The following is a 55,867-nucleotide window of genomic DNA, read 5'->3' on the forward strand; positions in this document are numbered from 1 at the left end:
CGGACCGCAAACACCGCACCGAGAGCGAAGAGCTCGTCGAGTCCCTGACCCCGCGCGAGTGTGAGGTGCTGCGCTGCATGGTGGCGGGACTCGGCCGCAAGGCGGTGGCGGAGCGGCTCTTCCTCTCCCCGCACACCGTGCGTACGCACATGCAGAACGTGCTGGGGAAGCTGGGTGTGCACTCGACGCTGGCGGCCGTCGCGCTGGCCCGGCGGGCGGGCGTCGGCCCGGCCGACCTGGAAGCACCGGCCCCGGTGCCGGTCCTAGCCGGGGACGTTGTCGAACGGGGCGGTCAACTGGCGTAGCAGTCCCGCCAGTTCGCCCCGCTGCCGACGGGACAGTTCGCCCAGGATGGCGCGCTCCTGGGCGAGCAGGCCGGCCAGTGACTGGTCGGCCTTGTCGCGGCCCTCGGCGGTGAGCCGGACCAGCACGCCACGGCGGTCGCTGGGGTCGGGGAGCCGCTCGACGAGATTCTTCTTGGTCAGCCGGTCGATGCGGTTGGTCATCGTGCCCGAGGTGACCAGGGTCTGGGTGAGGAGCTGGCCGGGGGAGAGCTGGTACGGGTCGCCGGCGCGGCGCAGCGACGTGAGGACGTCGAACTCCCACGGTTCCAGGTGGTGCTCGGCGAAGGCGATTCTGCGGGCCCGGTCGAGATGGCGGGCCAGGCGGGAGACGCGGCTGAGGACCTCGAGTGGTTCCACGTCGAGGTCGGGGCGCTCTCGGCGCCATGCAGCGACCAGTCGGTCGACCTCGTCCTCCATGTGGATCAGTGTAGAGGGTCTGTCGACATGAAGTCTCTTGAATTCAAGTGTCTTGACATCAAGATACTTTCGGGTTGATCCTGGAGTACATGACCGCACCCACCTGGGACCCGCAGCAGTACCTGCGCCACGCGGACCACCGCACCCGCCCCTTCCGCGACCTGCTGGCCCGTGTCCCCGAGCTGCCGGGCGCCCCCGCCCCCCGGATCGCCGACCTCGGCTGCGGTGCGGGCAACGTCACCGCCCTGCTTGCCGCGCGCTGGCCGACGGCCCGCATCACCGGCTACGACAACTCCCCGCAGATGCTGGACCGGGCCCGCGCCCACGCCACCGCCCTGCTGGACTTCGCCGAGGCCGACGCCGCGACCTGGACCCCCGGGCAGCCGCACGACCTGATCATCTCCAACGCCCTGCTCCAATGGGTCCCCGGCCACGCGGACCGCTTCCCGGACTGGCTGGACGCCCTCACCCCCGGCGGCACCCTCGCCCTCCAGGTCCCGGGCAACTTCGGCCGGCCCTCGCACGCCCTGATGCGCGAACTCGCCGAGTCCCCGCGCTGGCGCTCCCGCCTGGGCGGCCGCCTGCGCCACACGGACGCGGTCCTGAGCCCCGCCGGCTACCTGGACCGCCTCACCGCTCCCGGCCGCACCGCCGACGTCTGGGAGACCACCTACCTCCACCTCCTGCACGGCGAGGACGCCGTCCTCGACTGGGTGAAGGGCACCGGGCTCCGCCCGCTCCTCACCGCCCTCGCCGACGACGAGGAGGCCAGGGACGCCTTCCTCGCCGAATACCGCGACCTGCTGCGTGCCGCCTATCCCGCGGGCCCGCACGGCACGGTCTTCCCGTTCCGTCGCATCTTCGCCGTCGCACACCGGGAGAAGTGATGATCGCCGCCGTCGACCATGTCCAGCTGGCCGCCCCCGCAGGATCGGAGGAGGCGCTGCGCACGTACTACGTGCACATCCTCGGCATGACGGAGATCCCCAAGCCGCCGGTCCTGGCGGCCCGCGGCGGTTGCTGGTTCCAGGCCGGCCCGGTCCAGCTCCACCTGGGCGTCGAGGCGGATTTCCGCCCGGCCCGCAAGGCCCACCCGGGCCTGCGGGTGCGGGACATCGAGGCGTACGCGGCCCGGCTGACGGAGCGCGGCGCCGAGGTGCGATGGGACGGGGACCTGCCGGGCCACCGACGCTTCTTCAGCCACGACCCGGTGGGCAACCGGCTGGAGTTCCTGGAACCCTGAGAGGGTCCGGCAATTGGGGGGCGGCGTCGCGGGGCTGCTGAGGGCCCCGGCACCGGAGATCCGGTGACGGGGCCCCGTCACGCACGTGTGCCGTCGCCGCTCAGCTCCTGCGGTGCCCGATCAGCCGGGGCTTCGACTCCAGGTTCTCCAGACCGTGCCACGCCAGATTCACCAGATGGGCGGCGACCTCCGCCTTCTTGGGCTTGCGCGCGTTCACCCACCACTGACCGGTCAGCGCCACCATGCCGACCAGCGCCTGTGCGTACAGGGGGGCCAGCTTCGGATCGAAGCCCCGGGCCTTGAACTCCAGACCCAGGATGTCCTCCACCTGAGTGGCGATATCGCTGATGAGGGAGGCGAACGTGCCCGTCGACTGGGCCACCGGCGAGTCACGGACCAGGATGCGGAAACCGTCCGTGTACGTCTCGATGTAGTCCAGCAGCGCGAACGCCGCCTGCTCCAGCAGCTCACGCGGATGGCCGGCGGTCAGCGCGCTGGTGACCATGTCCAGGAGCTGACGCATCTCCCGGTCCACCACCACGGCGTACAGCCCCTCCTTGCCGCCGAAGTGCTCGTACACCACCGGCTTGGAGACCCCGGCACGCGCCGCGATCTCCTCCACCGACGTGCCTTCGAAACCCTTGTCGGCGAAGAGGGTGCGACCGATGTCCAGCAGCTGCTCGCGGCGTTCCTTCCCGGTCATCCGCACCCGGCGGGCTCGCCGGGCGGAGGGTGCACGGGTGTTCTCGCTGCTTGCGCTTGAGTCGGTCGCCACGTCGTCAATCATGCCGCGTCGGCCTGCGCGGGGTGGCGCCGGGACTCGATACGGGCGGAGTCGGGCCAGCGCACGTCGGTCGCCCAGCCCAGCTTCTCGAACCACCGGATCAGCCGCGCGCTCGAATCGATCTGACCCCGCATCACGCCGTGCCGTGCACTCGTCGGGTCGGCGTGGTGCAGGTTGTGCCAGGACTCACCGCACGACAGGACCGCCAGCCACCACACGTTGCCGGACTTGTCACGGGACTTGAAGGGGCGCTTGCCGACCGCGTGACAGATCGAGTTGATCGACCAGGTCACATGGTGCAGCAGTGCCACCCGGACCAGCGAGCCCCAGAAGAACGCGGTGGCCGCACCCCACCACGACATCGTGACCAGGCCACCCACCAGCGGCGGAATGGCCAGCGAGACGATCGTGAAGGTGAGGAAGTGACGGGAGATCCCGCGGATCGCCGGGTCCCTGATCAGATCGGGGGCGTACTTCTGCTGAGGCGTCCGCTCCTCGTCGAACATCCAGGCGATGTGCGCCCACCAGAGGCCCTTCATCAGGGCCGGCAGCGTCTCGCCGAAACGCCACGGCGAGTGCGGGTCACCCTCCGCGTCCGAGAAACGGTGGTGCTTGCGGTGATCGGCCACCCAGCGGACCACCGGGCCCTCCACCGCCAGTGAACCGGCCACGGCCAAGGCGATACGGAGCGGACGTTTCGCCTTGAACGAACCATGGGTGAAATACCGGTGGAAACCGATGGTGATGCCGTGGCAGCCGATGTAGTACATCGCCACCAGCAGGCCCAGATCGAGCCAGCTCACACCGCGGCCCCAGGCCAGCGGCACCGCCGCGACCAGAGCCACGAACGGCACGACGATGAACAGCAGGAGCGCGATCTGCTCGATCGACCGCTTGTTGTCCCCGCCGAGCGTGGCGGGGGGAAGAGCCTGACCGTCGGCCGTCTGAGCGGCCTCGATCACTTCGGGGCTGGACTTCATGGGGAGTCCCCTGTGGGGTGAGAAAGCGGCGGAAAGGCAGGGCCCCCGAAGGGGAGACCCTCGGGCTACGCGCCCGTAACCTACGGCGTCGTAAGTATGGCAGCGAGGAGGCCCGCCACACGAGAGGAGGAGGGAGACGGCACGTACGGGTGCCGTACGGGGTAGGGGACATCACGCGTACCCCGCAGGTACCCGTCATGAACAGGCGGGCACCTCTCGGGGCGCGAACAGCACCGACAGCACGGACACCTATCCTGGAGAGGTCGGACAGCGCGGTCCGCACCCTGCCACCCGGGGGGTTGCGTCAGCACCGCTGCCAGCCGCGGGCCCCGGATCCCGTGCTCAACCACTGCAAGGAGCCGCACACTGTGAGCAGTGCCGACCAGACCCCTGCCGCCAGCCCCGAGCTGCGCGCCGACATCCGCCGCCTCGGCGACCTGCTGGGCGAGACCCTCGTACGCCAGGAGGGCCAGGAGCTCCTCGACCTCGTCGAGCGTGTCCGCGCCCTGACCCGTACCGACGGCGAGGCCGCGGCCGAGCTCCTCGGTGACACGGACCTGGAGACCGCCGCACAGCTCGTGCGGGCCTTCTCCACCTACTTCCACCTCGCCAACGTCACCGAGCAGGTCCACCGCGCCCACGAAATGCGCGACCGGCGCGCCGCCGAAGGCGGACTCCTCGCCCGGACCGCCGACCGGCTCAAGGACGCGGACCCCGAGCACCTGCGCGAGACCGTCAAGAACCTCAACGTCCGGCCGGTCTTCACCGCGCACCCCACCGAGGCCGCCCGGCGCTCCGTACTGAACAAGCTCCGCCGCATCGCCGCACTCCTGGAGACCCCGGTCATCGAGGCCGACCGGCGCCGCCAGGACATCCGGCTCGCCGAGAACATCGACCTCATCTGGCAGACCGACGAGCTGCGCGTGGTCCGCCCGGAGCCCGCCGACGAGGCCCGCAACGCCATCTACTACCTCGACGAGCTCCACGCCAACGCCGTGGGCGACGTCCTGGAGGACCTGGCCGCCGAGCTGGAGCGCGTCGGCGTCGAACTGCCCGCCGGCACCCGCCCGCTCACCTTCGGCACCTGGATCGGCGGCGACCGCGACGGCAACCCCAACGTGACGCCCGCCGTCACCTGGGAGGTGCTGATCCTCCAGCACGAGCACGGCATCACCGACGCCCTCGAACTCGTCGACCAGCTGCGCGGACTGCTCTCCAACTCCATCCGCTACACCGGAGCCACCGACGAGCTCCTCGGCTCCCTCCAGGCCGACCTGGAGGCACTCCCGGAGATCAGCCCCCGCTACAAGCGGCTGAACGCGGAGGAGCCCTACCGGCTCAAGGCGACCTGCATCCGGCAGAAGCTCGTCAACACCCGCGAGCGCCTCGCCTCCGGCACCCCGCACCGCCCCGGCTGCGACTACCTCGGCACCGCCGAGCTCATCGCCGACCTGGCCCTCATCCAGACCTCGCTGCGCGAGCACAAGGGCGGCATCGTCGCCGACGGCCGGATGGACCGCACCATCCGCACGCTCTCCGCGTTCGGTCTCCAGCTCGCCACCATGGACGTACGCGAACACGCCGACGCCCACCACCACGCGCTCGGCCAGCTCTTCGACCGCCTCGGCGAGGAGTCCTGGCGCTACGCCGACATGCCGCGCGACTACCGGCAGAAGCTCCTCGCCAAGGAGCTCCGCTCCCGCCGCCCGCTCGCCCCGACCCCGGCCCCGCTGGACGCTGCGGGCGAGAAGACCCTCGGCGTCTTCCACACCATCAGCCAGGCCTTCGAGCGCTTCGGTCCCGAGGTCATCGAGTCCTACATCATCTCGATGTGCCAGGGCGCCGACGACGTCTTCGCCGCGGCCGTCCTCGCCCGCGAGGCCGGACTCCTCGACCTGCACGGCGGCTGGGCCAAGATCGGCATCGTGCCGCTCCTGGAGACCACCGACGAGCTCAAGGCCGCCGACGTCATCCTCGACGAGATGCTCGCCGACCCGTCCTACCGCCGTCTCGTCTCGCTCCGCGGCGACGTCCAGGAGGTCATGCTCGGGTACTCCGACTCCTCCAAGTTCGGCGGCATCACCACCTCCCAGTGGGAGATCCACCGCGCCCAGCGCCGGCTCCGCGACGTCGCCCACCGCTACGGCGTGCGCCTGCGCCTCTTCCACGGCCGCGGCGGCACCGTCGGCCGCGGCGGCGGCCCCTCGCACGACGCGATCCTCGCGCAGCCCTGGGGCACGCTGGAGGGCGAGATCAAGGTGACCGAGCAGGGCGAGGTCATCTCCGACAAGTACCTCATCCCGGCGCTCGCCCGCGAGAACCTGGAGCTGACCGTCGCGGCCACGCTCCAGGCCTCCGCGCTGCACACCGCACCCCGCCAGTCCGACGAGGCCCTGGCCCGCTGGGACGCGGCCATGGACACCGTCTCGGACGCCGCCCATGCCGCGTACCGCAAGCTGGTCGAGGACCCCGACCTGCCGACGTACTTCCTCGCCTCCACCCCGGTGGACCAGCTCGCCGATCTGCACCTGGGCTCGCGGCCCTCCCGCCGCCCCGGCTCGGGCGTCTCGCTCGACGGCCTGCGCGCCATCCCGTGGGTCTTCGGCTGGACCCAGTCACGGCAGATCGTGCCCGGCTGGTACGGCGTCGGCTCCGGCCTCAAGGCGCTGCGCGAGGCCGGTCTGGACACCGTCCTGGACGAGATGCACGAGCAGTGGCACTTCTTCCAGAACTTCCTCTCGAACGTCGAGATGACCCTGGCCAAGACCGACCTGCGCATTGCCCGGCACTACGTCGACACGCTCGTCCCCGACGAGCTGAAGCACGTCTTCGACGCCATCGAGGCCGAGCACGCGCTGACCGTGCGGGAAGTCCTCAAGGTCACCGGCAACACCGAACTGCTCGGCACCAGCCCGGTGCTCCAGCAGACCTTCGCCATCCGCGACGCCTACCTGGACCCGATCTCCTACCTCCAGGTGTCCCTGCTGGCCCGCCAGCGCCAGGCGGCCGAGCGCGGCGAGGAAGCCGACCCGCTGCTCGCCCGCGCCCTGCTGCTCACCGTCAACGGTGTCGCCGCGGGTCTGCGCAACACCGGCTGATCAGCAACACCGGCTGACCGGCTGAATCAACGCGGTCGCGGGTGCGGGTCCTGTCACAGGGCGATGAACGTCGCCACGAGCAGGACCCCGCCCGCGATCCCGGTGCCCCAGGCGGTCCGGGGCAGCCGCAGACCGCCGCCGATCACCAGCGCGGCCAGGATCAGCGCCCCGCCCAGCGGCACCCACGCATGCAGAAAGCCCGGCGTCCCGGTGCGTACCACGTCATCGGTGCCGGGCTTCACGACGACCGGGAACCGGTCGCCCTTACGGGCCGCGACGGACTGGTCCACCGTCACCCGGGAACGCGCCACGGCCCCGTCCGAGGGCGTGAACGGGCCCGTACAGACATCGGCCCCGCAGCCCGTGACCGTCATCGTCCCGTGCTCGCGCCCCTTCGCCAGCACGATGTGATGCGCCGAGTCCCACGAGGACAGCACACCCGCGACGAGCAGCAGCAGGACGACGCAGCCGAGCGCCGCGCTTCGGCCGTACTGCAGGGCGGGGTGGGAGGAGCTGCGCTTCATGGGGGCCGATCCTTGGCCAGGGCCATGCGGTCGGTCAAGCCATGGCTGAAAACAGCATGGTTACCAGCGGGTATGTCGGGATTCGCGCACGCCCGCGCGGCTCAGGAGTTGTACGCGCCCTGCGCGCGCTCCAGCCCCTCGGCCAGCAGACACTCCACCGAGTCCGCCGCCCGGTCCACCAGGAAACCGAGCTCCTTGCGCTCCGTGGACGAGAAGTCCTTCAGTACGAAGTCCGCCACCTGCATCCGCCCCGGCGGACGCCCGATCCCGAACCGGATCCGGTGATACTCGGGTCCCATCGACTTCGTCATCGACTTCAGCCCGTTGTGGCCGTTGTCGCCGCCGCCCAGCTTCAGCCGCAGCGTCCCGTAGTCGATGTCCAGCTCGTCATGGACCGCCACGACGTGGTCGAGCGGCACCTTGTAGAAGTCGCGCAGCGCGGAGACCGGACCGCCGGACAGATTCATGTACGACATCGGCTTGGCCACCACCACCCGGCGGCTCGACGGGCCGGGCGGGCCGATCCGTCCCTCCAGCACCTGCGCCTGGGCCTTGGGAGCCCGCTTGAACTTCCCGCCGATCCGCTCCGCGAGCAGGTCGGCGACCATGAACCCGACGTTGTGCCGGTTCGCCGCATACTCGGGACCGGGATTCCCCAGGCCCACGATCAGCCAGGGGTCGTTGGCGTCGGACATCGCGCTGGGTCTCCTCGCGTACGGGCGGGTGGCGGCAGGAACAGGGAAACGGGGCGGCAGACCCCTCGGAAGGAGACCGCCGCCCCGTCAGTCAAGCAGGTGGGGCGAGGCTCAGGCCTCGGTGCCCGCGGCCTCGGTGCCCTCGGCGGCCGGCTCCTCGGCCTGCGCGGCGACGACCTGGAGCACGACGGCGTCCTCGTCACCGGCCAGCACGGAACCCGCGGGCAGCGGGATGTCCTTGGCGAGGATCGAGTCGCCGGCGTCCAGGCCCGCGACGGAGACCGTGACGGACTCGGGGATGTGGGTGGCCTCGGCCTCGACGAGCAGGGTGTTCTGCACGTACTCGAGGAGGTTGCCGCCCGGGGCCAGCTCGCCCTCGACGTGCACCGCGATCTCGACCTCGACCTTTTCGCCGCGCTTCACGGTCAGCAGGTCGACGTGCTCGATGTTGCCCTTGAGGGCGTTGCGCTGCACGGCCTTCGGGATGACCAGGGCGTCCTTGCCGTCGATCTCGAGACCGATCAGGACGTTGGCGGTGCGGAGCGCGAGGTGCAGCTCGTGAGCCGGCAGCGTGATGTGGACCGCTTCGGCGCCGTGGCCGTAGATGACCGCGGGGACCAGGTTGGCGCGACGGGTACGGCGGGCAGCGCCCTTGCCGAACTCGGAACGGACCGCGGCGTTGAGCTTGATCTCGGCCATGACTGCACTCCTCGTAAGGTGACAAAACTGCGGATGGTCACCCGGCCCACGACAGGCCTGCTACGAAGAGCGCGTCGATAACGGACCGCCGTACCTATGGGTACGGCCTCCCTCGCCGAGCAACTCGCTGAGTCTACCCGGCGGGGAGGCCGCACCCAAAGTGGATCTTCTGTGACGCTTTCCGCCAGGGGCGGAAGTGCCTACTGCTCCTCGAAGAGGCTCGTGACCGAACCGTCCTCGAACACCTCGCGCACCGCGCGCGCGATCGTCGGCGCGATCGAGAGCACCGTGATCTTGTCGAGCTCCAGCTCGCCCGGGGTCGGCAGGCTGTCCGTGAAGACGAACTCGCTGACCTTCGAGTTCTTCAGCCGGTCGGCGGCCGGACCCGAGAGCACGCCGTGCGTCGCCGTCACTATGACGTCCTCGGCACCGTGTGCGAACAGGGCGTCGGCGGCGGCGCAGATGGTGCCACCCGTGTCGATCATGTCGTCGACCAGGACACAGACCCGGCCCTTCACGTTGCCGACGACCTCGTGGACGCTGACCTGGTTGGGTACGTCCTTGTCGCGGCGCTTGTGCACGATCGCCAGCGGAGCGTCCAGACGGTCGCACCAGCGGTCGGCGACACGGACCCGGCCGGCGTCCGGCGACACGATCGTCAGCTTCGAACGGTCGACCTTCGCACCGACGTAGTCGGCCAGGATCGGCAGCGCGAAGAGGTGGTCGACCGGGCCGTCGAAGAAGCCCTGGATCTGGTCGGTGTGCAGGTCGACGGTGAGGATGCGGTCCGCACCCGCCGTCTTCATCAGGTCCGCGATCAGACGCGCCGAGATCGGCTCACGGCCACGGTGCTTCTTGTCCTGACGGGCGTAGCCGTAGAACGGCACGATCACCGTGATGGAGCGGGCCGACGCGCGCTTCAGCGCGTCCAGCATGATCAGCTGCTCCATGATCCACTTGTTGATCGGAGCCGTGTGGCTCTGGATCAGGAAGCAGTCGGCGCCGCGAGCGGACTCCTGGAAGCGGACGTAGATCTCACCGTTGGCGAAATCGAAGGCCTTCGTCGGCACGAGGCCCACACCCAGTTGGTGCGCAACCTCCTCGGCCAGCTCGGGGTGGGCGCGGCCGGAGAAGAACATCAGTTTCTTCTCGCCGGTCGTCTTGATCCCGGTCACAGCACAGTCTCCTCAGACGTGTATCTGGCGCTGCACGCAGATGTCCCGATGTGCAACGAGCCAGCCGAAATGGGGTGAGCATCTATCACGGTACGCCGTGCGAGGCGCACCTGTTTCCGGTCAGCTTTCGCTGCCGGTGTCCTCTGTTGCGGCCTGGGCGGCCTGCGCGGCCGCGCTGCCCGGACGCTTACGGGCCACCCAACCCTCGATATTCCTTTGCTGGCCACGGGCCACGGCCAGCGAACCGGCAGGCACGTCCTTCGTGATGACCGAGCCCGCCGCGGTGTAGACGCCGTCCCCGACCGTGACAGGCGCCACAAACATATTGTCCGAACCGGTACGGCAGTGAGAACCGATCGTCGTGTGGTGCTTGTTCACGCCGTCGTAGTTCACGAAGACGCTCGCGGCACCGATGTTGGTGTGGTCGCCGATGGTCGCGTCCCCGACATAGGACAGGTGGGGGACCTTCGTCCCCTCCCCGATCGTGGCGTTCTTCATCTCCACGTAGGTACCGGCCTTGGCCTTCGCGCCGAGCTTCGTGCCCGGCCGCAGGTACGCGAACGGGCCGACCGTCGCGCCCGGACCGACCTCGGCCCCGTCCGCGACCGTGTTGTCCACCCGCGCACCCGCCCCGACGACGGTGTCCTTCAGCCGCGAGTTCGGGCCGACCTCGGCGTCCTCCGCGAGATGCGTGGTCCCCAGGAGCTGGGTGCCCGGGTGCACGAGCGCGTCCGGCTCGTACGTCACGGTGGCGTCGATCAGTGTGGACGCCGGGTCCACCACGGTCACGCCCGCCGTCATCGCCCGCTCCAGCAGCCGCTGGTTCAGCAGCCGGCGGGCCTCGGCGAGCTGCACCCGGTTGTTGATCCCGAGGATCTCCCGATGGTCGGCGGCTACCGACGCGCCCACCCGGTGCCCGGCCGCACGCAGGATGGAGAGCACGTCGGTGAGGTACTCCTCGCCCTGGCTGTTGTCCGTACGCACCTTGCCGAGCGCTTCCGTGAGGAGCTGCCCGTCGAACGCGAACACCCCGGAGTTGATCTCTCGGATGGCGCGCTGCGCGTCGGTGGCGTCCTTGTGTTCGACGATCTCGGTGACCGCGCCGGTCGCAGCATCGCGGACGATCCGGCCGTAGCCGGTCGCGTCGGGGACCTCCGCGCTGAGCACGGTGACGGCGTTGGCGTCGGCGGCGTGGGTGGCGGCGAGCGCGGCGAGCGTCCCGCCGGACAGCAGCGGGGTGTCGCCGCAGACGACGATCACGGTGCCCTCGACGGTCCCGCCCAGCTCGTCGAGCCCGACACGTACCGCGTTCCCGGTGCCCTTCTGCTCAGCCTGGTAGGCGGTGCGCACCTGGGCGTCCGCTGCGGTGAGGTGGGCGGTGACCTGCTCGCTCGCGTGGCCGACGACCACGACGAGGTGCTGCGGGTCCAGCTCGCGGGAGGCTGCGACGACGTGTCCGACGAGCGAGCGCCCGGAGATCTCGTGCAGGACCTTGGGGGTCTTCGACTTCATGCGGGTGCCCTCACCCGCTGCGAGGACGACGACGGCTGCCGGGCGTACGGAGCTCACGGATATGCCCTTCGGCTTCGGGTGGTGGACATCCGCAGGATACCGGGGGGTGCTGTGCCGGACATGGGTGCGGGCCCCGACCGGTGAGGTCGGGGCCCGCGACGAGAGGCTCCCCCACCAGGACTCGAACCCGGACAAATAGCACCAAAAGCTACTGTGCTGCCAATTACACCATGGGGGAACAAAGGCGAACTAACCGGACATTGCGTCAGGTCGCCGGATCGGCACCCAACACTATGCCGTACCACCGGCCTTCGACGCGACGGTATAGGTCTGTCCTTTCGCCGGGACGAACCACCGCTCATTCGAATCCGTTCGACGGCGCGACGTGCTGTGCAGGTCACCCGAAAATGAGGTGCACCCGCCCGTACGCTGGATGCCATGACCGCAACGGGGGCAGACCGGGAAGCGGCGGGACCGACCACCCGCGGCTACTGGTGGTGGGAACGGCGACGGAGTGTCGCACTGGATGTGGGACTGGCGCTGGTATCGGCGCTGGAGTGTGCGCTGGAAGGGGTGGATTTCGCAGGGGACACCGGGCTGCCGGTGCCGCTGGGGGTGATGTTCGGGCTGTTCGCCGGGGCCGTGCTGCTGGTACGGCGGAAGTGGCCCATCGCCGTGGTGCTCGTGTCGATCGCGACGACGCCGGCCGAGATGGGCTTCCTGATGGGCCTGGTCGGCCTCTACACGCTGGCCGCGTCCGATGTGCCGCGCCGGATCACCGCCGTACTCATGAGCATGTCGCTCGTGGGGACGTTCATCGTCACGTACGTGCGTCTGCGGCAGGGCGTGAACGCCAACGCGGACTTCGGTCCCGGCGACTGGTACGTCCCGATGCTGTCCCTCTTCATGGCGGTGGGCCTGACCGCGCCGCCGGTGCTGTTCGGCCTCTACATAGGGGCGCGGCGCCGGCTGATGGAGAGCCTGCGGGAGCGGGCGGACTCGCTGGAGCGGGAGCTGTCGCTGCTCGCCGACCGGGCGGAGGAGCGGGCGGAGTGGGCGCGTACGGAGGAGCGGAACCGGATCGCCCGTGAGATGCACGACGTGGTCGCGCACCGGGTGAGCCTGATGGTGGTCCACGCGGCGGCTCTGCAGGCGGTGGCGCCGAAGGATCCGGCGAAGGCGGTGCGCAACGCGGCGCTGGTGGGTGACATGGGGCGACAGGCGTTGACGGAGCTGCGCGAGATGCTCGGTGTGCTGCGTACCGGGGATCCGATGATGGCGCGGGTGACGAAGGTGCCGCTCGCTTCCGTGGGCCGTGCGGTGCCGGCGGCGACGGAGGACGGACCGCGGCTGGACGAGATGGAGACCCTGGTGGGGGAGTCGCGGGCGGCGGGGATGACGGTGGAACTGTCGGTGGAGGGGGATGCGCGTGCGTACGCGCCCGAGGTCGAGCAGACGGCGTACCGGGTGGTGCAGGAGGCCCTGACGAACGTGCACAAGCACGCGGCGGGCGCGAAGACGTGGGTGCGGCTGGCGCACCGGGCCTCCGAGGTCGCCATGCAGGTGGAGAACGGCCCGTCGGACGCGGCCACGGCGGATGCGGGGCTGCCCAGCGGGGGCAACGGGCTGCTCGGCATGCGGGAACGTGTGCTGGGGCTGGGGGGCGTCTTCGTGTCAGGCCCGACGGATGCGGGTGGCTTCCGGGTGTCGGCGGTCCTGCCGGACGCCGGCGCCGCGTAGCGGCGCCGCGTCCTCGGCCCGGGACCGGGCGTCAGCCCGAGACCAGGCGTTCCGGCTGGATGCCGGTGACGAGTGTGGCGAGGGCGCCGTCGATGTCCGGCCCGAGGTACCAGTCGCCGGTGTGGTCGATGCTGTAGACCCGTCCGTCCGCGTCGATGGCGAGTACGGCCTGTCCGTCCCCTTCTTCGCCCAGGGGCGCGACTTCCGTTTCCAGGGCGCGTCCGAGGTCTCCCAGGGTCCGGGCCAGGTGGAGTCCGCGCAGCGGGTCGATCCGTACCGACGCCGGAGCGATCTGCCGGCCCGGTGCGGTGGCGGTGATGTGCAGTCCGCCGAATTCGGCCCAGGCCTCCACCGCGGCGGGGAAGACGGCGTGCTGGTGTCCGGCGGGTGAGGCGTGGGAGCGCAGGGCGTCGGCCCACTCCTCGGCCTGGCGGATGTCCCAGCGGCCGGGCTGCCAGCCGGCGGCGCGCAGGGCGGCGTCGACCGCGACGGGGAAGCGGGTGGAGCTGTGGCGGTCCTGGTCGGCCGGGCCTGTCTGTGCGGGTAGGTCGGTTCGGTCGCGCATGGGGGCGTGGTCAGCCCTTCTCGGCGGTGGTCGCCGTTCCGGTCGTGGTGAGGTCGACGGGACGTACGCCGAAGTGGGCGAGCATGACGGAGCAGGAGCGGCAGGGAGCTGCGTAGCTGCCGTGGAGGGGGTCGCCGTCCTCGCGGATGCGGCGTGCGGTGAGCCGGGCGTGCTTGAGCGCGCGCCGGGCCTCGCCGTTGGTGAGGGGCTTGCGCTGGGCGCGCTTGGAGCGGCCGGTCTCGGCGGCGGTGAGGTGCCGGGAGAGCAGTATGGCTTCGGGGCAGCGGCCGGTGAACCGTTCGCGTTGTCCGCTCGGGAGGGTGTCGAGGAAGTCCTGGACGAGGTGGTGGAGTACCGGTGGCTGGTCGCCCTTGCCCGCGGTGCAGGTGAGGGTTTCGCCGCGTACGGACAGCGCTGCGGCCACCGCGGGCAGGATGCCGTCGCGGCGGTGGGCCAGCCGGGGTGGGCGGCCGGTCTCGTCGCTGCTCCAGCTGAGTCGTGGGTCCCCGGTGGTGACGGTCTGTGCGGAGTGTGCGGTGTGCATGGTGCTGTGTCCCTCCCGTGCCCGCAGCGGCTGCTGCCGAATGTGCACGCCCCCGTGTATGCGGGTGACAGCCTGCCAAATGTGTCGGGTCCTGTGAAAGCTGGGTCGGTGAAACGTGTCTGCGTGTCGCGATTCAGTGGCCTGTTCGTCGCCCGTCCGTCACCCCGTTGTGACGGTTGGTGACGGAAGTGGTCGTGAGGCGGAGGGGCGGGGTCTGTTACGGGCTCACCGCATAGGCTGTGCCTGGACCGCCCCCGTGGGCAGGTCGGTCCTCATCAGCCAGACGCAGCAGGGGGCAACCGCCATGACGACAGGTCGGCTCGGGCAGCAAGCCGCGCCACCGAACGCGGCCTACGCCGGGCAGCTCGTGCACTTCCCGGATCCGGTCCGGGCGTCCCGCCACCCCAGAGGTGTGCGCATGGACGGGAACGGCTGTCCGGACTTCGCGCCGTACGCGCGCGCCGCCGCGGAGATCGCAGAACCTCCGCAGGGCTTCGGTGTGGACGAGCTGCGGCTCACGGACTACGTGTCGGCGAACGCGGCGCTGGCGGCGAGCGGGCACGAACTGTGGGGCACGATTCCCGCGGTGGCCACTCCGCACGGCTGGACCTGGCATCACGTGCCGGGCAGCCGGCGGATGGAGCTGGTTCCGGTCGAGGTGAAGGCGTTGCTGCGGCATCACGGCGGCCTGGCGACGACCGCGGTGGACCAGAACAAGCGGGGCACGCGTCCACTGCAGGAGACCCGGCCCGCGCACTTCCGGTTGCCGAAGGGCGCCGTGGCGGTGAGCGAGCAGCAGATCCAGGGCGTCGAGGAGGACCTCGGCTACCGGCTGCCGGGTGCGTACCGCTCGTTCCTGAAGGCGGCGGGCGGTTCGGCTCCGGTGGGTACGGCCCTGGACGCGGAGCTCGGTCTTCTGGTCGACCAGCCGTTCTTCACGGTGCGTGAGGAAGCCGGGGTGAACGACCTGGTGTACGTGAACAAGTGCCTGCGGGACCATCTGACCAAGGACTACCTCGGGGTCGGTTTCGTTCAGGGCGGCATTCTCGCGGTGAAGGTCCGGGGGGATGGCATCGGTTCGGTCTGGTTCTGTGCGTACGACGACGCGCGTGACCAGGACGGCTGGAGCGTGCAGGAGCGGGTGGACCGGCTGCTGCTGCCGTGCGGCGCTGATTTCGACGCGTTCCTCCAGCGCCTCGCGGGCAATCCGCCCGAGCTGGAGACGGTGGCGAACCTGATGGTGGACGGCGGCTTCGCGCGCGCCGTCCCGGTGGAGGGGTGAGCGCGATGGTGACCTTTGCGCAGGCGCAGGAGCGCGCGGACGAGTGGGTCAACGGTGACGTTCCCGGGTACCAGCACCGGGAGGTGCGGGTGCGCGAGTTCGAGCTGGGCTTCGTGGTGTGGGCCGAGGACCGTGCCGAGGGCCCGGTGTCGGACGGTGGCCGGCAGCGGCTGGTGATCGCCCGGGACAGTGGCGAGGCGACGTTGTGGCCGGGGCTGCCGGTGGGTGAGGTGATCCGGCGGTACGAGGAGGAGTACGGGTCGTCGGACGGTGCGCCGCCGGCCCCCGAGCCGCCGCAGCGTATCGATCTGAATCAGACGTCGTTCCTGTTGAGCCCGCCGGAGTGGCTCCAGGAGGCGGCGGACAAGCTGGGCATCCCGGACCGGCGGGCGGAAGCGGCGGGTCAGGTGTCTCCGCCCGCGGCCCCGTCCCCTTCTCCTTCCCCTTCTCCTTCCGCGCAGGGCGGGCCGGTTCCGTACGAGCCGACCGCTGCTTCGGACGGGCGGGCGTCCGCGCCGCAGCCGCCCGTCGGGGCTACTCCGTGGGCGGGTACCGACACGAATGCGGGTTCCGACGAGGGTGAGGTGGGGCTGCCCGCCACCGTGTTCGCGCCGCCGCTCTCGGGTGCGGACGACGAGGGCGCGCCGCCCCGGGTGGTGCCGGCCGACGCACCGACCGCACTGATGTCGGGCGGCAGCGGGCTGCCTCCGACGGCGATCGCCCCGGGTCTGCCCCCGCGGGGCGGCCCTTCGGCCCCGCCCGCGCCGGTTCACGGCGGTCCCGGCGCTCCGCCGCCGGCTCCGGTGCCGGGCAGTCCCGCGCCGAACCGTGCCGCCGGTCCGGGCCCTCGTGCCGGTGACATCTCGGACGAGGCGACCAGCAAGGCGGTCGTTCCGCCGCGCGGCGCGCGTGGTGGCGGCTCGACGACTCCGCCGCCGCCCGGTGCCCCGGGCACTCCGGGCGCCCGGCCGGGCGGTGCGCCGCTGCCGCCGCCGTCGGGGCCGGGTACGCCGGGTGCTCCGGCGGGTGGGTACGTGCCGACGCAGCTCGTGTCGCAGCTGGGCCCGCCCGGTGCGCCGCAGCCTCCGGCGCCCCCGGCGCCGCCCGGTTCCACGCCGCCGCCCGGTGGTGGCAACGTGCACCACGCGGCGACGATGTTCGCCGAGCCGGGCATGGTCGGGCCGTCGGCTCCGCGGCCGCCCGGGGTTCCCGGTGCGCCGCAGCCTCCGGCGCCTCCGCCGCCGCCCGGTTCCACGCCGCCGCCCGGTGGTGGCAACGTGCACCATGCCGCGACGATGTTCGCCGAGCCGGGCATGGTCGGGCCGTCGGCTCCGCGGCCGCCGGGTCCGCCCGGTCCGCCCGGTCCGCCCGGTCCGCCGGGGGTGCCGATGGGTCAGGGCGGTTCGCTGGGCGGGGCCCCCGGTCCCGTACCGCCGCCGGGTCACACCCCGCCGCCGGCGTACGGCTCTGCGCAGGCGCCGGCCGGTCAGCCGACCGTCGGTCCCGGCTACCAGGCCGTGCTGCGCTACCGCGGACCGGACGGCAGCGAACAGCAGCTGATCCGTCGTTCGGCGCCGGGCACTCCGCACCCCGAGTGGCAGATGCTGCACGAGCTGCGGGCCATGAACGTGCCGCCGCAGCAGGTCATCGAGCTGCACACGGAGCTGGAGTCGTGCGAGCTGCCGGGTGGTTACTGCGCGCGGATGATCCGCGAGACGTGGCCGCAGGTACGGATCACGAGCGTCGCTCCCTACGGCACGGATCACGCGAGCCGGCAGCAGGGCATGCAGCATCTGCTCACGCATCAGGGGGAGCTGCACCAGGTCGCGGACGGTCCGGCGCGTCCGGCGCCGGTGCGGGCTCCGCTGCCGCAGGTGCCGCCCGCGATGCAGGTGGCGCCGGAGGCCATTGCGGAGGAGATGCTCCAGACGTTCGGCCCGCAGGGGGTGCTGCGCTTCGATCAGCGTGCCGTGTCCCGGCAGGGTGTGCCGGAGATCGTGGCGCGGACGCTGGTGTGGGCGGGACTGCCGGCCGACTTCGGGCCCTTCTTCTGGGCGCAGCCGGGTCAGCCCGTGGTGCCGACGCTGGCGGAGCTGGCCGCGCAGCGGCAGGTGCAGGCGGCTCCTGACGCGGGGTCGTATCTGGTGATGGGTTCGGACTTCGGCCGGGCGATCTGTGTGCAGTACGGGACGGCGAACATCGTGGCCGTGCCGGTGGAGGCGGGTCCGGGCGGGCAGTCGGTGGCGCCGCAGTTCGTGAACACGGGGCTGCCGGAGTTCGCGCGTTGCATGGCGTTGCTCGGCCGGATGTGGCGGCTGCGGTTCGGGTTGAATCCTGAGCAGGCGGGTCGCTGGACGGTCGACTTCCAGGCCCAGCTGGTGGCCTTGGACCCGGCGGCCCTGGCGTCGCCGGAGAGCTGGTGGTCGGTGCTGCTGGAGCAGATGTGGGACGGGCTGATCTGACGGGCCGGTCTGCGCGGTGGTGCCGGGGTGTGGCGCCTCTTCCCTGCGGGGGAGGGGCGCCACACCCCTTCTGTGACCTGTGATGCCTGTCGCTTCCGTCCGGAAAGCATCGAATCGATTCCGACTTCCGGGCCAATTGCCGCATCCTTGACGTATTGCTCGATGGTCGGTAGTCGGAAAGAGGCGTCAAGGATGAGTTCTGCACCGGTGTCCGCGCACGGCTTCGTCGGCGTACGCGGACGTGGTTACCGCCCGGAGCAGGTGGACCGGACGGTGGCCACCCTGTCGGCGGAGCGGGACGGGGCGCTGGAGCAGGTGGCCGCGCTGACGGCGCTTGCGGAGCGGCTGGTGGCCGAGTCGGCCAGGCTGGACGAGGCCGTCGCCGCGCTGGCCCCGCAGGACTACGCGTCGTTGGGGGAGCGGGCGCAGCAGATCCTGGCGCTTGCCGAGGGTGAGGCGGAGACGGTCGTGGCCGCGGCCCAGGAGGAGTCGCAGGCGCTGCGGGACGAGGTGGACGCGGCGGCGCGGGCCCTGCGCGAGTCGGCCAGGGTCGATGCGGAGGCGATGCGGTCGGCCGCGACGGGCCATGCCGAGAAGGTGCTGGCCGCTGCCGAGGGTGCGGCCGGTGAGGCGCTGGCCGCGGCCCGGCTTGAGGCGGCGCAGGTGCGCGAGGAGGCGGAGGCCGCGATGGAGGTGACCCGCAGCCGTACGGCGAGTGTGCTGGCCCATCAGGAGCAGGAGCACGCCGATCGCTGGAAGACCGCCGGGCAGGAGCTGGCGGATGCCGAGGCGGCGCAGTCGGCGGACCACGTGGAGTCGACGGAGCGGGCGGAGGCCGGGCTGGCCGGGGCGCGGCGTGCGCTGGCCGAGGCCGAGGAGGCCGCGCGGCACGGCCAGGAGGACGCGGAGGCGCAGGGGGCGGAGCTGATCGCGGAGGCCCGGGTGCGCGAGGAGCGGGTGGTGCGGGAGACGGAGCGGATCCTGCGCGAGCACGAGGAGGGGCGCGAGGACGTGCAGGCGCACATGGCGCACGTGCGTAACTCGCTGGCGGCGCTGACCGGGCGGGTGGCTCCGGCGGAGGACTGAGGGTCCTCGCGCCGAGTGGTTGTCGCCCCCGCGCCCGCCCCGCCGTCGGCGGGGGCTCGCGTGCGGGGCCGGGTCAGGGGCGCGGCCAGGGGCGCTTGGAGAGTTGCTCGATGCTGCTGTTGAAGCGCTTGAGGTAGCCGGCGAAGGCGGCGATGTCGTCGTCCGGCCAGTCGTTCATGACCTGGTCCAGGGACTGGACGACACGCTCGCGTTCTGCGTCGAGGAGCTCGGCGCCCTGGTCGGTGATGCGGAACTTGCGGGCCATGCCGCCGTCGGGGTCGGCGATGCGTTCCGCCAGTCCGGCGCGGGTCACGGCGGCGGTCTGGCGGTTGAGGGTGGAGGCGTCGAGGCCGAAGGCGTCGCTCAGTTCGCCGTTGGACATGGGGCCCTGGACGCGGAGGCGGCTCAGCAGGATGTAGGCGCTCCGGTCCAGGAGGGCGTACTTGTGGCGTCCGCCCCGGTGGTCGGCGAGGCTGTGGCGGCCGAGCAGCATCTGCTCGTACTCCACTTCTTCGGTGGGTCTCGGCATGTCTGCGGCCTCCTGCTTCTGCGCCGGGATCGGTCGCGCGTCGGGTTCTGAGCGGCGGCCCATGCTCTCACGTGGTGTGCACTGGACACATGGTGTGTATGACACATCGGACATGTACGATGCACGTCGCTGTCCCGGTAGACGGGACCACGACCCCCAAGGAGTCTCTCCTCATGGATGCCCCCCAGCCGACAGCCAGATCGGGCGGCGTGGTCGCCACGCTCGCCTTCGCCGGCACCGTGGCGGCGGTCATGCAGACCCTGGTCACGCCGCTCATCGCCGAACTGCCGAAGCTCCTCGACACGAACTCCTCCAACGCCGCCTGGGTGATCACGGTCACCCTGCTGGTCTCGGCGGTGTGCGTCCCGGTCTCCGGGCGGCTGGGCGACCTGCTGGGCAAGCGCCGGATGCTGCTCGTGTGCTCGGTGCCGCTGTTCGTCGGCTCGGTGGTCTGCGCGCTCTCGTCCACCGTCATTCCCATGATCGTCGGGCGTGGTCTGCAGGGCATGGGCATGGGCATGGTGCCGCTCGGTATCGCCCTGCTGCGTGACGTGGTGCCGAGGGAGAAGCTGAGTTCCTCCATCGCCCTGGTCAGTGCCTCCCTCGGGATCGGCGGCGCCCTCGGCCTGCCGATCGCTTCGGCGGTCGCCCAGTACGCGAACTGGCGGGTGCTGTTCTGGGGCTCCGCCGTGCTGGCCCTCGCGATCTCCGCGCTGGTCTGGTTCCTGATCCCGGACGTCCCGGCCGCCGCCAAGGGGCAGCGTTTCGACGTGCCCGGTGCCCTCGGCCTGGCCGTCGGTCTGGTCTGCCTGCTCCTCGCCGTCTCCAAGGGCGCCGAGTGGGGCTGGGCCTCCGCGACGACGGTCGGCCTGTTCGTCGCCTCCGTCGTGGTGCTCATCGGCTGGGGTTTCTGGGAGCTGCGGACCAAGGACCCGCTGGTCGACCTGCGCACCACGGCCCGCCCCCGCGTGCTCATCACCAACCTCGCGTCGCTCTTCGTCGGCTTCGGCATGTACGCCGGCATGCTGATCGCGCCGCAGCTGCTGCAGTTCCCCGAGGCGACCGGCTACGGCCTGGGCCAGTCGATGCTCCAGGCGGGTCTGTGGATGGCCCCCGGCGGCATCATGATGATGATCGTCTCCCCGTTCGGCGGAAAGCTCACCGACGCACGCGGTCCGAAGTTCACGCTGATCAGCGGTGTGCTGGTCATCGCCGCGGCCTATGGCCTGGGCATTCTCCTCATGGGCTCCGCCTGGGGCCTGATGCTGTTCCTCATGGTCAGCAGCAGCGGTGTCGGCCTCGCCTACGGTGCGATGCCCGCCCTGATCATGAGTTCCGTCCCGGCATCCGAGACGGCCGCCGCCAACGGGTTCAACACCCTCATGCGCGCGCTCGGCACGTCCATCGGTGCCGCCGTGATCGGCGCGGTCCTCGCGCAGATGACCACGGAGACGGCCGGCTACAGCTTCACCTCCGAGGCGGGGTTCCGTACCGGCCTGATGTTCGGCTGCGGTGTCGCCCTCGTCGCCGTGCTGATCTCGGCGTTCATCCCGGCCGTCCGCGCGTCCGCCATTGCCGGTGAGACGGCTGACGAGACCGCCTCGCCGGAGGTGGCCGCGGCCAAGGGCTGACCCGGCCCGCGGCCCCGTCGAAGCCGGACAGCCCGGCTCCGGCCCCGCCTTCCCCGCCTCAGCAGAACTGCCCGGCTCCGTCCCCGACAAGGGGCCCGGAGCCGGGCAGTTCTGCGTGATGGCCGGCGAGGCGGGTCTCCCGGGGTGGTGCTGTTCGCACCCGGGGGACCGCTTCGGCAACGGTCTTCGCGCTGGACGGCCTTCGTACTACTTGAGGTCGAGGATCTGTTGCAGCGGGTCGATCGCGAAGTAGATGAGGAAGAGCGTCGCGGTGCCCCAGAGCAGCCAGTGGACTTCACGGGCCTTGCCCAGGCATGCCTTGATGATGACGTAGGTGACGAAACCGGCGCCGATGCCGTTGGTGATGGAGTAGGTCAACGGCATGACGGTGATGGTGAGGAACGCCGGGATGGCGAGGTCGTAGCGGTCCCAGTCGATGTGCTTGACCTGGGTCATCATCAGGAACCCGACCGCGACGAGTGCGGGCGATGCGGCCTGCATGGGCACGATGGTCAGGACCGGGGCGAAGAAGAGGGCCAGGGCGAACATGCCGCCCGTGACGAGGTTGGCGAAGCCGGTACGGGCGCCTTCACCGACACCTGCGGCGGACTCGACATAGGTGGTGGCGGACGACGAGGACGCGGCACCACCGGCGACCGCTGCCGCACCGTCGATGAGCAGGACCCGGCCGAGGCCCGGCACCTGTCCCCGCTCGTCGAGGAGTCCGGCTTCGGCGGTGACGCCGACGACGGTGCCCATCGTGTCGAAGAAGTCCGACAGGATGAGCGTGAAGATGAGCAGGATGACGGTCAGGACGCTGATCTCACCGAACGAGCCCAGCAGGTCGAAATGGCCGAGCAGCCCGAAGTCGGGTGCGGCGACGGGCTTGTCGGGCATGGAGGGGACGGTCAGACCCCAGGACTTCACGTCGGCGAGCGAGTTGATGACGATGGAGAGCACGGTCATCACGACGATGCTGATGAGGATGGCGCCCTTGACCTTGCGGGCGAGGAGGACGATCGTCATGATCACGCCGAGGCAGAAGACGAGCATGGGCCAGCCCGCGAGGGTGCCGGTGCCGAGCTGGACGGGAACGGTGGTGTTCGCGGCGTCCGGAATGCGGGTGACGAACCCGGCGTCGACGAAACCGATGAACGCGATGAACAGGCCGATGCCGACACTGATGGCTTGTTTGAGAGCCTGTGGGATGGCGTGCATGATCGCTTCGCGCAGGCCGGACGCCACGAGGATGCAGATCAGCAGACCCTCGAGCACGATGAGGCCCATCGCGTCGTCCCAGGCCATGAGGGGGGCGACCTGGTACGCGACGACAGCGTTGATGCCCAGCCCCGCTGCCAGGGCGAGCGGCAGGTTGCCGCCTACGCCCATGATCAGGGTCATCACCGCAGCCACGAGGGCGGTGGCGGTCACCAGCTGAACCGTGTCCAGCTGCTCGCCGAACTTGTCCTTCGCGCCGCCGAGAATGATCGGGTTGAGCACGAGGATGTAGGCCATGGTGAAGAAGGTGGCGAAGCCACCGCGAACTTCCCGGCCATAGGTCGATCCGCGTTCGGTGATGCGGAAGAACCGGTCGAGGGCGCTGTCACCGGATCTGGTCGGCGGTATGGCGGCCGGGCTGGTCTTGCTGGGTTGCATGGATACGTCTCCTGGGCCTGCAACGGACAAGGGGGAAGGGGGAGCCGCTACCGCCCGGCATAGGTGTCAGGCAGTTGTGCGAACACACGTGCGGCGCCTTGCGAGCGGATCATACGTGCCATGGCCGCACCCTCAAGAGCCTTACGACATACCGTTGTTGCTGACCCGAATCCGACTGTCGGTTCCTACGGAATCGCCGGTGATCTAATGAGTCAAACCGTGATTCAGGCGACAGCGGACGTGGATTTTCTGGTGACGATGCCCATACGTTCTGTGCGTGCACCCTCCACCCCCTTTCAATGCGCGCGCTGCCCGAGCCCTGCGTGAGAAGCTCGGGATGGCTCACGGCCACGTCGCTTACGCAATGAGGGCCTCCTTCGGGACGGCCCACGTCACCCCGGAACACATAGCGGCGTGGGAACGTGGCACGGCCCTGCCCGATCCGCATGAACTCGCGGCGCTGGCGGGTGCGTTGTGGTGTCACCCCAGCGAGATCATGGGGCACCCGCGCACCTTGCGCGAGCACCGTGTCGCCTGCGGGATATCGGCCGAGGATGTCGCTCGCGGTACGGGCCTCCCTCTGGGTGCCTACGTCCGTATGGAGGAGACCGGCCAGTGGACCGGTGACCAGAGGCAGTCCGCGAAACTCGGCAACCTGCTCCGCCTCCCCCCGCGCGACCACGTCGCCGTCACCGGGCACGAGGACGAACTCGCCCGTCTGCTCACCGAAGCCGTCAGCACCCGCTGGCAGGCGCATGTGCGCGCCATCGCCAAGCTAGTCTCCGTGGACCGCAAACAGCTGCACGAGCCGCTGGACTCCATGTACCACGAGTACCAGGCCCTCATGGCGGCCACCCTGAGCCGGGCCAGTGGCAGCACCGCTTCCGGCGAGGACGGGCGACGCTACGTCGAGGAGATCGTCGACCACTTCTGGGCCAGGCTGCCGGAGTAGCCGCAGCCGGTCCCCGGCAGGGCTGCCCGGAACGCTTCCCGCTGTTCAGTGCTCGGCGGGCTCCGCTGCCTGCCTCCGGAGGGCCCGCACCAGAGCCGCCACCTCGGCATGGGCGCGGCGGTGGCCGGTAGTGGCCACGCCGATGTGCCGGGCCGGCGCCGGCGGCCTGACCGGGACGGTGCGCAGGCCCGGCACCTGCGGTGTCAGCGCGATGGAAGGGATCAGCGAGACTCCCATCCCCGCGGCGACCAGCGAACGGGCGAAGAAGTAGTCGGTCGTCGTGCCGCGTACCTCGGGATCGAAGCCCGCTCTCTCGGCGTAACGACGCAGGTACGCCTCGGTCTTGAGGCAGCCGAGCACCCAGGGTTCGGCAGCCAGCTCGGCCAGGTCGAGTACCTCGCAGCCGGCCAGACGATGCGCCTCGGGCAGGACCACGTGCAGCGGGTCGTCCATGAGTGCGGTCCACTCCAGGGCGGGGCCGCTGCCCGGCTGCCCGGGCAGCGGGCCGTCGAAGTGGTAGGCGAGCGCGACGTCCACGGCGCCCTGGCGGACCAGGGGCAGGCTGTCCTCGGGCTCGAACTCCCGTATATGGACGACGAGTTCGGGGTGCGAAGCCGTCAGCTCGGTGAAGGCGCCGGGGAGCAACAGCCTGCCACCGCTGGTGAACGTGGCGACGGTGAGCTGGACCCGGCCCGTGCCGAGCTCGGCGACCTGCTGCCGTGCGTGCTCGATCTCGGCGGCCACCGACTCGGCCGCACCGACCATGATCCGGCCGGCCGGGGTGAGGCTGACCCCGCGCGTGCTGCGCGTGACGACCTGGGAGCCGAGGCCGCGCTCCAGGGCGGCCACGTGCTGCGAGACGGCCGAGGCGGTGAGGTGCAGGGCTGCCGCCGCCCTGTTGAAGCTGCCGTGCTCCGCCACCGCCCGCAGGACACGGAGCCGCTGCACATCGATCAACAGTTTCCCTTAACGCGTGACCAGTAAGTGAGCACTTCTGCTGGTGACCGTACGTCCTCAGGATGGGGGCATGCAAAGGATCTGCGTCATCGGCGGTAGCCGGTACTTCGGAAAGCTCCTGGTTCAGCGGCTGCACGCCGCCGGGCATCAGGTCACGGTCATCAACCGCGGCTCCACCCCGCCGCCCCCGGGCGTCGAGCACCTCGTCGCCGACCGCGACGACGAGGCCGCCCTCACCGCCGCGCTCGGCACGCGCACCTTCGATGTGGTCGTCGACCAGGTCTGCTACACGCCGGTGCAGGCAGCGATCGCCGTCCGCGCCTTCCGCGGCCGCACCCGGCGGTACGTCATGACGTCCACCATCGAGGTCTACGACCCGGCAACCGCAGCCCTGCCCGCCCATGCGCAGAACACCCCGGTGCCGGAGGAACACGTCGACCCGGCAGCCTGGACCGTGCGGACCGACCTGCCCTGGCACGACGAGACCTACCTGGAGGCCCACTACGCCGAGGGCAAGCGCCAGGCGGAGGCCGTCTTCACCCGCGACGGCCGGTTCGCGTTCGCCTCCGTACGCAGCGCCCACGTACTCGGCGGCGGCGCCCAGGAGTTCACCGGCCGCCTGGCCCACCACGTCGAGCGCCTCGCCCGGGGCGCGGAGATCGTCGTGCACGCGCGGGCGCTGCCCACGGTGTTCATCCACTACGAGGAGCTGGCGGACCTGCTCCGGTGGGCGGCGACGGCCACCGGCTTCACCGGCCCGCTGAACGCCTGCTCCGACGGACTGCTCGACGTACGCGACGTGGCCGCCGTCATCGCCGCCGAAACCGGCCGGCAGCCCGTGTACCGGACCGTCGCCGCAGGCGAGCCGGCTGCCCCGTTCTCCGTCGACCGGCACTACGCCATGAGCAACGACCGCGCGAAGGCGCTGGGCTTCGTCTTCTCGCGCACCGCCGACTGGCTGCCCGGCGCTGCCGCCGAGTCCGTCACCGCGGCCACCACCCCTGCGGTCTGAGGAGCACACCCGTCATGCGACAACGCACCATCGGAGACAGCACGGTCGGCGCCATCGGCCTGGGTGCCATGCCGCTCTCCATCGAGGGGCGCCCGGACGAACAACGGGCCATCGCCACCGTCCACGCCGCCCTCGACGCGGGCGTCACCCTCATCGACACCGCTGACAGCTACCACTGGCATGCCGGCGAGAGAGGCCACAACGAACTTCTCGTCGCCCGCGCGCTGCGGAGCTACCGCGGCGACACCTCCGGCGTCCTGGTCGCCACCAAGGGCGGCCGCGGACGGCCCGGCGACGGCAGCTGGACGGTCACCGGAACCCCCGAGCATCTCAAGCGTGCCGCCCAGGACTCCGCCCGGCGCCTGGGTGGTGAGTCACTCGGTCTCTTCCAGCTGCACAAGCCGGACCTGGCCGTGCCCTGGGCCGACTCCGTCGGCGCGCTGCGCGACCTGCTCGACGCCGGCACGATCCGGGCCGCCGGCATCTCCAACGTGACCACCGGCCAGATCCGCGAGGCGCACACGATCCTCGGCGACGGTCTGGTCTCCGTACAGAACCGGTACTCGCCCGCAGTACGCGGCAGCGAGCCGGAGCTCCGGCTGAGTGAGCGACTGGGCCTCGCCTTCCTGCCGTGGAGTCCGCTGGGCGGCATCACCCGCAGCTCACTCGACGGCCCTCCCGGGCCGACCTCCGCGGGCACCGCCTTCCACGACATCGCGGCCGAGCGCGGGGTCAGTCCGCAACGAGTCGTCCTGGCATGGTTGTTGGCCCGATCCCCGGCGGTCATTCCCGTGCCGGGAGCCAGTCGCCCGGCATCGATCCAGGACTCGGCCGGAGCCGCGGAGATCGAGCTGAGCGAGGCGGAGGCCGCACGCCTGGACGAAGTGCGCGCTCTGTAGTGGAGATTCGTTCCGCACGGGGCGTATGCGGTGCGGGATCCACGCGGTGCGGGGTCAGAGACCGAGGCTCAGTACGCGGTCGACGGCGATCTCGACGACGACCAGGTCCGGCGGAGTGGGTGGGGCCGCGCGGTAGCGGGCGGTGTAGCGGTCGACCGCCTCGGCCAGGCGCGCGGGGTCGTCGCTGACCGTGGCCCGGCCCTCGACGGTGATCCAGCGGAAGCCGTCCGCCTGGCAGAGTGCGACATGGGCCGCCACGCCACCTGCCGACACGTTGCGGGCCTTGCGGGCTCCCGCCCTGGTGGTCACCCGGACCAGACCGCTGGACGCGTCGAAGGTGAAGCGGACGGGGGCGACGTGCGGGGTGTTGTCGGGGCGCAGCGTGGTGAAGGCGGCCGTGCGGGGGAGCACAAGGAACTCCCGGGCAGCTGTGGAGAGTTCAATGGCAGTCGGGCTCACTTCTTCTTCACCGCCTCGTTCCAGATCAGCTTGGCGATGTTCGGCTTCACGGCGGTGGTGATGACGCCCATGGCCGCACGGACGTAGCGCCGCTCCGTCAGCTCGCGCAGCATGCTCGCGGCGAGGTCCGCACGGGCGGTGAAGACGCCGTCGGCGCTGGTCCGCTCGGTGCGGTAGTCCGTGACGGCGGGGTGCTCGAAGAGGCCTGACGGCCGTACGAGAGTCCAGTCGAGGCCGGTTCCGCGGATCACGTCCTCCATGCGGCGCATGTCCTCGTGGAGGGTGCGGCCGAGGCGGCGGTTCACCAGCGGGTCGAGCACGTGGTTGAAGAAGTGTGCGCCGGTGGGTTGCCAGTCGGGGTCGGCGATGCTGGAACTGATGGCCAGGAGCCGCTTGATGCCGTGGTGAGCCATGGCTTCGGTGATGGCTGTGGCGCTTGCCGAGTACGTGCTGATGCTCTCCTTGCTGAAGCGTGCGCCCAGCGCGGAGAGCACGGCGTCCGTGCCGCCGATCGCGGCGTCGACGGCCGCCGGATCGGTGGCATCGGCGACGGCCACGGTGAGGCCGGGCCGTTCGGGCAGGGAGCCGGGGCGGCGGGTCACGGCGACGACCTGGTGACCGGCGGCGAGGGCCTGTTCGGTGAGGTGGCTGCCGGTCGCTCCGTTGGCGCCGAAGACTGCGATACGCATGGTGACGATGGTCCTTTGTGTGGTGGCCGGAACGCCCTTGACTGTGCCGATCACGAAACGCAGGCTCAACGCTGATGAATAACGCCGCCCCCGCCTCAGCCCGCACCCGGGGCCGCCCCCGCGGCAATCCGCCGACCCGCGAGTCGATCGTCCCGGTGGCCCGTGCGCTGTTCCTGGAGCGCGGCTACCGGGCCACCACCCTGCGCGCGGTGGCCGGGGAGGCCGGGGTCGACCCGGCGCTGATCGCGTATCACTTCGGTTCGAAGAAGGGCCTGTTCGCCGACGTGATGCAGTTCCAGTGCGCCAACGCGCTGGCGGTGGAGGAGGTCCTCGGCGGTGACCCGGCTACGCTTCCCGGCCGGCTGATCGACGCGGTGACGGACCTGTGGGAGGACGCCGACTTCCGCCGGCTGACCGCGCAGGGCGACGAGGCCGCCGACGTGATCCGCGAGTACCTGGAACGCGAACTGCTGGCCCGCCTTGTTGAATTTCTCGGCGGCCGGGACGCGACCGCCCGTGCCACCGCCGTCGTGACGATCCTCGGCGGACTGATCTACACCCGCTACCTCAACCCGCTCGCCACCCCCGCCGCCCTCACCCCGGCCGAGGCACGCACCGTCCTCACCCCGGCCCTGCGTGCGGCGCTGGCCCCGGGACGGCACGCCGGAGCAGGCCGCAGGCCCTGAGGCACCGCACCGCCAGGGCCCTGCCGGTCCACCCGGCGGTCCGGACCCACGGGTGCAGCCCTGAGACACCTCTCCACCCAGGGGCTCAGTCCCCTAGGGGTAGCTCCTTACTTCTACCGAGGGGCCGTTCCTCCCGGCGGAGGACGTGCCGGGCCCTGCCCGCTCCGTAGCGTGGTCATGCACCGCGGTTGAGGCAGACCACAGGGGGCGGGGTGGGGAAAACCCCACCCGAAGACTGCGCTGGGCACCAGCGCGCCGGACCCCCTCCAACGACCAGACTTCACAGCAGACGGCGACAGTCCGTCGCCGACCGACATAGGAGAAAAACCGTGACAACGGCTGTAACCATTCCCAGGCACGGGGGCACTGGAGGGCGTACGGCCGTGGCTGCGCGAGCGCGGCAGGTCGTCAAGGCGTACGGGGTCGGTGAGACCCGGGTCGTCGCACTCGACCACGTCGACGTCGACATCGCCCGCGGCCAGTTCACGGCCATCATGGGCCCGTCGGGCTCCGGCAAATCGACGCTGATGCACTGCCTCGCCGGTCTGGACACCGTGACCTCGGGGCAGATCCACCTCGCGGAGACCGAGATCACCGGGCTCAAGGACAAGAAGCTCACCCAGCTGCGCCGCGACCGCATCGGCTTCATCTTCCAGGCGTTCAACCTTCTGCCGACGCTCAACGCGCTGGAGAACATCACGCTTCCGATGGACATCGCGGGCCGCAAGCCGGACGCCGTCTGGCTGCGGCAGGTCGTCGAGACCGTCGGCCTCGCCGAGCGGCTCAAGCACCGTCCGACCGAGCTCTCCGGCGGTCAGCAGCAGCGCGTCGCGGTGGCACGGGCACTCGCCGCCCAGCCGGAGATCATCTTCGGTGACGAGCCGACCGGGAACCTGGACTCCCGGGCCGGCGCCGAGGTGCTGAACTTCCTGCGCAAGTCCGTCGACGAGCTGGGCCAGACCATCGTCATGGTCACCCACGACCCGGTCGCCGCCTCCTACGCCGACCGTGTGCTGTACCTCGCGGACGGACGCATCGTCGACGAGATGCTCAACCCCACCGCCGACCAGGTGCTGGACCGCATGAAGGACTTCGACGCGCGCGGGCGGACGTCATGACCGTCTGGAAGACCTCGATGCGCAACTTCTTCGCGCACAAGGGACGCATGGCGCTCTCCGCCGTCGCCGTCCTGCTGTCGGTGGCGTTCGTGTGCGGGACGCTCGTCTTCACCGACACGATGAACACCACCTTCGACAAGCTCTTCGCCGCGACGTCGGCCGATGTCACCGTCAGCCCGAAGAGCGCGAAGGTCGCCGAAACCCCCGAGAACGGCAAGCCCGATTCGCTGCCCGCCTCCGTCGTCGCCCAGGTCGAGAAGGCCGACGGGGTGAAGAAGGCCGAGGGTGCCGTCGTCAGCATGGCGGTCACGGTCGTCGACAGCCACAACAAGAACATGGGCTCCGAGAGCGGCGCCCCCACGATGGCGGGCAACTGGACGCAGAACGAGCTGCGTTCCATGGAGATCACCTCCGGCCACGCACCGCGCGGCCCGACCGAGGTCATGGTCGACGCCGACACCGCGGACAAGCACGACCTGAAGATCGGTGACGAGCTGCGCACCATCGCGGTCACCGGCGACATCAGGGCGCACATCAGCGGAATCGCCGCCTTCAAGGTCACCAACCCGGGCGCGGCGATCGTCTATCTCGACACGGCCACCGCCCAGCAGAAGCTGCTCGGCAGCCCCGGCGTCTTCACCCATGTCTCCATCACCGCCGAACCCGGCGTCAGCGACACGCAGTTGAAGCAGAACGTCGCCACGGCGCTGGACGGTTCGACCGCGTACAAGGTGCAGACCCAGAAGGAAGCCGCGGAGGCCAACAAGGACTCCATGGGCTCCTTCCTCGACGTGATGAAGTACGCGATGCTCGGCTTCGCCGGGATCGCCTTCCTCGTCGGCATCTTCCTCATCGTCAACACCTTCTCGATGCTGGTCGCCCAGCGGACCCGCGAGATCGGCCTGATGCGGGCCATCGGCTCCAGCCGCAAGCAGGTCAACCGGTCCGTGCTCCTCGAAGCGGTGCTCCTCGGCATCGTCGGATCGATCCTCGGCGTCGGCGCCGGTGTCGGTCTGGCCGTCGGGCTGATGAAGCTCATGGGCGCCATGGGCATGGAGCTGTCCACCGAGGACCTCACCATCGCCTGGACGACCCCCGCGATCGGTCTCGCGCTCGGCATCATCGTGACCGTCCTCGCCGCGTACATCCCGGCCCGCCGGGCCGGCAAGGTCTCCCCGATGGCCGCCCTGCGCGACGCCGGAACGCCGGCGGACGCCAAGTCGGGCTGGATCCGGGCCGGCATCGGCCTGGTCCTCACCGCCGCCGGCGGCGCGGCCCTGTGGGCGACGACGCAGGCGGACAAGGCGAGCGACGGCTCCCTCTTCCTCGGCCTGGGCGTGGTCCTCACCCTCATCGGCTTCATCGTCATCGGCCCGCTGCTCGCCGGGGTCGTCGTACGGGCGCTCAGTGTCGTCGTCCTGCGGCTGTTCGGCCCGGTCGGCCGGCTGGCCGAGCGCAACGCGCTGCGCAACCCGCGCCGGACCGGTGCGACCGGTGCGGCCCTGATGATCGGCCTGGCCCTGGTGGCCTGCCTGTCGGTGGTGGGCTCCTCCATGGTCGCCTCGGCCACGGACGAGCTGGACAAGTCGGTGGGCGCGGACTTCATCGTGCAGGGCGGCCCCGGTCAGCTGATCGTGCCCCAGGCGGCGAAGGCGCTGAAGACCGCTCCCGGCATCGAGCACATCACGAACTACAAGGTTCTCGGCGCGAAGCTCACCAACCCCGACGGTTCGACGACGGACGAGGACGTCACCGCCGCCGACCCGACGTACCCGAGCGACCTGCGGCGCGAGACCGTCGCCGGTGAGCTGTCCGCGGCGTACGGCAGGAACGCCATGTCGGTCGGGGACGACTACGCCACCAAGCACGGCATCAAGGTCGGTGACACGGTCACCGTCGCGTTCAAGGCGGGCGACACGGCGAAGCTGAAGGTCGCCGCGATCACCTCGGACGACACGACCGTGGACCAGGGCGCGATGTACCTCAACATCACGACCGCCGAGCAGTACGTCTCCGCCGACAAGATGCCCCAGAACATGATCATGTTCGCCAAGGCGCAGGAGGGCAAGGAGACGGAGGCCTACGCCGCCCTGAAGGACTCGCTCCACGCGTACCCGACGTACAAGGTGCAGAATCAGGCCGACTTCAAGCAGGACCTGAAGGACCAGATCGGCCAGCTGCTGAACATCGTCTACGGTCTGCTCGCCCTGGCGATCATCGTCGCGGTGCTCGGGGTCGTGAACACCCTGGCCCTGTCCGTCGTCGAGCGGACCCGCGAGATCGGCCTGATGCGCGCCATCGGCCTCTCCCGCCGCCAGCTGCGCCGGATGATCCGGCTGGAGTCCGTGGTCATCGCCCTGTTCGGCGCCCTGCTCGGCCTCGGCCTGGGCATGGGCTGGGGCACCTCGGCCCAGAAGCTGCTGGCCCTGGAGGGCCTCGGCGTCCTGGAGATCCCGTGGCCGACCATCATCACGGTGTTCGTCGCCTCGGCCTTCGTCGGTCTGTTCGCGGCGCTGGTCCCGGCCTTCCGGGCAGGCCGGATGAACGTCCTGAACGCCATCGCCACGGACGGGTGAGGCGGACGGTCCGCATAGACTGACGGTTCCCGCCCTGGGGCGTTCCTCCAAACGCCCCAGGGCGGGATTCCCGTATGGAGGGCCCGGTGCGCAGCCCCGTTGCGGGAGCGGCTGTCACCCCGGAGTCGTACGCTGGAGACGCCCCCGGCCCGTCTGACGTGTCGGGCCCTTCGCGTTGCCCCTGGCGGCAGCGTCGCCCCTGGCAGCAGCCGGCTGTCAGACCTCGCCCTCGTTACCCGGACGGAAGCCCTTCATGAGCCTGCACGGTCTGCTGGATGTCGTCGTACATGACCCGGCGCTGTCCGAAGCGGTGAAGGCCGCCGGAGACGGCCACCGGATGCACATCGACCTGGTCGGCCCGCCCGCCGCCCGGCCCTTCGCCGTGGCGGCGCTGGCAAGGGACTCCGGGCGCACCGTGCTCGCCGTCACCGCGACCGGGCGCGAGGCCGAGGACCTGGCGGCCGCGCTGCGCACGCTGCTGCCTCCGGACACGATCGCGGAGTACCCGTCGTGGGAGACCCTGCCGCACGAGCGCCTGTCGCCCCGCTCCGACACCGTGGGCCGCCGGCTGGCCGTACTGCGGCGCCTGGCGCACCCGAGGGAGGACGACCCGGAGACCGGTCCGGTCTCCGTCGTCGTCGCGCCGATCCGGTCCGTGCTCCAGCCGCAGGTCAAGGGGCTCGGCGACCTGGAGCCCGTGGCGCTGCGGATCGGGCAGAGCGCGGATCTCGGCAAGACCGTGGAGGCGCTGGCGGCAGCCGCGTACTCCCGGGTCGAACTGGTGGAGAAGCGCGGCGAGTTCGCGGTGCGCGGCGGCATCCTGGATGTCTTCCCGCCGACCGAGGAGCACCCGCTGCGGGTGGAGTTCTGGGGCGACGACGTCGAGGAGATCCGCTACTTCAAGATCGCCGACCAGAGGTCGCTCGAGATCGCCGAGCACGGGCTGTGGGCCCCGCCCTGTCGCGAGCTGCTGCTGACCGAAGAGGTCCGCGAGCGGGCCGCCGCACTCGCCGAGGCACACCCCGAGCTGGGGGAGCTCCTCAACAAGATCGCCGAGGGCATCGCGGTCGAGGGCATGGAGTCCCTCGCCCCGGTCCTCGTCGACGACATGGAACTGCTGATCGACGTCCTGCCCAAGGGCTCCATGGCCGTGGTCTGCGACCCCGAGCGGGTCCGTACCCGGGGCGCCGACCTGGTCGCCACCAGCCAGGAGTTCCTGGAGGCGTCCTGGGCGGCCACCGCGGGCGGCGGCGAGGCCCCGATCGACGTCGGCGCGGCCTCGCTGCGCGGCATCGCGGACGTCCGCGACCGGGCCCGCGAGCTGAACATGATGTGGTGGTCCCTCTCCCCGTTCGCCGCGGACGAGGAACTGGACGACGACACCCTCAAGCTCCGGATGCACGCCCCGGAGGCGTACCGCGGCGACACCGCCCGCGCGCTCGCCGACACCAAGGGCTGGCTGGCCGACGGCTGGCGCACGGTGTACGTCACCGAGGGCCCGGGGCTCGCCTCCCGTACCGTCGAGGTGCTGAGCGGCGAAGGCATCCCGGCCCGCCTCGACGCGGACCTCGGCGAGATCTCCCCGTCCCTCGTCCATGTCTCCTGCGGCGCCATCGACCACGGCTTCGTCGACCGTGAGCTCCGGATCGCCGTCCTCACCGAGACGGACCTGACCGGCCAGCGCACCGCCATCAAGGACCTGGGCCGGATGCCGGTCCGCCGCCGCAAGAGCATCGACCCGCTGACGCTGGAGACGGGCGACTACATCGTCCACGAACAGCACGGCGTGGGCCGCTACATCGAGATGGTGCAGCGCACGGTGCAGGGCGCCACCCGCGAGTACCTCCTCGTCGAGTACGCCCCCGCCAAGCGCGGCCAGCCCGGCGACCGGCTCTACATCCCGACCGACCAGCTGGAGCAGGTCACCAAGTACGTCGGCGGCGAGGCGCCCACCCTGCACCGGCTCGGCGGCGCCGACTGGACCAAGACGAAGGCGCGCGCCAAGAAGGCCGTCAAGGAGATCGCCGGCGACCTGATCAAGCTCTACGCGGCGCGGTTGGCGGCCCCCGGCCACGTCTTCGGCCCGGACACCCCCTGGCAGCGCGAGCTGGAGGACGCCTTCCCGCACGCGGAGACGCCCGACCAGCTCACCACCATCGCCGAGGTCAAGGAGGACATGGAGAAGTCCGTCCCCATGGACCGGCTGATCTGCGGCGATGTCGGCTACGGCAAGACGGAGATCGCCGTGCGGGCTGCCTTCAAGGCGGTCCAGGACGGCAAGCAGGTCGCCGTCCTCGTCCCCACGACCCTCCTGGTCCAGCAGCACTTCGGCACCTTCACCGAGCGGTACGCCCAGTTCCCCGTCAACGTACGGGCGCTGAGCCGCTTCCAGTCCGAGTCCCAGTCCAAGTCGACGCTCGAAGGGCTCCGCGAAGGCTCCGTCGACCTGGTCATCGGCACCCACCGTCTGTTCTCCTCCGAGACGAAGTTCAAGGACCTGGGCCTGGTCATCGTCGACGAGGAGCAGCGCTTCGGCGTCGAGCACAAGGAGCAGCTGAAGAAGCTCCGTGCCAACGTGGACGTCCTCACCATGTCCGCGACGCCCATTCCCCGTACGCTCGAAATGGCGGTGACCGGCATCCGCGAGATGTCGACGATCACCACCCCGCCCGAGGAGCGCCACCCGGTCCTGACCTTCGTCGGCCCGTACGAGGAGAAGCAGATCGGCGCGGCCATCCGCCGCGAACTGCTCCGCGAGGGCCAGGCGTTCTACATCCACAACCGCGTCGAGTCCATCGACCGCGCCGCCGCCCGGCTGCGCGAGATCGTCCCCGAGGCGAGGATCGCCACCGCCCACGGCCAGATGTCCGAACAGGCCCTGGAGCAGGTGGTGGTGGACTTCTGGGAGAAGAAGTTCGACGTCCTGGTCTCCACGACGATCGTCGAGTCCGGCATCGACATCTCCAACGCCAACACCCTGATCGTGGAGCGCGGCGACAACTTCGGCCTCTCCCAGCTCCACCAGCTGCGTGGCCGCGTCGGCCGTGGCCGCGACCGCGGCTACGCCTACTTCCTCTACCCGCCGGAGAAGCCGCTCACCGAGACGGCCCACGAGCGCCTCGCCACGATCGCCCAGCACACCGAGATGGGCGCGGGCATGTACGTGGCGATGAAGGACCTCGAGATCCGCGGCGCCGGAAACCTCCTGGGCGGCGAACAGTCCGGCCACATCGCGGGCGTCGGCTTCGACCTGTACATCCGCATGGTCGGCGAGGCGGTCGCCGGCTACCGGGCCTCCCTCGAAGGCGGAGTGGAGGAGGAGCCGCCCCTGGAGGTCAAGATCGAGCTCCCGGTCGACGCGCACGTCCCGCACGACTACGCCCCCGGCGAGCGGCTGCGCCTCCAGGCCTACCGCTCGATCGCCTCGGCCTCCTCGGAGGAGGACATCAGGGCGGTACGCGAAGAGCTCACCGACCGCTACGGCAAGCTCCCGGAGCCGGTCGAGAACCTCCTCCTGGTGGCCGGCCTGCGCATGCTGGCCCGCGCCTGCGGGGTCGGCGACATCGTGCTCCAGGGGTCGAACATCCGCTTCGCCCCGGTGGAGCTGCGCGAGTCGCAGGAACTCCGCCTGAAGCGCCTCTACCCGAAGACGATCATCAAGCCGGCCCTCCATCAGATCCTGGTCCCGCGCCCCACCGCCGGAAGGATCGGGGGCAAGCCGGTCGTGGGACGCGAACTCCTGGCGTGGACGGGGGAGTTCCTCACGACGATCCTGGGGTCGTGAGGGGTGCGGGTGCGGGCGCGGGTGCGGCCGGGGCCTTGAAGACCAGCCACACGGTCTTGCCGACGATGTGGTCATTGATGCCGAAGTCGTCGGCGAGTGCGCGCACGAGGCGTAACCCGCGCCCAGAACAGGCGTCGTCGTCGGGGCACTGGACCACCGGCTGACCGGGCCCGCTGTCGCGGACCTCCAGTCGGACCAGTTCCTCGACCCGGTGGAGGCCGACGCTGAACTCGCGGCCGGGCGGCGCGCCGTGCAGCAACGCATTGGTGGCGAGTTCTGACACACATAGCTCTATGTCTTCGATCAGGGAGTGGAGCTGCCACTCGATGAGGACGCCGGTGACGAAGTCACGTGACGCACCAACAGAGGTGCGCCTGCGGGGGAAGCGTCGCTGCTGAGACAGGGACACGGTGGTTCACCGCCTTGCTCGCGGGGTCGTAACGTGCATGACCGTACTGCTATTCGCGAAAAGCGGCAAGGTCTACTGTGGTGACTGCGCCCGAGTCCCCTACCGTGTGATGCGGCAGGCTGGTGAGGGCATCGGCAGCGGAGGAGACGGGCATGGGCATGGACGGCAGTGAATGGATCAGCACCTCGGTGCCCTATCTCGCCGCGCCTTCCGCGGCCCAAGGTGACGCGTGGGCGGCGGAGGCGGCCGCAGAGGGGCGCCGGGGCAGTCAGCGCATTGTCCAAGCCGGTGAGGTGGAGGCTCCGGAAGCGGTGGCGGCGTTGCTGGGGACGCCCGCCGGGCAGCAGGTGGTCACGCGTCGCAGGATCATGTATCTCGACGGTGAGCCGTGCGAGTTGACGGACACCTACTACCCCGTGGGTATCGCGGGCGGCACCGGTCTGGCCGGTACTGCCAAGATCCAGGGCGGAGCGATCAGGCTTCTGGCGGACCTGGGTCATGTGGGCGTCCGTGTGCGCGAGGACGTGACGGCGCGGCCTCCGACCGAGCGTGAGCGGGAGCAACTGCTACTGGAGGCGGGGGAGCCCGTACTGCAACTGACGCGGCTCACGCTGGACGATGCGGACCGGCCCATTCAGGTCGACGTCATGGCCATGCCTCCACGGCGCCAGAAGCTGCGGTACGAGATCAGGATCGGATGACTGTGCCCAGACCCGAAGCGGATGCCGTCGACCGCCGTTCACTGCACGAACGGATCGCGGCCGACCTCAGGGACCAGATCATGGGCGGGGACCTCGCTCCCGGTGCCAGTCTGCCCTCCACCATCCGCCTCAAGGAACGGTTCAACGCCTCGAATGCGACCGTGCAGAAGGCGCTGCAGCTGCTCAAGGAGGAACAGTTGGTTGTCGGCAGGGCGGGGGCCGCGGTGACGGTTCGCGAGCATCGCCAACGAACCGTCCGCCCGGCCTCGTACATGGCGCCGGCGGGCTTGGGGGAGCCGTACCGCTGGCTGACCGAGGCCGCGAAGGACGGCTCCCGTGCGCACAGTGAGCTCCTTGACGTCGTCGAGTGCGAGCCGCCTGCCGATGTCGCCGAGGCGCTGGGCCTGCCGAAGCCCGGCGTCGCGCTCCTGCGGCGCCAACTCCTCATGGTCGATGATGAACCGGTCGAGCTCGTAGCCTCGTACTACCCGCTGGAGATTGTCCGGGACACCGGGATGTCAGAGCGTCGAAAGATCCCCGGCGGCACGCCGACCCTGCTGGCGGAACTGGGCTACCCACCCCGGCTCAGCGTGGACCGGGTGTCCGCGCGGGTGCCCACGCAGGATCAGTACCAGGCGCTGCGGCTGCCCGGTGGACTTCCGGTTCTGCGGACGCTTCGTGTCGTCTACAGCGACGATGAGCGGCCCATCGAAGCGACCGTCATGGTCAAGGCGGGCCACCTGTACGAGTTGCAGTACGAGTTCACGGCGGAGCCCGAGTGACAGTCGGCGCGGCCCTCCGAACCGACAACCGCGCCATCGCCTGCCGGGCCGCACTCCATCTCGTGGCCATGCTGATCTGGAGGGGGCCGCGTGCGTACCGGTAATGCGTGACGAGGGCCCGCCGATCCCGTCGGCCTCTGACTCACCTTGCGGCAGCAGCCCTCGTTCTGCGCTTTGAGTGTCTACCGGCGCCCCGTGCAACGCATAGGTGCCGATACACCGTCACACGGTTCGTGTGGATGCCGCAGAGTGTGGGCCCCTTACCCGGGGCGATGCTCCGAAGCCGGTGCATCCGTCTCTGGGCACGCAGTAAAGGGCGATGGCTTGAGCGAGAGCGAGACCCCGATGGAACTGAAGCGGCGACCCGGGTCCGACATAGCCATCATCTTTCGCCGATGCCAGACCGCCATCCAGAGACGTTCTAGTCGATCGGGAAGCGGAAGACCGTCGACTCCCGAGCGTGGAAACCGAGGCGCTCGTACAGCCGGTTCGCTGCAGCACGATCCGGCCGGGAAGTGAGATCCACCGTCCGGGCTCCCGCCTCCCGAGCGATTCGCAAGGCCTCCTGGGTGAGGAGTGCGGCGACGCCCTGACCCCGCGCAGCACTGTCGACAACCACGTCTTCGATGCGGGCCCGCGATCCGGACGGCAAGGGCAACAGCGCCAGAGTCAGGGTGCCGACGATCGCCTCGGACGTCCGGGCGACAAGTACCGTGTTGGCGTCCCACGTCACCATGCGGTCGATGGCTTCGTAGTCCAAGGGCTTGGCCGTCGCGGACAGCTGCGGCAGCAGCCGGCCGAAGGCCTCGACGAGTTCCTGACTGGCTTCCCGGATGATCTCTACACGGACGTCCATGTCAGGAGCCTATCCATCGACCAGGGCCACCTGGACATGCCGGCCGGGCAGGGTGCACCGGCGTGTTGGTGGCTCCGGGCAGACACCTCCGACCGGCAGAGCCGCGCCTCAACCTGCCGCTTTCCGTCCATGGATTCCGTGCCCACGGCCTTCCGGCCGCCGCCTCTGGCCGCTCGGTGTGCGCACTGGAGCAACCTCTCGGAAGCGAGCTCCTCATGCGCGCCAGGCGGCCAGCAGATCCGCAGGGGTGAGTGTCAGGTCCGGGCGTACGCCGTCCTCGACGCCCGCCGGGCACACCGCTAGTAGAGGGGCTGCCGACGCGCCCGGGACGGTGGACCGGGCCTCGGCAAGGTGGGCGAGCTCGCGGTCGCTGAAGCGTTTGGTCTCGCGCCACTTGACCGAGCCGAGGAGCAGCGTGCGCTTCCCCGAGGCGGCGGGGACGACGATGTCGTACTCCTGGCTGTTGTCGCGGTTCCACCAACTTCCCACTGGCCCGCCGTCCTCCAGCCCCGGCAGCTCGGGGCTGAGCCGGTAAACCGCCTCCTGGACGAGTGGTTCGACGGCGCGGCCCCGCCAGCTCGGCCAGCCCCGGTCGAAGGTGGCGCGGGCGATGTCCGACCGGCCACGGGCGATGTGGGCCTGCTGTTCCTCGACGAAGCGGAACCAGAAGCGCAGATACGGGTCGTCGATGCGGTAGCGCCGCAGCTTGCTGTTCGCGGGGGCCCCCACCGGAACGGCCACGCTGACCACTCTCTTGTCGACGAGCACCTTTATGGCCCTGGTGACCGCCGTGTGCGCGGTCACTCCCTCTTCGGGAATCCTTCCGGCGACCTGGCTGAAGGTACTGACCCCGACCTCGCTGCTTCCGATCGCGGACAGGATGCGCCGCGCCTGCTGCGCGTCGGGGAATTCCGCGTCGAGTGACCGCTGGCCCATCACCGCCAGATCGCTGTTCTCGTCGCCGAGCTGTTCGTGCACGAACGCCCGGGTGCTGCGCGCGCGTGCGCGGTCCAGTACGAGGCGTGGGTAGCCCCCGGTGATGAGCGCTGTATCGAAAGCGGCCATCGGGTGCCCGCCGCCCAGGGCCTCGGCGCACTCCGCGGGGTCGAAGGGGGCCACGGTGGTGCTTTTGGCCCGACCGTAGAGCGGCCTGTCGTGTTCGGTCAGCCGCTCCATCATCGCGACATCGGAGCCGATCAGCACAAAGAGGACGGGAGTGTTCTCGAGTTGGCGGTCCCAGGCGTTCTGAAGCTGCCCCTCCAGGGCCGGATCCGTCGCGGCGGCCCACGGGAACTCGTCGATGACGACGATGGAGGGGGTGTCGCGGCATGCGACGGCGATCCTGCCCAGTGCGTCCCGCCAGTCGGTGGGGGGAGCGGCGAAGAGCGAATCGGCATCGGCGAGCGGGGTGGTCGAGGTGTGCAGCTCGGCGGTGAGGGTCTGGAGCTGGACGGCAGGCGACGCGTTCTTCATGGCGGAGAAGTAGAGGTAGGGCAGCCCCGACTGCTCGGCGAAGCGCGTGAAGAGCCGGGATTTCCCCACTTGCCGACGCCCGCGCACGGCAAGCAGCTGCCCGGCTCCGGCCTTGCGGATGCGCAGCATGCGGCGTTCCAGATCGGCGAGCGTACGTTGACGGCCATAGAAACCCATGGGTGCCTTCTCCCCGGCTAAACATACACGGATGAATCATACACCGATGAAACATGCGTGTATGTATGTTTAGTTCTGGGCGCGGCATCAGCATCGGACCGGGAGGTCAGCCCAGGTCCGGCCAGGCCAGGAGGTTCTCCAGGGTGGTGCGGTCGCCCTCGCTCCGCAGGTTGTCCAGGGGGAGACGGCCGTGCAGGGTGAGCAACAGGCTGCTTGCCGATCCGTGGAGTCCGGCGTCCGCCCGGTGGTGGTCCCCGACGTGGTGCGAGTCCGGATGCGGCAGGTCGATCAGCCACGACGGGCCCTCGGCGGAATGCAGGCCGATCCGGACCGGCCCGTGCGGCCAGGGGCGGGCGGTCCCATGGCTGACGCCGATGAACTCGGCGATGCCGTCGAGTGCGACAACCGCGGGGACGGGCTGTGGCGCTCCGGTGGCCAGCTGGGCGTCGAAGGCGTGGACAGCGGCCTCCTGAACCTGGTGTCGCGCCACGGCACCGCTCGTCATGGGTACGCCGGAGTCACCCCACCAGGCCCAGCAGCCTGCCGCGGGACCTGCGGTTCGCAGGGCGGTGAGCAGCTCCTCAGTGGCTGCGGCCGAACGGGCCAGCAGGCCGGCGGGCGGAGCGTCATCGGCCGGTGCCACGGTCGGGGGCTTCTCGCTGGGCCCGGCCGCGACCGCCGCTGCCCAGAACCGCTGCACCTCGGTAACGTGCTCGACGAGGTCGCGGAGCGACCAGTCGGGGCAGCTGGGGACGCGGACAGCCTGATCGGGTATACCCGCGATGCTGCTGCGCAGGGCGTCGGAGCGGTCCTGGACCAGGGACAGCAGTTCTTCGAAGGAAGGGGTCTGGGTCATTCGGGCTTCCTATCACCCGCCACTGACAGCGGTGCTCCGCCATCCGACTCCAACAACGCGATCACAGAACGCTGTTGAACTACTCCGGGGTCACCGGGGGCGCGTGAGGCGGGACGGCTGCCCGTCCTCGTCGGAGGCTCTAACTCGTCGCTTCCTCGCCCATGGCTTCCGTGCCCGCGGTCTTCCGGATCTCCGGCTGATCCGCCGCCGTGGGCCGCTCGGCCTGTGCCGGGGAGCGAAGAGTGCGCACCTGGGGAACCAGCAGGGCCCCCAAGGTCGCCGCGACGATCAGAGCGGCGCAGACGAACAGCATCCGGTCCGTTCCCCATGCGGCGGCAGCCGGTCCCGCGAGCAGCAGGCCCAGCGGGGCGAACGCGAGCGAGCCGAACCAGTCGTACGAGCTGACCCTCGACAACGCCTCCTCCGGCACTTCCCGTTGCATCGTGGTGGACCACAGCACGCCGAAGACATCCGAGGACACTCCCGACCCGAACATCGCCACTGCGATCAGCCACACCGGCGCCCCGAGCCCCAGCAGCACGATCGGCACAGCCGACGGCAGCATGGCCAGAACCGCTACCAGGATCGGCCGCTCCACCCGCACCCTGGCCGCCAGGCCCGCACCCGCGACTGCTCCGAGGGCCTGCGCCGCGACGATCACCGCCCAGGCGCGCGCGCCACCGAGGTGGTGCTCGGCCGCCAGCGGGCCCAGCACGCCGACGTTGGCGTTCAACGCGGCCACCACGATGGTGCATTGGCAGACCACGGCCCAGAGCCACTGCCGGGAGGAGAACTCCCGCCACCCCTCCCGGAGGTCCGCCCAGCCGGAGGACTGCTTCCGTGGACGTTCACCGATCGCCAGCAACGACGTCAGGACCGCACTGATCACGAAGGAGAGGGCATTCAGCGCCAGCGCCCAGCCGGCTCCCAGCCAGGCCACCGTGACACCCGACAGGGCCAGGCCCAGCAGCAGCGAGATGTTCGTGCTCACCCGCAGCGATCCATTGGCCTGTTGGAGCTGCTCGGCCGGTACGACCAGGGGGACCATGCCGTCCATCGCCGGAGCGAACAGCGCGGTCGCCGTGCCCGCGGCCACGGCCAGCACACACATCAACAGCAACGGGGCGTGGCCGGCCAGGACCAAAACCGCCAGCCCGCCGTACGCCACGGCACCGACGACATCGGCCATCGCCATCAGCCGGGAGCGGGACATCCGGTCCGCGATCACGCCGCCCAGCAGGACGAGAGCCAGCTGTGGCACTGCCTGACAGGCCAGCACCAGCGACAGCCGCCCCGGACCGGCGCCCGGCAGCGCCAGCACGGCGAACGCCAGCGCCACGCGGGCGAAGCCGCTGCCCAGGACCGAGACGGCGCGCGCGGAGGCCAGGAGGGCGAACTGCTGGTTCCGCCACAGCGGCGGCTGGACCGATTCGACGGACATGGCGGTGGACTCTACGACTGCACCGCTCCGCCGTACCTCTGATCAGGCCAGGGCGGGGATGCGGCCGGCCGGTGCCAGGAAGGCACCCGGTCCTCCGAGCCCCGTCGGAGCCAGGCCCTCCAACGGCCGAAAGCTGCCTCTCCGCTCCAGTCGGCCGGTCACTCGCCGGCAGGCTCCTCCGGGGCGAACAGCAGGTACGCGAGCCCCCGGAACACCTCCTCCGGGTCCCGGTCGCCCACCGCCCCGCCCAGATTGCCGCTCAGCAGCAGCGTGGCGAAGCCGTGGGCCAGGGACCAGGCGGCCACGCCCGCGAGGCGGGGGTCGTCGCCGCGTCCGGAGGCGGGGAGTTCGGTGACGCCCGCGCGCAGTTCCTCCGACGCCCGCTCCTTCGCCGCGAGGAGGTCCGGATCGTCGGCGCGGTAGAGGTCCGGCTGGAACATCACCTGGAAGTGGGCCGGGTGTTCGGCCGCGAACCGTACGTACCGCACGCCCCGCTCCCGCAGATCCGGCGCGTCGGCCAGGGCGGCGGCGAAGAGGTCGTATCCCTCGGTGGCGATGGCGGTGAGCAGGCCGGTGCGGTCCTTGAAGTGGTGGGCGGGGGCGGCGTGGGAGACGCCTGCCCGGCGCGCCAGGTCGCGCAGACTCAGCGCGGCGGGGCCCTCGGTGCGGATGACGTCGAGGGCGGCGGCGAGAACGGCTCGCCGCAGGTCGCCGTGGTGGTAGGTGCGGGTGCTGGTCATGACAGCAGATTACGCGGAATCTAGTCATTGACAAGTTCGCGGAGCGAGGTGCACCCTGAGGATCTAGTCAGTGGCAAGATCAAGTGTGGTCGCGGAAGGCGGAGACATGTCCGACGAGCTGGGTCGCGTACGGCAGATGTGGCACCTGTTGGAGCCCCTGCACGCTGTTCTCTACTACGCGCCGGAGGCCTTCGAGGAGGCCTCGGCGCTCGGATACGCCGTGGGCGAGCGCTGGCCGAGCTACTTCGCCTGGCGGGCGGCGCCACTCGGGGAGGCCGGGGCCGCCCGGGTCACGGAGACCTTCTACAGCTTCAGCGCGCGGATGGTGGACGCGTACGTCCCGGCCGTCTGGTCCGTCGCCTCGCCGGACGCCGTGCTCGCCGCCCGGCACCGGGCCGTCGACCGTACGTACCGGACGCTGCTGGGGGAGGCGGCCGTCGCTCCGGACACGGCCGAGGCCGCCGCGCTCCTGCGGCGCGTCGCCCAGGCCGCCGACACGACGGGGCGCCCGCTCGCCGCGGCCAACGCCGCACTGCCCTGGCCGGACGAACCGCACCTTGCGCTCTGGCATGCGGCGACCGTCCTGCGCGAACACCGCGGCGACGGACACCTCGCGGCGCTCGCGGGCGCGGAGCTGGACCCGGTCGAGGCGCTGGTGTCGTTCGCCGCTGTCGGTGCGGCGCGACCGGAGGTGTTCGCGAGTCGGCGATGGAGCGACGAGGAGTGGTCGCAGGCCCGTGAACGACTGCTGAAGCGAGGGCTGTTGGCGGAGGACGGTACGGCGACGGAGGCGGGCGGGGCGCTGCGTGCCGAGGTCGAGCGGCGTACGGACGAGGCGGCGGCCGCTCCGTGGCGGGTGCTGGGGGGCGAGGAACGGGAGCGGCTCGTGGAGCTGTTGGGGCCGTTGTGGGTAGCGGCGATCGGCTCCGGGCTGCTGCCGTCGGAGACGACGCTGGGCATCGGCAAGGTGTGATTCGGGCCGCATCGGGGGTGAACAGGAGTCATGAACACGTCCTGGCGGGGAAGACGTCCGTAGGATTCCCGGGTTGGTTCGGCTTTCTCCCCGTCAGGACGGCTTCGAGTGATATCTCCCCGCGATTGTCGAGTGATCGTGCCCGCCCTGGGTGTGGTGGCGGTACTGGCCCTGACCGGCTGTGACCCCGAGCAGGTGTCCTCGGGTACCGGCAGATCGAACGCCGGTGGCCAGTCGGTCACCGGCTTCGGCGCCAGCCCGCTGGACAACCCCGACGGTACGAAGCCGGGTCTCGCCCCCCTCACCTCCGACGCGGACCGGGCGGCGGCCCGCAAGGTCATCGAGAAGGTGGCGACCAAGGGGCGTGGCCCCAGGACCGGCTACGAGCGGGACAAGTTCGGGTACGCCTGGAAGGACTCGGTCGACGGCATCCCGCTCTCGCGGAACGGCTGCGACACGCGGAACGATTTGCTGGCCCGCGACGGCAAGGACGTCGCGCTCCGCTCGGGTTCCGACTGCGTGGTCGTCGCCTTGACGCTCAAGGACCCGTACACCGGCTCGACCATCGAGTGGCGCAAGCAGCAGGCCACCAAGGTCCAGATCGACCACGTCATGCCGCTCTCGTACGACTGGCAGATGGGCGCCGCCCGCTGGAACGACGCCAAGCGGCAGCAGATCGCCAATGACCCGCTCAACCTCATCCCGGTCGACGGACCCACCAACGGCTCCAAGAGCGATTCCGGCCCGGCGTCCTGGCTGCCGCCGAACAAGCAGATCCGCTGCTCGTACTCGCTTCGGTTCGCCCAGGTCTCTCTCAAGTACGAGCTGCCTGTGACCGCGGCGGACAAGCAGATGATGCTGCGGCAGTGCGGAGCCTGAAGGGGTCGGGGAGCCCGGGGAGTCTGGGGAGGCCGGAGAGTCCGGGGCGGCCGGAGAGGGGCTGCTGAACGTGCCCTGGCTCGTCCAAGCCGCGGTTGATGACCGGCGGATGGGCCCGAAGCGGAGAGGTGCTGTCGGACACCCACAGGGTCGAAGGGATGTCCTGTCGGGATGTCCTGTCCTCCTCGGCATGACCCCTTGCGCAAGACGATCAGGGATGAGCTGGACCGGCTGCGTCCGGTGAACTGACGGCGGGCACATCGCGAGGCTGCCTCTGCGTGGTGAGTGCGAGGGCGCGTCCGTTCCGAAGCGGCACCGGTGGGTGTCCCGCTCTTCACGGCCTGGTGCTCGTGGCGGGCCTGAGCCCTGCCTCGTGCCGCGCGCGTGGTCGCGGTGCCGGTGTCGCGGGCGCGTGGTCCGGCGGTACGGCCCGCGATCCCGCCATCGGCCGGTGCCGGTGTGGAGCCCTGGTCGTGCGCCGCCACGTCAGTTCGGCCGAGGGGACTGCCAGACGCCGGCCCGGGCTGCTTCGGCGGCGCTCCGGGCGGCGGTGTCCGCGTCCTCCTCGGTGAGTGCGTGGCCCGTGTTGAGCAGGGCGTAGTACAGGGGCGCGGAGACGGCGCCGATGACGGCGTGGGGGTCGGTGCCTTCGGGGAGCTCGCCACGGGTGACGGCGTCGGTGACGCAGCCCGACCATTCGGCGATGCGGACCTCGTAGAAGTGGTGGAGGGCCTCGGCTGCCTGGTCGTCGCAGAGGGAGGCGGCGATCAGGGCCTTGAAGAGGCGGCCCTGGCGGGGATCGGTGAGGGTCTTGACGACGAGGCGGGCGTTGGCGGTGAGGTCGCCGTCGAGGGTGCCTGTGTCGGCGCGGGGGAGGGAGGTCGCGGCCATGTCGGTGAGGAGGTCGGCGGCCAGTGCGCCGGGGGTGCCCCAGCGGCGGTAGACGGTGGTCTTGCCGACGTCGGCGCGGCGGGCGATCTCGGTGAGGTCGAGGGTGGCGAAGCCGTCGGTGGCGAGGGTGTCGCCGGCCGCCTTGAGTACTGCTTCACGGACCCGGGCGGTGCGGCCGCCGGGGCGCACGGTGCCGACAGGGGCCGGGGGAGCGGCCGGGGCCGCGTGGTCGTCGGCGGGCGGGGTGGCCGGGGGTGTGGGCATGGCGGTCTCCTTCTGATGATTTCTCACGACGCCACCCCATCTTATCGGGACTCGGGTTCCCATTGGCGAGCTGTGGTGCTACTTTCATGTCGTAACGGAACGGCAGGCCCATTAGGGGTTGCCGTCCTGAAGCCCAGGCCGCCCGGCCCGCCCGCGTCCCGCCGTACCGGCGAACGGCGGGAAAGAAAGGAATCTCTGTCATGTCTATGACTAAGGCAAAGTCGGGAACCGTCCCCGGGGAGCAGCGCTCGCCCCGGCCCGCCCCCGCCCCCCGAACGGCCGCCCCGGAGGATCAACCACAGCGCCTGACCGGCCGGTTGAAGCTGATCCTCGCGGTGCTGCTGGTGGCCCAGTTCATGCTGGCCGTCGACTTCTCGATCCTGAACGTCGCGCTCCCGGCGATCGGCGACGGCCTCGGGTTCTCCCTCTCCAACCTGCAGTGGATCGCGACGACGTTCGCACTCAGCGCGGCCGGCTTCACCCTCTTCTTCGGGCGGATCGGCGACCTGATCGGCCGTAAGAAGATCTTCATCGGGAGCCTGGTGCTGCTGGGCGCCTCGTCCCTCGTCGGCGGGCTGGCCACCACCCCCGAGATGCTCCTGATCGCCCGTGTCGCCCAGGGTCTGGCCACCGCCGCCGCCACCCCGGCAGGGCTCTCGCTCCTCACCACGATCTTTCCCGAGGGCCCGCTCCGTCAGAAGGCGCTCGGTATCAACGGGGCTCTGATGTCCGCCGGGTTCACCGCCGGCGCGATCCTCGGCGGCGTCCTGACCGACCTGCTCTCCTGGCGCTGGGCGTTCTTCATCAACGTCCCCGTGGCGCTGGCCGTCGTCCTCATCGCACCTGCCGTCATCAAGGAGTCCAAGCCCGCCACCCGCCCCCGGCTCGACCTGCCCGGCGCGCTCGCCGTCACCGGCGGACTGCTCGCCCTGGTCTACGGCCTCACCCAGGCCGGCGAGCACGGCTGGGGCAACGCCCACGCCGTCACCGGTCTCCTGGTCGGCACCGTGCTCCTCGCCGCCTTCTTCCTGATCGAGCGCAAGGTCGCCGAGCCTCTCGTCCCGCTCAAGACCCTGGGCCGCCGCAACGTCGCCTGGGGCAACGCGCTGGGCATGCTCGCCTTCGTCACCGAGACCTCGCTCGTCTACCTGCTCACCCTTTACCTGCAGAAGACGCTGGACTTCTCGCCGCTCACCGCCGGGATCTCCTTCGGCGTCCTGGGCATCGGCACGGTTGCCGGCGGACTGCTCGCCCCCAGGGTCATCGCGAGGACCTCCACCCTGACCGCCCTGATCGCCGGCGGCATCATCCAGACGGTCTTCACCGCCTCGCTGCTCTTCCTCGGTACGACGACCGGCGCCGCCCTCGCCCTGCTCCTGCCCGCCACCTTCTTCGGCGGCATCGGCAACATGCTCGTCATCGTCGGCTTCATGGTCACCGCCACCAGCGGCCTGCCCGACAAGGAACAGGGCCTGGCCACCGGGCTCGCCTCGATGTCCCAGCAGGTAGGCATCACCCTTGGCACCCCGATCATGTCGACGGTCGTCACGGCGACCACCGCCGGTGCCGCCTCCGCCTCCGCCATCCACCACGGCGTCACCGTCGCCATCGCAGTCAACGCCGCCCTCGTCGCCCTCGGGGTCGTCATCGCGGCGCTCTTCCTCCGTAACAAGAAGTCCGAGGACGGCCCCGCTGTCCCGAACGAGAAGTCCGAGGACGGCCCCGCCGCCGCGAATGAGAAGCCCCAGGACGCCCCCGCTGTCGCGCAGAACGCCTGACGGCCGGCCCCCGCCGGGCACGTCGGTCCCCGCCCCCCCCGGCACCACCGGCGGCGGAGGCGGGGACCGGCGGGCTTCGCCGCCTCCCGCCTCCCGCCTCCCTCAATCACCCCCCACACCGCTCCCGGAAGGAACTTCCCCCGATGAACGCGACCGACCTGCCCCGGTGGACCGACCTGCCCCGGTGGACCGACGTGAAGATTCCGGGAGGGCGGCCCGTCCGTGCCCGTCTGCACTCCCCGGCCGGGGCCGGGCACACAGGCCGTGGCGGGTGGCTGGTGTGGGCGCACGGAGGGAGTTGGCAGCGGGGATCGGCGGCCGAATGGCACCCCGTCACACAGCGGCTGGCCGAGCTCTCCGGGTGGCGGGTACTGAGCGTCGACTACCGGCTCGCCCCTGCCCACCGCCATCCCGCAGCCCTGGAGGACGTTCTCACCGCTCTCGACTGGGCCCGGAGCCGGGCGGGTGCCGAGGCGGTACCGGTGGCAGTCGGCGGGGACAGCGCCGGCGGCACGCTGGCCGCTGCGGCCGCCCTGGCCGCCCGCGACCACCGGGGCGCGGACCCGGAACGGGCTCCGCTGGCCGCCCAGTTGCTCGCCTACCCGCCCCTCGACCCGGCCTGCTCAGGGGCCAGCCACCGACGCGACCCGGCGGCCTTCCCGCACCCCGCCGACCTGCGCCGCGCCTGGCGGGTTCTGCGCGGCACCGCGTCCCCGGCCCCCACGGCCGGTGGCCGGGTCCTGTACTCCACCCCGCTCGACGCCCCCGACCTGCGCGGACTGCCACCCACCGTGCTGGCCGTCGGCGGACTGGACCCCGTCGCGGACGACGTCCTCACCTACGCAGCCCGGCTGCGTACCGCCGCCGTGCCCGTCGACCTCGTCCACCCGCCCGGCGCCGCCCACGCCGACCTCATGCACCCCGACAGCAAGCTCCTTCCCGCACTCGCCGGACGTCTGCGCACCGTCACCACCGGCGCAGCGCGCACCTGAACGCAAAGGACACCCCGCGATGACCACCACAGCTGGCTCTTCCGCTGCCCCTTCCGCTGCCCCCTCCGCCGTTCCCGCACCGCTGGACGCCCTCGTACGCCACTTCACCGACCTGCGTGAAGGCACCCACGCCGGACACGCCGACCGGCCGTCCAAGGAGACGGCGTTCAGCGAGGCCGCCGAACTCCTGGACGCTCCCGCACGCCAGGTCCTCGCCGAGTTCGACACCCACCTGCTGCTGGGCACCGGAACGATCCGTGCCACCGGCCTGCGCCGCGACCAGTACGGAGGCCACTTCGCGGCCTGGCGTCTGACCTGGCCCGAACAGCGCCGCGCCGGGATCACCGCCCTCACCCTGCACGCCCACTACGGCGCCGGCTTCCACCACCCGCACCTGCGCGGCGCGACCGTCGCCGAGTGGCCGCTGAACGTCTTCACCCCCGCCCAGGCCGCCGAACTCGTCCCCACCTTCCGCGCCATCGTCGCTGCCGACCTGCACAACCTCGTCTTCCAGCGCGACTGGCGCATCGTCCCCGCCCTCCGCGACCACGGACACCACCCCCACCCTCACCCCGATCAGCCGGTGACCACGGCTGCCGATGCCGCCGCACCCACCCCGAACGAGGTCCGGCCGTGACGACCCCCCACCCCCTTCCCGTCGGCACCGCCCACGGCGACGCGGCCTGCAGGCGGCGCTCACGGTCCTGGGCCGCCTCGCCTCTGCTTACGATGCGGGCGAGCGCGGCACGCGCAGAGTGCCGCCGCATCCGGAAGAAGCGTCCATGGACGACACAGTCGCCCGCATCCACGCCAAGCTGTCCGCAGCGTGCCCGGAGCCGGTCCCCCGGCGGAGAACCTTCGTGCGGGCGCCCGGTGGTCGACGGCTGGGTCTCCCGCTCGACGAGCAGCGCGTGGCCGCCTTCGAGGCGGTCCACGGCATCCGTCTTCCCTCCGCCTATCGCACGTTCCTGCGGGAGGTCGGCAACGGAGGCATCGGCCCGGACTGCGGCCTTGAGCCGCTGACCCGCTGGAACATCCGTGACATCCCGGATGCCCGTCAGTGCCTGGGGATGACTTTCGCGCCGGATCCGACCGGCTGTGTGCCCGAGGAGTGGGCGCGTCTGTGCGCCGATCGGACGGATCCGTACGCGGGAACCCATCCCGTCGTCCAACGGGGCGGCCTGGAAGTGACCTTGCTGGTCATCACCGGGCCCGCCCGGGGCCGACTCCTCGACGCCGACCTCGGGAACACGGCCGTACCCCCGGTGTTCCATCCCGCGCCGGATTTCCTCCGCTGGTACGAGCACTGGCTGGACGGGTTGCCGCAGGGGAGGCTTGCTCCTGATCTCCGTGACCAGTCCCCGGGCGGCGACGATGAACTCGTCGATCGACTGGCCGATTCGGATTCTGCCTGCGAGCGACTTGCCGCCGCCTACACCCTGGGTGGGCGCCGGCCACTCGGCAGCCGTGCCCGGGAGGTGTTGCTCGCCGCCCTCGCCGACGATCCCGTCCGCGGAGTCCGTATGGAGGCGGCGAAGACCCTGGCAGACCTGTACACCGGGGTGGCCGACGCCCTCGCGCAGGCGCTGAGCGATCCCGACCACTGGGTCAGACGGCGGGCGCTCGTCCATCTGCTGCGGGTCACCGACGATGAGCCCGCATACGGCTCCGCGGCCCGCGCACTCCTGCACGACGAGAACCCGAACGTCAGGATGGCGGCGGCCGACATCCTCGGCCGCGCAGGCTGGGCCTCGTAGCGGCCGGGGGGTGAACGCACGACGCCACGGAACCTGCCGGGGCGGGTTCCGTGGCGTCGTGCGTGCGGGCGCCTCGGCGCGGGTCAGAGCTTCAGGTCCCACTGGGTCGCTTCGTACGTGAAGCCGGGGTTGACCTCGACGGTCAGGTTCTTGGCATCCGCGGGAGCGTCGAAGGCGTAGAGGACCGTGACCTTCTTGCCCGGGAGCACCGTGCCGCTGAAGCCCTCGCCGACCTTGCCGTCGAAGATCTGCTCGGCGTCGACCCCGTCCTGACCGGCGCGCGCTTCGACGCTGACCAGTGTGGAGTCGAACTTCTCCTTGCCCGCGTTCTCGATGACGACGGCCACGCGGTAGGCCTTGTTGCCCTTCGTGTGACCGGCGGCGAAAGAGCCCGCGGAGTACGAGGTCGCGTCGCCGACGGTGACCGTGACGTCGTCGTCGTACACCGCCGAGTCGCCGGCCTCCAGGGCCTCGGCGGTGTCCTCCTGCTTGGCCTCGTCCTTCTTGGCCTCGCCGCCGGTGCTCGCGTCGTCCGCGTTCTTGCCGGTGTCCCCGCCGGCCTTCGGCTTCGCGGAGGCCGTCGTGTCCGACACCGCCTTGTTGAGGTCGTTCACCGCGTCGTCGACCGCCTTGAACGTGATCACGGCGCCGACCACCGAGAGGATCAGCGCGATGAGGCCGAGGACCGTGCCGAACGTGGCCATGTTCTTGTTCGTCGCCTCGCCCCTCTTGGCGCGGCCCCGGCCCACCAGGCCCAGGATCAGCGCGATCAGGCCGAGGGTGCCTGCCAGCCAGAAGAGGAACGGGATCAGACCCGAGACCGCGCCGATGAGACCGAGGATCAGCGCCGCGATGCCGAGCCCGTTGCGTGCGGGGCGCAGGCCGGGCGTCTGGGCGGGGATGTACGGCTGCTGCGGGGACTGCGGGGACTGCGGCTGCTGCTGCGGGGACTGCGGCGGCTGGGTGAACTGGGACATGGCTGTGCCCTTCGGCAAGTGCGGAGTTGAGTGGTGAGCGGTTCCACGCGCCGCCTTGTGCAGCGACAGGTCAATGACACCATTTCCTGTGAACCGAGTCAACATGGTTCACAGTGTTTCGACTCATGCAGGCTGTGAACCGGGTGCTGTGAACAGGTCGGTATGCTCGCCGACACAGCAGTGAGCACGCGCTATGAGCACGCGCTATGAGCACGCTCTATGAGCACGCGCTATGAGCACGGGCAGTGAGCACGGACGGGCCAGCAGCGGTACGAGCACCAGGGAGACAGCAAGTGCCGGAGAACGCGACAGAGGTGACCGCCGCAGGGATCGCCCGGCTGGCAGGGGTGGGGCGCGCCGCCGTCAGTAACTGGCGCCGTCGTCACGCCGACTTCCCCAAGCCCGTCGGCGGTACCGAGACAAGCCCGTCGTTCGCCCTGCCCGAGGTCGAGCAGTGGCTGCGCGACCAGGGGAAACTCGCTGAGGTCCCGCTCCGCGAGCGCGTCTGGCAGCAGTTGGCCGGACATCCCGCGGGTGCTGTCCCCGCCCTGTTCCACGTCGGGTGCGCACTGCTCCTCGTGCGGGAGCGGCCCTCCGCCTGGCGGGAGATCACGGGGGTGTCCGACGAACGGATGGCGGGTGTGCTCTCCCTCGCGCTGAACGAGGTGCTCACCGCCAGGTTCGGACCGGCCGCCGAGGCCGGGCGCGCGGTTCACAGCCCGGACCGCTCCGAGCTCCTGCCGTCCGTCCCGCTGCTGCGGGGCGCCGCGGAGCTCGCTGCCGCGGCCGGGGTCCGGGAGACCTTCGAGTTCCTGCTCGGGCGTCAGCTCGACGCCAACCCGCGCCAGTACACACTCACCCCGCCCGGCCTCGCGGAGCTGATGGCCGCGCTGGCGGGCGCCGGTGGCCGGCCCCTGAGCACGGTTCTCGACCCGGCGGCGGGCACCGGGGCCCTGTTGGGTGCCGTCTCCCGGCCGGGCGCGCTGTACGCGCAGGAGAACGACCCGGACCTCGCGGCACTCACCGCACTCCGTCTCGCCCTGCACACCGACTCCACCGAGTGCACGCTCACCGTGCGCACCGGCGACACCCTGCGCGCCGATGCCTTCCCCGGCCTCACCGTCGACGCGGTGCTCTGCCATCCGCCGTTCAACGAGCGCAACTGGGGCCACGACGAGCTCGCCTACGACCCGCGCTGGGAGTACGGCTTCCCAGCCCGCACGGAGTCCGAACTCGCCTGGGTGCAGCATGCGCTGGCCCGTCTGCGCGAGGGCGGCACCGCGGTCCTGCTGATGCCGCCCGCCGCCGCGTCGCGTCGCTCCGGCCGACGTATCCGCGCCGATCTGCTGCGGCGCGGCGCCCTGCGGGCCGTCATCGCGCTCCCGGCCGGTGCCGCACCCCCGTACGGCATCCCGCTCCACCTCTGGGTCCTGCGCAAGCCGGACGCTGGGCCGCACCCCTCGCCCGAACTGCTCCTGGTCGACACCACCGAGCCCACCGAACAGGCCTCCTCCCAGAGCGGCCGCGACCGGCTCGACTGGCCGGCCCTGCACGCCGCCGTGCTCGACGCCTGGCAGCCGTTCAGCGGTGAGACCGGTGGGGCTGATGGGGCGAGGGAAGCCGGTGAGACCGGTGAGACCGGTGAGACCGGTGAGGCTGATGGGGTGAGGGAAACCGGTGCGACGCGGGCCGGGGGCGGGAGCCTCGCGAACGGCGGGATCAATCGCTTCCGGCCCGGCACCAGCCGCGTCGTCCCGGTCATCGAACTCCTCGACGACGATGTCGACCTGGCACCCGCCCGCCATCTGCCCGCCGCAGCAGCGGCGGACGGGCCCGCCGAGCTGATCGACGTACGGGAACGGCTGACGAAGAGCCTGGGCCTCGCTGACAGCCTCACCCCGCCGCCCGTGGAGGTCTCCGCCCCCGCGCGCTGGCCGCTCACCACCGTCGGCGAACTCGCCCGGGCCGGCGCCCTCCAGCTCCGCACCGGCGGCTCCGGCACCGGGACCGGCCCCGTGCTCACCGAGCACGACGTCCTCGGCTCCTCCGCGCCGTCGGGGAACCTGCCGGCCGACGGGCCGCACGAGGAGCCCGTGCTCGTCGAACCGGGCGACGTCGTCGTCCCCGTGCTCGGCGGCGGCTCCGTCGCCCGCGTCATCGACGACGCCACGGCGGGCGCCGCGCTGGGCCGCAACCTCCAGCTGCTGCGACCCGATCCGGCCGCGCTCGACCCCTGGTTCCTCGCCGGGTTCCTGCGCGGCACCGCCAACAACCGTCAGGCCAGCAGCTACGCCTCCACCGCGACCCGGCTCGACGCCCGCCGCCTCCAACTGCCCCGGCTTCCGCTGGCCGAGCAGCAGCGGTACGGCGAACGCTTCCGCACTCTGGCCGCGTTCGAGGACGCACTGCGCCTCGCCGGACGACTCGGGGGCCGGCTCGTCCAGGGCATGTACGACGGACTGACGGACGGAACGGTCACGCCGAAGTGAGCGGAACCACAACGGTTCTGTACAACCCGGGGCCCCTTGTAGGTGTCGCCCTTTACGCTCGTTTCTGCGTGCACGCCCAGGTGCGCGCGGACGTCCCATGACCAGGTATCCAGGAGCAGCCATGTACGCCCCGGGCCAACCGCCGACGGCGCCGCGCAGAGTCCCCAGCCGGGCCTGGATCGTGTCGATGCGCGTGCTGTTCACCGTGCTGTCGGTGTGCTCCTTGGGCCTGCTCCTGTGGGCGCCCCTGCTGCGGCTGGCGATCGTGCGCCGCAGAGCCTTCGACTGGTGGATGACCGGGGCCGGCTTCGTTCTCATCTGCGTTCTGCTGCCGGTCATCGGAAGGGACGGAGACGACGCCGATCCCCACGGAGTCGACAACGTCCTCATACCGCTGCTGCTGCTCGCGATGGTGGCCGCCCCCGTGTACTACCTCGTTGCCGACATCCGCCACTACGCGCAGCTGACACAGCAGAACGTGGGGGGCGGCGGCCCCGTACCGCCGGTGCCGGGCTACGCGTACGCGCCCACGGTGCCCATGCAGACACCTGTGCAGCCGCCGATGCAGCCGCTCGGACAGCACCCCCGGACTCAGCACTCCCCGGCCCAGCACCCCCCGGCCCCGCAGCCCTACAGCGCGCCGCCGTACGCACCACAGCAGTACCAGCAATCCCCTCCCACACCCCAGCCCCAGCCGACGCCCCCCACCCACCAGCCGCACTCGACGCCTCACCAGCCCCACCCGGCGCCCCACCCCCAGCGCCTCGACCAGGTCCGCGCCGAGCTCGACGAGCTGAGCGACTACCTCCGTAAGGAGGAGGGCCGGTGAGCGGTCGCCTCATCGGCGGGCGGTACGAGCTGGCGACGATCCTCGGGCAGGGCGGCATGGGCCAGGTCTGGACGGCCTACGACCAGCGCCTGGACCGCCGGGTCGCGGTCAAGCTGCTGCGCCCCGACCGGGTCACCGGCCCCATCGGCAGCGACGCCGCGGGCGAGCTGCGCCGCCGCTTCGTCCGCGAGTGCCGGGTCACCGCGCAGGTGGACCACCCCGGCCTCGTCACCGTCCACGACGCGGGCAGCGACGGCGACGAACTGTTCCTCGTCATGCAGTACGTCGAGGGCGCCGACCTCGGCGACCATCTCGCCGAACACGATCCGTATCCCTGGCAGTGGGCCGTCGCCGTCGCCGCCCAGCTCTGCGCCGTCCTGTGCGCCGTGCACGCGGTGCCGATCGTCCACCGGGACCTCAAGCCCCGCAACCTGATGGTGCGCCCGGACGGCACCGTCGTCGTGCTCGACCTCGGCGTCGCCTCCGTCCTGGACACCGACACCAC

Annotated in this window: 50 protein-coding genes and 1 tRNA gene (2 of these 51 cut by a window edge); 27 read left to right on the forward strand and 24 right to left on the reverse strand. The window is 70.9% G+C overall.

Features of this window, described 5'->3' with window-relative positions; translation table 11 throughout:
- Positions 1 to 305, forward strand: the 3' portion of a protein-coding gene (locus tag ACIOEW_RS23315; protein WP_401965620.1) for a LuxR C-terminal-related transcriptional regulator. 517 nt of this gene lie to the left of the window's left edge; the window shows 305 of its 822 coding nt (coding positions 518-822); the start codon falls outside the window, past its left edge; its stop codon occupies positions 303 to 305.
- Here ACIOEW_RS23315 and ACIOEW_RS23320 read toward each other — a convergent pair.
- A complete protein-coding gene (locus ACIOEW_RS23320) occupies positions 264 to 761 on the reverse strand; it encodes a MarR family winged helix-turn-helix transcriptional regulator (RefSeq protein ID WP_401965621.1) in 498 nt (165 codons plus the stop codon). The two genes, ACIOEW_RS23315 and ACIOEW_RS23320, sit on opposite strands and share 42 nt — an antisense overlap.
- 89 nt (positions 762 to 850) lie before the next feature.
- Between ACIOEW_RS23320 and ACIOEW_RS23325 the strand changes: the two genes are divergently transcribed.
- A complete protein-coding gene (locus tag ACIOEW_RS23325; RefSeq protein WP_401965622.1) occupies positions 851 to 1,648 on the forward strand; it encodes a trans-aconitate 2-methyltransferase in 798 nt (265 codons plus the stop codon).
- Positions 1,648 to 2,004 carry a VOC family protein gene (locus tag ACIOEW_RS23330; protein WP_362542640.1) on the forward strand — a complete coding sequence of 119 codons (357 nt, stop codon included), beginning with the start codon at positions 1,648 to 1,650 and terminating at the stop codon, positions 2,002 to 2,004. Before ACIOEW_RS23325 ends, ACIOEW_RS23330 begins: the two co-directional genes overlap by 1 nt.
- A 100-nt stretch (positions 2,005 to 2,104) precedes the next feature.
- On the opposite strand, the gene ACIOEW_RS23335 is transcribed toward ACIOEW_RS23330, so the two are convergent.
- Together ACIOEW_RS23335 and ACIOEW_RS23340 are read right to left on the reverse strand one after the other, a co-directional pair.
- A complete protein-coding gene (locus tag ACIOEW_RS23335) occupies positions 2,105 to 2,791 on the reverse strand; it encodes a TetR/AcrR family transcriptional regulator (protein WP_362542643.1) in 687 nt (228 codons plus the stop codon).
- Positions 2,788 to 3,768, reverse strand: coding sequence for a fatty acid desaturase (locus ACIOEW_RS23340; RefSeq protein ID WP_362542646.1), 981 nt, complete (start codon positions 3,766 to 3,768; stop codon positions 2,788 to 2,790). Before ACIOEW_RS23340 ends, ACIOEW_RS23335 begins: the two co-directional genes overlap by 4 nt.
- A 368-nt stretch (positions 3,769 to 4,136) precedes the next feature.
- Between ACIOEW_RS23340 and ppc the strand changes: the two genes are divergently transcribed.
- On the forward strand, positions 4,137 to 6,866 hold the full coding sequence (gene ppc, locus ACIOEW_RS23345; protein ID WP_362542649.1) for a phosphoenolpyruvate carboxylase: 2,730 nt from the start codon (positions 4,137 to 4,139) through the stop codon (positions 6,864 to 6,866).
- 53 nt (positions 6,867 to 6,919) lie between these two features.
- Here ppc and ACIOEW_RS23350 read toward each other — a convergent pair whose 3' ends face one another.
- From ACIOEW_RS23350 to ACIOEW_RS23375, 6 genes are all read right to left on the reverse strand, one after another.
- Complete coding sequence (locus tag ACIOEW_RS23350; RefSeq protein WP_401965624.1) at positions 6,920 to 7,390, reverse strand: hypothetical protein; 471 nt, start codon at positions 7,388 to 7,390, stop codon at positions 6,920 to 6,922.
- Between the two features lie 101 nt (positions 7,391 to 7,491).
- Positions 7,492 to 8,085 carry an aminoacyl-tRNA hydrolase gene (gene pth, locus ACIOEW_RS23355; protein ID WP_362542655.1) on the reverse strand — a complete coding sequence of 198 codons (594 nt, stop codon included), beginning with the start codon at positions 8,083 to 8,085 and terminating at the stop codon, positions 7,492 to 7,494.
- Positions 8,086 to 8,196: 111 nt separating this feature from the next.
- Positions 8,197 to 8,784 carry a 50S ribosomal protein L25/general stress protein Ctc gene (locus ACIOEW_RS23360; RefSeq protein ID WP_362542658.1) on the reverse strand — a complete coding sequence of 196 codons (588 nt, stop codon included), beginning with the start codon at positions 8,782 to 8,784 and terminating at the stop codon, positions 8,197 to 8,199.
- 200 nt (positions 8,785 to 8,984) lie between these two features.
- Positions 8,985 to 9,959 carry a ribose-phosphate diphosphokinase gene (locus ACIOEW_RS23365; RefSeq protein ID WP_148019072.1) on the reverse strand — a complete coding sequence of 325 codons (975 nt, stop codon included), beginning with the start codon at positions 9,957 to 9,959 and terminating at the stop codon, positions 8,985 to 8,987.
- A 120-nt stretch (positions 9,960 to 10,079) separates the two neighbouring features.
- Positions 10,080 to 11,528 carry a bifunctional UDP-N-acetylglucosamine diphosphorylase/glucosamine-1-phosphate N-acetyltransferase GlmU gene (glmU, locus tag ACIOEW_RS23370; RefSeq protein ID WP_362542661.1) on the reverse strand — a complete coding sequence of 483 codons (1,449 nt, stop codon included), beginning with the start codon at positions 11,526 to 11,528 and terminating at the stop codon, positions 10,080 to 10,082.
- Positions 11,529 to 11,637: 109 nt separating this feature from the next.
- Positions 11,638 to 11,709: transfer RNA gene (locus ACIOEW_RS23375), tRNA-Gln, on the reverse strand.
- 200 nt (positions 11,710 to 11,909) lie between these two features.
- Here ACIOEW_RS23375 and ACIOEW_RS23380 point away from each other — a divergent pair.
- Positions 11,910 to 13,211: a histidine kinase gene (locus tag ACIOEW_RS23380; protein ID WP_362542664.1), complete on the forward strand. Its 1,302-nt coding sequence runs from the start codon at positions 11,910 to 11,912 to the stop codon at positions 13,209 to 13,211.
- 31 nt (positions 13,212 to 13,242) lie between these two features.
- On the opposite strand, the gene ACIOEW_RS23385 is transcribed toward ACIOEW_RS23380, so the two are convergent.
- Both ACIOEW_RS23385 and ACIOEW_RS23390 read right to left on the reverse strand, forming a co-directional pair.
- Complete coding sequence (locus ACIOEW_RS23385) at positions 13,243 to 13,776, reverse strand: SUKH-3 domain-containing protein (RefSeq protein WP_362542667.1); 534 nt, start codon at positions 13,774 to 13,776, stop codon at positions 13,243 to 13,245.
- Positions 13,777 to 13,786: 10 nt separating this feature from the next.
- Positions 13,787 to 14,320 carry a YwqJ-related putative deaminase gene (locus ACIOEW_RS23390; RefSeq protein ID WP_362542670.1) on the reverse strand — a complete coding sequence of 178 codons (534 nt, stop codon included), beginning with the start codon at positions 14,318 to 14,320 and terminating at the stop codon, positions 13,787 to 13,789.
- Between the two features lie 304 nt (positions 14,321 to 14,624).
- Between ACIOEW_RS23390 and ACIOEW_RS23395 the strand changes: the two genes are divergently transcribed.
- From ACIOEW_RS23395 to ACIOEW_RS23405, 3 genes are all read left to right on the forward strand, one after another.
- Positions 14,625 to 15,602 (forward strand): SMI1/KNR4 family protein, encoded by a 978-nt coding sequence (locus ACIOEW_RS23395; RefSeq protein ID WP_362542673.1) that lies wholly within the window; start codon positions 14,625 to 14,627, stop codon positions 15,600 to 15,602.
- A 5-nt stretch (positions 15,603 to 15,607) separates the two neighbouring features.
- Complete coding sequence (locus ACIOEW_RS23400) at positions 15,608 to 18,064, forward strand: SUKH-4 family immunity protein (protein WP_401965627.1); 2,457 nt, start codon at positions 15,608 to 15,610, stop codon at positions 18,062 to 18,064.
- A gap of 192 nt (positions 18,065 to 18,256) precedes the next feature.
- Positions 18,257 to 19,150, forward strand: a complete 894-nt coding sequence (locus tag ACIOEW_RS23405) for a cellulose-binding protein (RefSeq protein ID WP_401965630.1) — start codon at positions 18,257 to 18,259, stop codon at positions 19,148 to 19,150.
- A 73-nt stretch (positions 19,151 to 19,223) separates the two neighbouring features.
- On the opposite strand, the gene ACIOEW_RS23410 is transcribed toward ACIOEW_RS23405, so the two are convergent.
- Positions 19,224 to 19,679 carry a MarR family transcriptional regulator gene (locus ACIOEW_RS23410; protein WP_362542682.1) on the reverse strand — a complete coding sequence of 152 codons (456 nt, stop codon included), beginning with the start codon at positions 19,677 to 19,679 and terminating at the stop codon, positions 19,224 to 19,226.
- 173 nt (positions 19,680 to 19,852) lie between these two features.
- Between ACIOEW_RS23410 and ACIOEW_RS23415 the strand changes: the two genes are divergently transcribed.
- Complete coding sequence (locus ACIOEW_RS23415) at positions 19,853 to 21,310, forward strand: MFS transporter (RefSeq protein ID WP_401965632.1); 1,458 nt, start codon at positions 19,853 to 19,855, stop codon at positions 21,308 to 21,310.
- A 207-nt stretch (positions 21,311 to 21,517) separates the two neighbouring features.
- Here the strand turns inward: ACIOEW_RS23415 and ACIOEW_RS23420 are convergent, their stop codons facing one another.
- Positions 21,518 to 22,966, reverse strand: a complete 1,449-nt coding sequence (locus tag ACIOEW_RS23420) for an NCS2 family permease (RefSeq protein WP_401965633.1) — start codon at positions 22,964 to 22,966, stop codon at positions 21,518 to 21,520.
- A 337-nt stretch (positions 22,967 to 23,303) separates the two neighbouring features.
- Here ACIOEW_RS23420 and ACIOEW_RS23425 point away from each other — a divergent pair, with 337 nt between their 5' ends.
- On the forward strand, positions 23,304 to 23,918 hold the full coding sequence (locus tag ACIOEW_RS23425) for a helix-turn-helix domain-containing protein (RefSeq protein ID WP_401965634.1): 615 nt from the start codon (positions 23,304 to 23,306) through the stop codon (positions 23,916 to 23,918).
- Between the two features lie 45 nt (positions 23,919 to 23,963).
- Here the strand turns inward: ACIOEW_RS23425 and ACIOEW_RS23430 are convergent, their stop codons facing one another.
- Positions 23,964 to 24,875: a LysR family transcriptional regulator gene (locus tag ACIOEW_RS23430; protein ID WP_401965636.1), complete on the reverse strand. Its 912-nt coding sequence runs from the start codon at positions 24,873 to 24,875 to the stop codon at positions 23,964 to 23,966.
- Positions 24,876 to 24,945: 70 nt separating this feature from the next.
- Here ACIOEW_RS23430 and ACIOEW_RS23435 point away from each other — a divergent pair, with 70 nt between their 5' ends.
- The gene (locus ACIOEW_RS23435) at positions 24,946 to 25,887 is read left to right on the forward strand and encodes an NAD-dependent epimerase/dehydratase family protein (RefSeq protein ID WP_401965638.1); all 942 of its coding nucleotides are present in this window, start codon (positions 24,946 to 24,948) and stop codon (positions 25,885 to 25,887) included.
- A gap of 14 nt (positions 25,888 to 25,901) precedes the next feature.
- Positions 25,902 to 26,786: an aldo/keto reductase gene (locus tag ACIOEW_RS23440; RefSeq protein ID WP_401965639.1), complete on the forward strand. Its 885-nt coding sequence runs from the start codon at positions 25,902 to 25,904 to the stop codon at positions 26,784 to 26,786.
- Between the two features lie 54 nt (positions 26,787 to 26,840).
- Here ACIOEW_RS23440 and ACIOEW_RS23445 read toward each other — a convergent pair whose 3' ends face one another.
- Both ACIOEW_RS23445 and ACIOEW_RS23450 read right to left on the reverse strand, forming a co-directional pair.
- Positions 26,841 to 27,245, reverse strand: a complete 405-nt coding sequence (locus ACIOEW_RS23445) for a TIGR03618 family F420-dependent PPOX class oxidoreductase (protein ID WP_362542702.1) — start codon at positions 27,243 to 27,245, stop codon at positions 26,841 to 26,843.
- Positions 27,242 to 27,934: an NAD(P)-dependent oxidoreductase gene (locus tag ACIOEW_RS23450; protein WP_401965642.1), complete on the reverse strand. Its 693-nt coding sequence runs from the start codon at positions 27,932 to 27,934 to the stop codon at positions 27,242 to 27,244. Before ACIOEW_RS23450 ends, ACIOEW_RS23445 begins: the two co-directional genes overlap by 4 nt.
- Before the next feature lie 74 nt (positions 27,935 to 28,008).
- Here ACIOEW_RS23450 and ACIOEW_RS23455 point away from each other — a divergent pair, with 74 nt between their 5' ends.
- The 4 genes from ACIOEW_RS23455 to mfd all read left to right on the forward strand — a co-directional run bounded on the left by ACIOEW_RS23455 (position 28,009) and on the right by mfd (position 36,098).
- Positions 28,009 to 28,620, forward strand: coding sequence for a TetR family transcriptional regulator (locus ACIOEW_RS23455; protein ID WP_362542708.1), 612 nt, complete (start codon positions 28,009 to 28,011; stop codon positions 28,618 to 28,620).
- 329 nt (positions 28,621 to 28,949) lie between these two features.
- Positions 28,950 to 29,738 carry an ABC transporter ATP-binding protein gene (locus tag ACIOEW_RS23460; RefSeq protein ID WP_362542711.1) on the forward strand — a complete coding sequence of 263 codons (789 nt, stop codon included), beginning with the start codon at positions 28,950 to 28,952 and terminating at the stop codon, positions 29,736 to 29,738.
- Positions 29,735 to 32,314, forward strand: coding sequence for an ABC transporter permease (locus tag ACIOEW_RS23465; RefSeq protein ID WP_401965644.1), 2,580 nt, complete (start codon positions 29,735 to 29,737; stop codon positions 32,312 to 32,314). The genes ACIOEW_RS23460 and ACIOEW_RS23465 overlap by 4 nt, the downstream gene beginning before the upstream one ends.
- A gap of 253 nt (positions 32,315 to 32,567) precedes the next feature.
- The gene (gene mfd / locus ACIOEW_RS23470; RefSeq protein ID WP_401965645.1) at positions 32,568 to 36,098 is read left to right on the forward strand and encodes a transcription-repair coupling factor; all 3,531 of its coding nucleotides are present in this window, start codon (positions 32,568 to 32,570) and stop codon (positions 36,096 to 36,098) included.
- Here the strand turns inward: mfd and ACIOEW_RS23475 are convergent.
- On the reverse strand, positions 36,076 to 36,507 hold the full coding sequence (locus tag ACIOEW_RS23475) for an ATP-binding protein (protein ID WP_401965647.1): 432 nt from the start codon (positions 36,505 to 36,507) through the stop codon (positions 36,076 to 36,078). The genes mfd and ACIOEW_RS23475 overlap by 23 nt on opposite strands.
- 158 nt (positions 36,508 to 36,665) lie before the next feature.
- On the opposite strand from ACIOEW_RS23475, the gene ACIOEW_RS23480 reads away from it, so the two are divergent.
- Both ACIOEW_RS23480 and ACIOEW_RS23485 read left to right on the forward strand, forming a co-directional pair.
- Complete coding sequence (locus tag ACIOEW_RS23480; protein WP_401965649.1) at positions 36,666 to 37,208, forward strand: GntR family transcriptional regulator; 543 nt, start codon at positions 36,666 to 36,668, stop codon at positions 37,206 to 37,208.
- Positions 37,205 to 37,990: a GntR family transcriptional regulator gene (locus ACIOEW_RS23485; protein WP_362542726.1), complete on the forward strand. Its 786-nt coding sequence runs from the start codon at positions 37,205 to 37,207 to the stop codon at positions 37,988 to 37,990. The genes ACIOEW_RS23480 and ACIOEW_RS23485 overlap by 4 nt, the downstream gene beginning before the upstream one ends.
- A gap of 421 nt (positions 37,991 to 38,411) precedes the next feature.
- Here ACIOEW_RS23485 and ACIOEW_RS23490 read toward each other — a convergent pair whose 3' ends face one another.
- The 5 genes from ACIOEW_RS23490 to ACIOEW_RS23510 all read right to left on the reverse strand — a co-directional run bounded on the left by ACIOEW_RS23490 (position 38,412) and on the right by ACIOEW_RS23510 (position 43,533).
- Positions 38,412 to 38,846, reverse strand: a complete 435-nt coding sequence (locus ACIOEW_RS23490; RefSeq protein WP_401965651.1) for a GNAT family N-acetyltransferase — start codon at positions 38,844 to 38,846, stop codon at positions 38,412 to 38,414.
- Between the two features lie 213 nt (positions 38,847 to 39,059).
- Entirely contained in the window at positions 39,060 to 40,496 is a 1,437-nt protein-coding gene (locus ACIOEW_RS23495) for an ATP-binding protein (protein WP_401965654.1), read from the reverse strand.
- 106 nt (positions 40,497 to 40,602) lie between these two features.
- The gene (locus ACIOEW_RS23500) at positions 40,603 to 41,352 is read right to left on the reverse strand and encodes a maleylpyruvate isomerase family mycothiol-dependent enzyme (protein ID WP_401965657.1); all 750 of its coding nucleotides are present in this window, start codon (positions 41,350 to 41,352) and stop codon (positions 40,603 to 40,605) included.
- 139 nt (positions 41,353 to 41,491) lie between these two features.
- The gene (locus ACIOEW_RS23505; protein ID WP_401965659.1) at positions 41,492 to 42,793 is read right to left on the reverse strand and encodes an MFS transporter; all 1,302 of its coding nucleotides are present in this window, start codon (positions 42,791 to 42,793) and stop codon (positions 41,492 to 41,494) included.
- 158 nt (positions 42,794 to 42,951) lie between these two features.
- Complete coding sequence (locus ACIOEW_RS23510; RefSeq protein WP_401965662.1) at positions 42,952 to 43,533, reverse strand: TetR/AcrR family transcriptional regulator; 582 nt, start codon at positions 43,531 to 43,533, stop codon at positions 42,952 to 42,954.
- A gap of 106 nt (positions 43,534 to 43,639) precedes the next feature.
- Here ACIOEW_RS23510 and ACIOEW_RS23515 point away from each other — a divergent pair, with 106 nt between their 5' ends.
- Positions 43,640 to 44,506: a hypothetical protein gene (locus ACIOEW_RS23515; RefSeq protein WP_401965664.1), complete on the forward strand. Its 867-nt coding sequence runs from the start codon at positions 43,640 to 43,642 to the stop codon at positions 44,504 to 44,506.
- A 132-nt stretch (positions 44,507 to 44,638) separates the two neighbouring features.
- Positions 44,639 to 45,385, forward strand: coding sequence for an HNH endonuclease family protein (locus ACIOEW_RS23520; RefSeq protein WP_401965666.1), 747 nt, complete (start codon positions 44,639 to 44,641; stop codon positions 45,383 to 45,385).
- Positions 45,386 to 45,871: 486 nt separating this feature from the next.
- Here ACIOEW_RS23520 and ACIOEW_RS23525 read toward each other — a convergent pair whose 3' ends face one another.
- Entirely contained in the window at positions 45,872 to 46,540 is a 669-nt protein-coding gene (locus tag ACIOEW_RS23525) for a TetR-like C-terminal domain-containing protein (protein WP_401965669.1), read from the reverse strand.
- Between the two features lie 200 nt (positions 46,541 to 46,740).
- Here ACIOEW_RS23525 and ACIOEW_RS23530 point away from each other — a divergent pair, with 200 nt between their 5' ends.
- From ACIOEW_RS23530 to ACIOEW_RS23545, 4 genes are all read left to right on the forward strand, one after another.
- Entirely contained in the window at positions 46,741 to 48,318 is a 1,578-nt protein-coding gene (locus ACIOEW_RS23530) for an MFS transporter (protein WP_401965671.1), read from the forward strand.
- Positions 48,319 to 48,461: 143 nt separating this feature from the next.
- Positions 48,462 to 49,310, forward strand: a complete 849-nt coding sequence (locus tag ACIOEW_RS23535; protein ID WP_401965673.1) for an alpha/beta hydrolase fold domain-containing protein — start codon at positions 48,462 to 48,464, stop codon at positions 49,308 to 49,310.
- Between the two features lie 19 nt (positions 49,311 to 49,329).
- Positions 49,330 to 49,947: a hypothetical protein gene (locus ACIOEW_RS23540; RefSeq protein ID WP_401965675.1), complete on the forward strand. Its 618-nt coding sequence runs from the start codon at positions 49,330 to 49,332 to the stop codon at positions 49,945 to 49,947.
- A gap of 145 nt (positions 49,948 to 50,092) precedes the next feature.
- Positions 50,093 to 51,067, forward strand: a complete 975-nt coding sequence (locus tag ACIOEW_RS23545; protein WP_401965677.1) for a HEAT repeat domain-containing protein — start codon at positions 50,093 to 50,095, stop codon at positions 51,065 to 51,067.
- An 83-nt stretch (positions 51,068 to 51,150) separates the two neighbouring features.
- Here the strand turns inward: ACIOEW_RS23545 and ACIOEW_RS23550 are convergent, their stop codons facing one another.
- The gene (locus tag ACIOEW_RS23550) at positions 51,151 to 52,044 is read right to left on the reverse strand and encodes a DUF4190 domain-containing protein (protein ID WP_401965679.1); all 894 of its coding nucleotides are present in this window, start codon (positions 52,042 to 52,044) and stop codon (positions 51,151 to 51,153) included.
- 293 nt (positions 52,045 to 52,337) lie between these two features.
- Between ACIOEW_RS23550 and ACIOEW_RS23555 the strand changes: the two genes are divergently transcribed.
- From ACIOEW_RS23555 to ACIOEW_RS23565, 3 genes are all read left to right on the forward strand, one after another.
- A complete protein-coding gene (locus ACIOEW_RS23555; RefSeq protein WP_401965683.1) occupies positions 52,338 to 54,533 on the forward strand; it encodes an N-6 DNA methylase in 2,196 nt (731 codons plus the stop codon).
- A 121-nt stretch (positions 54,534 to 54,654) separates the two neighbouring features.
- A complete protein-coding gene (locus ACIOEW_RS23560) occupies positions 54,655 to 55,362 on the forward strand; it encodes a hypothetical protein (protein WP_401965686.1) in 708 nt (235 codons plus the stop codon).
- A protein-coding gene (locus ACIOEW_RS23565) for a protein kinase (protein ID WP_401965687.1) crosses the window boundary here: on the forward strand, positions 55,359 to 55,867 show its 5' end (the start). It continues 1,024 nt past the right edge of the window; only the first 509 of its 1,533 coding nucleotides appear in the window; its start codon is at positions 55,359 to 55,361; the stop codon falls past the right edge of the window. The genes ACIOEW_RS23560 and ACIOEW_RS23565 overlap by 4 nt, the downstream gene beginning before the upstream one ends.

This window comes from Streptomyces sp. NPDC087901 (genome assembly GCF_044742205.1).
Classification (GTDB): domain Bacteria; phylum Actinomycetota; class Actinomycetes; order Streptomycetales; family Streptomycetaceae; genus Streptomyces.

Bases quoted from the DNA above. Each gene is read 5' to 3' on its own strand.
- ACIOEW_RS23320 (WP_401965621.1), bottom strand. From the start codon at position 761: ATGGAGGACGAGGTCGACCGACTGGTCGCTGCATGGCGCCGAGAGCGC.
- ACIOEW_RS23325 (WP_401965622.1), top strand. From the start codon at position 851: ATGACCGCACCCACCTGGGACCCGCAGCAGTACCTGCGCCACGCGGAC.
- ACIOEW_RS23330 (WP_362542640.1), top strand. From the start codon at position 1,648: ATGATCGCCGCCGTCGACCATGTCCAGCTGGCCGCCCCCGCAGGATCG.
- ACIOEW_RS23335 (WP_362542643.1), bottom strand. From the start codon at position 2,791: ATGATTGACGACGTGGCGACCGACTCAAGCGCAAGCAGCGAGAACACC.
- ACIOEW_RS23340 (WP_362542646.1), bottom strand. From the start codon at position 3,768: ATGAAGTCCAGCCCCGAAGTGATCGAGGCCGCTCAGACGGCCGACGGT.
- ACIOEW_RS23350 (WP_401965624.1), bottom strand. From the start codon at position 7,390: ATGAAGCGCAGCTCCTCCCACCCCGCCCTGCAGTACGGCCGAAGCGCG.
- pth (WP_362542655.1), bottom strand. From the start codon at position 8,085: ATGTCCGACGCCAACGACCCCTGGCTGATCGTGGGCCTGGGGAATCCC.
- ACIOEW_RS23360 (WP_362542658.1), bottom strand. From the start codon at position 8,784: ATGGCCGAGATCAAGCTCAACGCCGCGGTCCGTTCCGAGTTCGGCAAG.
- ACIOEW_RS23380 (WP_362542664.1), top strand. From the start codon at position 11,910: ATGACCGCAACGGGGGCAGACCGGGAAGCGGCGGGACCGACCACCCGC.
- ACIOEW_RS23385 (WP_362542667.1), bottom strand. From the start codon at position 13,776: ATGCGCGACCGAACCGACCTACCCGCACAGACAGGCCCGGCCGACCAG.
- ACIOEW_RS23390 (WP_362542670.1), bottom strand. From the start codon at position 14,320: ATGCACACCGCACACTCCGCACAGACCGTCACCACCGGGGACCCACGA.
- ACIOEW_RS23395 (WP_362542673.1), top strand. From the start codon at position 14,625: ATGACGACAGGTCGGCTCGGGCAGCAAGCCGCGCCACCGAACGCGGCC.
- ACIOEW_RS23400 (WP_401965627.1), top strand. From the start codon at position 15,608: ATGGTGACCTTTGCGCAGGCGCAGGAGCGCGCGGACGAGTGGGTCAAC.
- ACIOEW_RS23405 (WP_401965630.1), top strand. From the start codon at position 18,257: ATGAGTTCTGCACCGGTGTCCGCGCACGGCTTCGTCGGCGTACGCGGA.
- ACIOEW_RS23410 (WP_362542682.1), bottom strand. From the start codon at position 19,679: ATGCCGAGACCCACCGAAGAAGTGGAGTACGAGCAGATGCTGCTCGGC.
- ACIOEW_RS23415 (WP_401965632.1), top strand. From the start codon at position 19,853: ATGGATGCCCCCCAGCCGACAGCCAGATCGGGCGGCGTGGTCGCCACG.
- ACIOEW_RS23420 (WP_401965633.1), bottom strand. From the start codon at position 22,966: ATGCAACCCAGCAAGACCAGCCCGGCCGCCATACCGCCGACCAGATCC.
- ACIOEW_RS23425 (WP_401965634.1), top strand. From the start codon at position 23,304: ATGGCTCACGGCCACGTCGCTTACGCAATGAGGGCCTCCTTCGGGACG.
- ACIOEW_RS23435 (WP_401965638.1), top strand. From the start codon at position 24,946: ATGCAAAGGATCTGCGTCATCGGCGGTAGCCGGTACTTCGGAAAGCTC.
- ACIOEW_RS23440 (WP_401965639.1), top strand. From the start codon at position 25,902: ATGCGACAACGCACCATCGGAGACAGCACGGTCGGCGCCATCGGCCTG.
- ACIOEW_RS23450 (WP_401965642.1), bottom strand. From the start codon at position 27,934: ATGCGTATCGCAGTCTTCGGCGCCAACGGAGCGACCGGCAGCCACCTC.
- ACIOEW_RS23455 (WP_362542708.1), top strand. From the start codon at position 28,009: ATGAATAACGCCGCCCCCGCCTCAGCCCGCACCCGGGGCCGCCCCCGC.
- ACIOEW_RS23465 (WP_401965644.1), top strand. From the start codon at position 29,735: ATGACCGTCTGGAAGACCTCGATGCGCAACTTCTTCGCGCACAAGGGA.
- mfd (WP_401965645.1), top strand. From the start codon at position 32,568: ATGAGCCTGCACGGTCTGCTGGATGTCGTCGTACATGACCCGGCGCTG.
- ACIOEW_RS23480 (WP_401965649.1), top strand. From the start codon at position 36,666: ATGGACGGCAGTGAATGGATCAGCACCTCGGTGCCCTATCTCGCCGCG.
- ACIOEW_RS23485 (WP_362542726.1), top strand. From the start codon at position 37,205: ATGACTGTGCCCAGACCCGAAGCGGATGCCGTCGACCGCCGTTCACTG.
- ACIOEW_RS23490 (WP_401965651.1), bottom strand. From the start codon at position 38,846: ATGGACGTCCGTGTAGAGATCATCCGGGAAGCCAGTCAGGAACTCGTC.
- ACIOEW_RS23495 (WP_401965654.1), bottom strand. From the start codon at position 40,496: ATGGGTTTCTATGGCCGTCAACGTACGCTCGCCGATCTGGAACGCCGC.
- ACIOEW_RS23500 (WP_401965657.1), bottom strand. From the start codon at position 41,352: ATGACCCAGACCCCTTCCTTCGAAGAACTGCTGTCCCTGGTCCAGGAC.
- ACIOEW_RS23505 (WP_401965659.1), bottom strand. From the start codon at position 42,793: ATGTCCGTCGAATCGGTCCAGCCGCCGCTGTGGCGGAACCAGCAGTTC.
- ACIOEW_RS23510 (WP_401965662.1), bottom strand. From the start codon at position 43,533: ATGACCAGCACCCGCACCTACCACCACGGCGACCTGCGGCGAGCCGTT.
- ACIOEW_RS23515 (WP_401965664.1), top strand. From the start codon at position 43,640: ATGTCCGACGAGCTGGGTCGCGTACGGCAGATGTGGCACCTGTTGGAG.
- ACIOEW_RS23525 (WP_401965669.1), bottom strand. From the start codon at position 46,540: ATGCCCACACCCCCGGCCACCCCGCCCGCCGACGACCACGCGGCCCCG.
- ACIOEW_RS23530 (WP_401965671.1), top strand. From the start codon at position 46,741: ATGTCTATGACTAAGGCAAAGTCGGGAACCGTCCCCGGGGAGCAGCGC.
- ACIOEW_RS23535 (WP_401965673.1), top strand. From the start codon at position 48,462: ATGAACGCGACCGACCTGCCCCGGTGGACCGACCTGCCCCGGTGGACC.
- ACIOEW_RS23540 (WP_401965675.1), top strand. From the start codon at position 49,330: ATGACCACCACAGCTGGCTCTTCCGCTGCCCCTTCCGCTGCCCCCTCC.
- ACIOEW_RS23545 (WP_401965677.1), top strand. From the start codon at position 50,093: ATGGACGACACAGTCGCCCGCATCCACGCCAAGCTGTCCGCAGCGTGC.
- ACIOEW_RS23550 (WP_401965679.1), bottom strand. From the start codon at position 52,044: ATGTCCCAGTTCACCCAGCCGCCGCAGTCCCCGCAGCAGCAGCCGCAG.
- ACIOEW_RS23560 (WP_401965686.1), top strand. From the start codon at position 54,655: ATGTACGCCCCGGGCCAACCGCCGACGGCGCCGCGCAGAGTCCCCAGC.